The organism is Streptomyces sp. NPDC042638 (assembly GCF_040647235.1).
In the GTDB taxonomy this organism is placed as follows: Bacteria; Actinomycetota; Actinomycetes; order Streptomycetales; family Streptomycetaceae; genus Streptomyces; species Streptomyces rameus.
The window spans coordinates 1-48,956 of record NZ_JBEZBT010000021.1 but is presented as its reverse complement, the minus strand read 5'-3'; the positions used below and the strand labels follow the sequence as shown (position 1 = coordinate 48,956).

The following is a 48,956-nucleotide window of genomic DNA, read 5'->3' as shown; positions in this document are numbered from 1 at the left end:
ACGCGTCGCTCATCCCTGGACGGCGAGGACCAGGGGCAGTACGCCGCGCGCGCCGGACTTGCGGAGCAGCCGCGCCGCGATCGCCAGGGTCCAGCCCGTCTCCGTGAAGTCGTCGACCAGGAGTACCGGACCCTGGGCCGCGCCGAGTGCCGATGCCAGGGCGGGCGGCACCGTCAAAGCGCCGTCGAGGGCCTTCAGCCGCTGAGCGCTGTTGCTGCGCGGCAATCGGGGCATCTCCCCGGCGTACTCCACCGATCCGAGCAGGGGCAGCCTGCCGATCTCGGCGATCCGCGCGCCCAAGGAGCCGATCAACAGGGGCCGGCTGCGCGAGGCCACGGTGACCACTCCCACCGGCCGGGCCGGGGCATCGGGCGCACCGGAGGCCCAGCCGCCGGGACCCCGGGCCCAGTCGGCCAGGACCTCGACCACGGCACGCGCCACGTCGTCGGGCACGGCGGCGTCCGGCGTCCGGGGCGCGAGCAGCGGGCGCAGCCGGTTGCCCCAGCCGATGTCCGACAGACGCCCCAGAGCCCGTCCGGACGAGGCCTGTTCCCCGGCCGGAATGCGTCCCTTGAGATCGATGCCGATGGCCGGGAGCCCGGTCGGCCACATGCGGCGGGGCTCCACTTCCACCCCGGCCCGGCCCAGATCGCTCCGCGCGGCGTCCAGGGCCGCAGTGGACAGGTCGTAGGTGAAGCGCGGTTCCGCGCAGTTGTCGCAGCGGCCACAGGGCTTGGCGCCCTCGTCGTCCAATTGGCGCTGCAGGAACTCCATCCGGCACTCGGTGGTGGCGGCGTACTCGCGCATCGCCTGCTGCTCGGCCGCGCGCTGCCGGGCCACCCACGCGTAGCGCTCGGCGTCGTACGACCACGGCTGTCCGGTGGCGGTCCAGCCGCCCTTGACCCGGCGCACCGCTCCGTCCACGTCGAGGACCTTGAGCATGGTCTCCAGGCGTGAGCGGCGCAGTTCGACCAGCGGTTCCAGCGCGGGCAGTGACAGGGGTCCGTCCGCCCGTGCGAGGACATCGAGGGTGCGCCGGACCAGGTCCTCGGAGGGGAAGGCCAGCGACGCGAAGTACTCCCAGATCGCCTCGTCCTCCTTGCCGGGCAGCAGAAGCACCTCGGCGTGTGCGACGCCGCGGCCGGCCCTGCCGACCTGCTGGTAGTAGGCGATGGGGGAGGACGGTGAGCCGAGATGGACCACGAAGCCGAGATCCGGCTTGTCGAAGCCCATGCCGAGCGCGGAGGTGGCGACCAGGGCCTTGACCCGGTTGGCGAGCAGGTCGTCCTCCGCCTGCTGCCGTTCGGAGTTCTCCGTCTTGCCCGTGTACGAGGCGACGGTGTGCCCGCGCTGCCGCAGGAAGGCGGTGACCTCCTCGGCGGCGGCGACAGTGAGTGTGTAGATGATGCCGGAGCCCGGCAGGTCGTCGAGATGGTCGGCGAGCCATGCCATCCGGTGCGCGGCGTCCGGGAGCCGCAGCACGCCGAGGCTCAAGCTCTCCCGGTCCAGCGGCCCGCGCAGCACCAGCGCGTCGGACGCGCCGCCCGTGCCGAGCTGCTCGGCGACGTCGGCGGTCACCCGCGCGTTGGCCGTGGCGGTGGTGGCCAGCACGGGGACGCCGGGCGGGAGGTCGCCGAGCATGGTGCGCAGCCGGCGGTAGTCGGGGCGGAAGTCGTGACCCCAGTCGGAGATGCAGTGGGCCTCGTCCACGACCAGCAGACCGGTGGCCGCGGACAGCTTGGGCAGGACCTGGTCACGGAAGTCGGGGTTGTTCAGCCGCTCCGGCGAGACGAGCAGCACGTCCACGTCGCCCGCCGCGATCTCGGCCTGGACCGACTCCCACTCCTCGGTGTTGGCGGAGTTGATGGTCCGGGCGTGGATACCGGCCCGGGCCGCGGCCTCCACCTGGTTGCGCATGAGCGCGAGCAGCGGCGACACGATCACGGTGGGCCCGCTTCCCCCGGCCCGCAGCAGAGAGGTCGCCACGAAGTACACCGCGGACTTGCCCCAGCCCGTGCGCTGCACCACCAGGGCCCGGCGCCGGTCGGCGACCAGTGCCTCGATCGCCCGCCACTGGTCCTCGCGCAGGCGGGCGGCGCCCGAGGCGTCCCCGACGAGCCGGGCGAGGACGGTGTCGGCCTGTGCCCGGAGATCCGCGTTGCTCGTGTGCTCCATGCGTTCCATACAACAGGACGGGACCGACAACCGGGCGGGCCGGGCCGAGTCTGTGGACAGCCGGGGGCGGCCTTGTCGTGTCCCTGATTCGACTTATCCACAGGCTCAAGCGGAATCTCAAGATCCGCGAGATCGTCGGCGCATGACGAACCACAGCGAAACCACCGGACCCTTCGAGGACAACGAAATCCCGGGCCAGGAGCCGCCGTACGGAACGGCCGAGCACAACGCCCAGGTCACTCTGCGCACCCCGGCCGAACTGGCCGACGCCCTGCCCTACCTGCTCGGCTACCGCCCGGAGGACAGCATGGTGCTCGTCGCCCTGCACGACCGCGGAGGCCGCGGCAGGTTCGGCGGCCGGGCCCGCCTGGGCATCCCCGCGAACGAGGAGGACTGGGAGGCGGCCGCCCGGCAGCTGGCCCGCGGCCTGGTGACCGGCAGCGAGCGGCGCGGCACCCGGCCCGAGCGGATGGTGGCCTACGTCTGTCAGGAGCCGGGTGCCGGGGAGTCCGGCCGGGACGTCAAACGGCGGCTGGAGAGGCTCGCCCACCTGATGCGCACCGAGTGCGGCAGCCTCGACGTGCCCGTCATCGAGGCCCTGTGCATCTCGGACGGCCGATTCTGGTCGTACTGCTGCCCGGCGGGGGACTGCTGCCCCGAGGACGGCTCGCCGATGGGCCTGCCCGGCACCTCCGTGCTCGCCGCGGCGGCCACCTACGCCGGTATCCAGGTGCGCGGCACGCTCAGGGAGCTGCGCGCGAGGCTGCAGCCCTGGGAGTCCGCCGCGGCGCTGGAACAGGAGATCGCCCTGGACGCGGCCGGTATGAGCTTGGTGCCCCGCATCCTGGACGACACGAGCCGCGAGGAGGTGGCGAAGGAGACCCTCGGTCTCGCCGAGCTGATCATCGGCCGCTTCGCCGCGGCGGCGCCGATCTCCGGCACGCATCCGGCGGACGTGCGTGACGACGGGCTGCTGGGCACCGATGAGGCTGCAACCCTGATTCTCGGGCTCCAGGACCGCACGACCCGGGACAGGGCCGCCGCCTGGATGGAGGGGGAGGATGCGGGCCCGGCGCTCCGGCTCTGGCGTGCCCTGGCCCGCCGCTGCGTCGGGCCCTACGGCGAGCACGCCGCCGCACCGCTGACCCTCGCGGGCTGGGTCGCCTGGTCAACGGGTGACGAACTGGAGGCTCGCGAGGCACTGGCCATGGCCTTGGGCGCCGACCCCGACTACCTCTTCGCCCGTCTGCTGCACCAGGCGTGCAACGAGGGACTCGACCCCGAAGCCGTCCGCCGTTGCCTGCGCGCCGAGAGGGCGCCACGCCCGCCCGCGCAGACCATGGAGCATCCGGACGAGGCGGCGCGGCCCGCTCTCGCCGAGCCCCCGCAGCCCCCTGCCTCGGCGCTCGAGACCTCGGCGGAAGACCACAGCCCCGGCTCCCGGGCGAGCGGGCGGCGCCGTCGCCGTACGCGCTGGGCGGACGGCGACGGCGGCCGCCACTCAGCCCGGGCGAAGGCAAGCCGCCGGAGGCCGGCCGACTCCCGCCCCCTCCCGACACCCGCCGAAGCCGCCCGCCCCGGCACCCTCGGCCCGGCCGACACGCACACACGTGCGGCGGGCAACGGCGACGCCACAACCAGCGGCGCCTCGTCGGACCGCGGGCGCCGGCGGTCCGAGGGGGACGGATGAGCACCGACCTGTCCCACCCCGGACAGTCAGGGGTGCTCCTGCGAACCCGCCTCGGCACCAGCCCGCGAGTCAGCCACGCTGTTCCATGGCGCCGCCTCCTCGCTGCCCTCGCCACGACTTCTCGGGTCCCGACCGGTGGCGTGCGGGGCATCCTCCGCATCCTCCGCCCCCTTCGGGCGGCTCCACGGCCGTTCCCGCGGGGCCCCGCACGGCCCCGGGGCGAACGCCCTGCGACGTGCCGAGGCCCACTGGTACGAGAACCCGCCCGCCACAGGAGCGCCCCTCCACAACAGCGCCGACGGCGGCTGGCGGAAAGTGCTCCGGCGGACACCCACGCCGGCCGGCCACGCCGTCATTCGGTCGGCTTCCTCAGTACGAGCCGTGACCCGGGCGAGTTCCCTTCCGTTCACCTGAGTGGCGGAACGCCTGGAGGGGCCCTGCCGCCGTACCGCCCCTGCCCTCTGGCGCGACCCGCCGGCCGCGCAGCACGTACGAGCCGCACCGAGCACAGAAGAAGCCGCCCCATGCATCAGCAGCCGACTCCGCCTTCCGCCCCCGGCGGCCGTCCGCCCCGGGGCCCGCACGCGCCGTTCGCTACGGACGTCGCCGGCCTCCGCATGCCGGAAGCCTCCAGCCCGCCACCTCCGCCGTCCGCGAACCCACCTCCTCAGCCCCCCGCCACGGGCAGCGGCCAGGCTTCCACCACCTCCCCGCCGCCCCGACAGCCTGCCGTGGCCCCGCCCCCACGCACACCCCCGGACAGCCGACCGGCGACCGAGCTGCCGTCCACACACACGGCACTGATCTGCGTCGCCCTGCCGGGGCTCGCCATCTCCGGCGAGCGGGGACAGCTGGCCGGGTGCGGACTGGACGGGTTCTACCGAGGTGGCAGGCGGCTGCTCTCCCGGTGCCAGGTCCGTGTGGCAGGACGTGAACCTCTGCCGGTGCAGGCCAGGATGACCGGAGCCGACAGCGCCCGTTTCGTGGGCACGCTGCGGGCTTCCCGGGCAGCCGGGCCCGACCCTGATGTCGTCGTCGAGCGCACACGCCATGCCGACGGAACCGAACGGGTGACGCTCCGCAATGCCGCCCCGCGTCCGCTGCGCCTGCCCGTCGAGGTCGCCCTCGGCACCGACCTGGCGCAACTAGGCGTCATCGCCGCCGGTGCGTCCGGTCCCGAACTCCCGGCCAGCGTCCACGACTCCGGTCTGCGCTGGGCCACCGCCGACGCCGCCGTCTGCGTGACGGCCGAACCGCCCCCCTCCGACGCCCTGGCGTCCGCCGGACTGCTGCGCTGGGAACTGGAACTGCCACCGGGCGGGAAGGCCACCGTGGAACTGCGGGTGCGGCTCGAAGGGGCAGGCCCACTTCGGCCCGCGGGACACGCCGCCACCAGCCCCTTGGCTCCCGCGCGGGCGGAGGGTGACGACCCCCGCCCGGCCCCGCTGCTGCACTCGGCCGTCGCGGACCTTCGGGCACTGCTCCTGCGGGACCCCGCGCACCCTACCGACACCTACCTCGCGGCGGGCGCCCCCTGGCGCTGCGCGATGGCCCCGGCCGAGGCCCTCGCCGCCGCCCGGATGGCGCTGCCCCTGGGTACCCGCCTCGCCGCAGGCACCCTGCGCGCCCTGGCCCGTATCCAGCTCCGGGGGCCAGGGCCCCGGGCCGGCCTGATTCCCGGCCCACGACGCGACGCCGGCCCCCACCTACCGCCGAGCTGCACGGGAACGGAGGCGACACTGCTCTTCCCCGCCCTGCTCGCCGAAGCCCGCCGCTGGGGGCTGCCCGACCAGGAGACGGAGGATCTGCTGCCCGCAGCCGAGCGATGCCTCACCTGGCTGCGTACCACCGTCGGCGACGGCACCTACCTGTCCGACCCCCGCCCCGGCGGCCCGGCCCGCTGCGAGACCCAGGCGCACGCGCATCGCGCCGCCCTGCTCGGCGCCGATCTCCTCGATGCCTATGACAGACCGGGTGCCACGGAGTTACGCCAGTGGGCCCAGACCCTCAGGACGGCCTTCCAGGCCGGCTTCTGGGTCGAGGACCGCGGCGGTGGCCGCCCGGCCGCGGCCCTGACACCGGACGGCCGGCCCGTGCCCCACCTGACCGCCACCGCCGTCCACCTCCTCGACACGGGTCTGCTCGGTGCCGGCCGGCTTGCCCCGGGCCTGCTCGACAAGGTGCACACCGAACACCTCGCCCGGCTGCTCGGCACCCCCGCCATGGACGCGGGCTGGGGGCTGCGGGGCCTCGGCGCCAAGGAGGCGGGACACAATCCCTTCGGCCACTGGACCGGGGCCGTGCGAGTGCAGGAGACCGCCCTCGCAGTCGCCGGACTGGCGGTCGCCGGCTACGAGAGAGAGGGAACCGGCCTGCTGAAAGGGCTGCTGGAAGCGGCGGAACACTTCGGTCACCGGCTGCCGGAGATGTTCGCGGGTGAACAGCGCTCCGCCGGCGCCGCACCCCTTCCGCACCCCGCCGCCTGCCGCCCGGCGGCCACCGCGGCGGCCTCCGTGATCCTTCTGCTCACGGCTCTCGCCGGTATCCGCCCCGACGCCCCGGCCCGCACGGTGACCCTGCGTCCCGTGCGGAGCGCCCCGCTCGGGGAACTCCGCCTCAGCGGGCTGCGCGTCGCGGGCGCCCCCTTCGCCGTGCGCGTCAGCCGACTGGGACTCGCGATGGTCGAGGAGGCGGCGGACGACCTGCAACTGGGCGCGTGAAGCCCCCGTCGCGGAAGGCGACCTAGCACGACGCGACCGGATCGACGGACACGCGAGAGGGCCCCGAACGCCGTCGCCGCACGCAGCGAACCGTGACCGATGCGGCCGACCAGAGGAGTGTTTATCGTCAGGCAGACGACTATGATCGCGGCATGCCCTACGACCCGTCAGCCTTTCCACCCTTCGCCGTCACCGTGGACCTGGTCGTGCTGACCGTGCGCCGCCATGCCCTGTGCGCGCTCGCGGTACGCAGGGGCGAGCCCCCTTTCCAGGGGCGCTGGGCGCTGCCCGGCGGCTTCGTACGGGCCGACGAGGACCTGTCCCAGGCGGCGGCACGCGAGTTGGCCGAGGAGACCGGGCTGTGCGCCCACGACCCCTCGGCCCCGGCCCAGGACAACGGCGCCCACCTGGAGCAGCTCGCCACCTACGGCGACCCCGAGCGGGACCCGCGTATGCGCGTGGTGAGCGTCGCGCATCTCGCGCTCGCGCCCGACCTGCCCGCACCGCGTGCCGGCGGTGATGCCAGCAACGCGCGCTGGGCCCCGGTCGAGGAACTTCTCCAGCAGGGCGGTCACGGCCGCGACGGCGAACCCGTGGCCCCGCTCGCCTTCGACCACGCCCAGATCCTCGCCGACGGAGTGGAACGCGCCCGCTCGAAGATCGAGTACTCGTCACTGGCCACCGCCTTCTGCCCGCCCGAGTTCACCGTCGGGGAGCTGCGCCGGGTGTACGAGGCGGTGTGGGGCGTGGCGCTGGACCCGCGCAACTTCCACCGCAAGGTCACCGGCACTCCCGGATTCCTCGTCCCGACGGGAGGGACGACCACGCGCCAGGGCGGCCGCCCGGCCCAGCTCTTCCGAGCCGGTGGCGCCACCCTGCTCAACCCGCCGATGCTGCGCCCCGAGGTGTGACCCACGGGGCGGCGGCCCCGTTCAGCGGTGAGGCACGCGGGGGGATCGTGCTGAGCGCCGGTTCCATCGAACGGCGGACAAGAACGCGGCCCGGTCGCACAGCCTTGCCGCACAAGCCGCCTTATACCGGAAAAAACGGATATGTCGCGCTATCTTGCTGCAGGTGATCCAGGCCTTCGGACTGACCAGCAACCCCCGCAAGGCGCATCCGCCCGCCGTCGACGACATCTCCTTCGAAGCGCGTGCCGGGCATGTCACCGCGCTCCTCGGGAGCGCCGATGCGGGCAAGACGACGACGCTCAAACTGATGCTTGAACTCCAACCCGGGCGCGGCATCACCTACTTCAGAGGCCGTCCCCTGCACCGGATCGCCCATCCGTCGCGGGAAGTCGGCGTCCTCCTCGGTGACGTACCGGGCCATCCGGCCCGTTCGGTCCGCGGCCATCTGCGGATGCTGTGCGCGGCCTCGGGAGTTCCCGCGCGGCGAGCCGACGAAGTCCTCGAAGTGGTCGGTCTCGTCAGCCTCCGGGAGGAGCGCCTCGGCACACTGTCACGCGGCATGGACCGCAGACTGGGCCTCGCCTGCGCCCTGCTGCCCGACCCGCACACGCTTGTACTGGACGAACCCGCGGACGGTCTCTCCGCCCGGGAGGCCCAGTGGCTGCACGGCATGTTGCGGGCCCACGCCACCCAGGGCGGCACGGTGCTGTTCACCACGGCCGACCCCAAGGAGGCCGCGCGCATCGCCGACCGGGTCGTCACGCTCGACGGTGGCAGACTCGTCGCCGACCAGGAGGCCAGGGCGTTCGCCCGTACCCGGCTGCGCCCACGCGTGGCCGTCCGCAGCCCCCATGTCACACGCCTCGCGGCCCTGCTCACCAAGGACGCCCGCACCGCCCGCCGCTCCGTCGAGGTCGTACGCGAGGGCGGCAACCGCCTCTCCGTGTACGGCAGCACGACCGCCGAGGTCGGCGAGATCGCCTTCCGCCACGGGATCCTCGTCCATCAACTGGCCGACGAGGTGGGCGACATGGGTCCGGGCGCCGGAGCCGAGGGCGACGGCGGGACGTCCTCCGCCGAGTCCCGCCAGGCCGTACCGGACTCGCCGCCGGCCGAGCGGCAGGCGCGGCCGGAGCGTGGAGCGGCGCAGCGGCACCCGGGGTCCTCCGACGTCCGGCGAGTGGAGCGGGAGCATGCCTCGACCGGCCGTGCGGGGACGGGGCGCGGGCATGCGGTGCCCGGCCACAGCGCGCTGGAATCCGGTTCGGCCGCACGCGTCGGCTCCTCCGAGAACCCGCGCCGGGCCGTGGACGAGTCGCCGGCGGAGTTTGCGTCCGCAAGGCCGGCGACAGCGCGGGAGAGCGCGACGGCCGGCTTGCCGGCGGCGGAGCAGTGCGCCGTGGTGCCGGTGGGGGAGCCGGACACCGCGGCGCCCGATCCGGCAGCGGCCGCGGCGGCCCTTGACCGGCCCGCACCGGAGCCGGACAACCCGGCGCCGGGCCTGTCGTCCGGGAACGCCACGGCCTCCGGGCATCCGTTGGGACAGTGGGAGCGCACCCCGGCCGACTCGTCGGCGCCCGCTGCGGAGCGGGCTGTGACCGGCGCGCACCTGGTCGGCGAAGGGCGCTCGGCGTCCGGCCCCTCGGAGCCTGAGCGGGGGTCCGGCGGCGGCGACAGGCGGACCGACCCCGGCCGATCCCCTGGCCAAGGGGCCGAGCCGAACCGCCCGATGACCACCGCCGCCGCCTCCTCGGCCGACGGCGCGGCGCACAGCCTGACCGCAGCCGGTGAAAAGAGCACGGCCGACGCGGCTCCGGACGGGGCCCCCGGCTGGTCCCCGCACTCATCCTTCGTCCGTGAGACCGGCCTCGGCGGAGCCGCGTCGCACGCCGAGCCGCAGACCGGTGGCACCGGCGCCGCGGCAGCGACCATCGCCGCCGCCCGCACCCTTCTCCCCGGGGCCAGAAACCCCGGCGTCCGGCAGTCTCAGACCGGCCGTACCGCCCGTCCCGACGCCGTCCGCACCGTCACCGCATCCTCTCCTCTCCCGCCTCCCATCTCCGTCCGCCCCGCCCCCAGCCCCCTTCGCCCTCTCCGCTATGAGCTCCGGCGCGCCGCCGGCATCGGCACCGGCTTCCTCACCTGCGGCGCGGTGCTGGTCGTGTCCGCGCTCATCGCCGTACTCCTGGCGCGGATCGGGCACACCCCTCAGGCGCGGCTGTTCGCGGCCTGGCCGCGCCAGCTGCCGCTGCCCCCGGCGGCACTCGCGGCGGGGCTGCTCGGCGCGCTGGCCTTCGGAGACGAGTTCCGCCACCCCGCCCTCGCGGCGGACCGCGGCACCGTCCCCCGCAGACTGGGACTGCTCACCGCCAAACTGCTCGTCTCCGGAGCCACCGCGATGCTGATCGCCTTCCTCACGGTGGGCTGCGACGCCGAAGTGCTCTACATCGTCTACGGACGAGAGCTGACGGAAGTTCCCACGGACTGGCTTCCCGCGACCGCGAGTTGGTTCGGGCTGGTCGTCGGCTGCGCCTGGGCCGGTGTGCTGGCGGCCGGCGTGTTCCGGTCCACGACGGCCGGGCTGGCCGCCGTCCTCGCCGTACCCGTCCTCCTCGTGCCCGTCGTGCACAAGGCGCTGCAGGGCCCGGCCGTGCGGCTGGCGGCCGACTTTCCCCTGCGGATGCGGGAGGTCTTCCTGTTGCAGTGGCCCTTCGGAGGGGAGCGGTATCTGCTCGCAGCCGCGCGGATCCTCGCTCAACCGGTGGGCGGCTCGCTGGTGTTGTCGCTCGCGGCACTGCTGTGCGCGTATCTCCTCACGGCCCTGCGTACCAGGTGGCGATGACAACCGCACGCACGCTTCCCGTCCTCCTCTGCACACAACTCCCCGAAGAGAGCCCATTTCTTTTCGATAAGGCGTCAATTGCGACGGTGTGAGCGATCACCCTTTCGTGTGCTTTTCACCAAAGACCTCAAGGGAGTTGAAGAGGGCGCCGACAAAGGATCCGTGAGTACCCTTGCGCACACCATGATGACCGCCGCCCGCTCCACCGACTCCGGTCTGGCCGGCCCGGGCGAACTCGACCGCTACCCCTACGCCGAAGCCCACGTGGCCGACCGCGTCAGTACACCCGCCTGGGACGCCGGGGAGCCCGAGCTGGGCCGTGTAGGCCGACGGGCCGCGGGCAGCCGCGGACGCGGACTGCACGGCCAACTCGTCCAGCAGTTGGGGCAGATGATCGTCTCCGGCGACCTGGGCGCGGACCGTCCGCTGGTGCCGGAGGAGATCGGCCAGCGTTTCGAGGTCTCCCGGACCGTCGTCCGCGAGTCCCTCCGCGTCCTCGAGGCCAAGGGCCTGGTCAGCGCCCGCCCGAACGTCGGCACGCGCGTGCGTCCCGTCAGCGACTGGAACCTCCTCGACCCGGACATCATCGAATGGCGGGCCTTCGGGCCGCAGCGCGACGACCAGCGCCGGGAGCTGAGTGAGCTGCGCTGGACGATCGAGCCGCTCGCCGCCCGCCTCGCCGCCGGACATGGGCGCGAGGAGGTGCAGCAGCGCCTCTGCGACATGGTCGAGATCATGAGCCACGCCATGGCCCAGGGCGACGCCCTCACCTACTCGCGCGCCGACACCGAGTTCCACGGACTGCTCATCCAGATCGCGGGCAACCGCATGCTGGAGCACCTCTCCGGCATCGTCTCGGCGGCGCTGCAGGTCTCCGGCGGCCCGGTCACCGGCTGCGACCGGCCGAACGAGGCCTCCCTCGCGCAGCATGCGCGGATCGTCGACGCGCTCGGCACCGGCGACGGCACCGCGGCGGAGGCGGCCATGCGGCAGCTGCTCACGGTCCACCCCGAGGTGGAGCGCGTGGTGCCCGCACCGCGCGAGCACTGACCCCGCGAGGGGTGCGGTGCGGTCGCCGGTGTGCGGCGTCCTCGTGGTGCTCATGGCGGCGCCGGGCCCTGGTCCCGGCCGTCGCCGGACCCTGCCGGACCTTCTGGAGTCCGGCCGGGCCCGGCGGGGCCCGGCGGTGCGCCGGACCGCCTCGGCCATGGGTGCGCCGCCGGAGCGGGTGCCACGGATGATCTCTTATGTGTATGTCTGAACGCTTTTGACCGCTTACGGGGTGTGACTCGGGCCACGCAGATTGGGCGTAACGCTTGTGGAGACAGCGCGATGACCTAAGAGGTGATAGCCGCGGAGGGAATACAGACGCTGAACAAGGCGCTGTGCACCTTCCCCGGCCCCCGCCCGCGCCGTCGGCCCATCCCCAGGCCGGTGGTCGGCTCCTGTCCGCAGTGGACGGTGCCGGAAGCCGTTTTCCAACGTTCCGAGAGGTTGTTCGTGTCGGCCAGCACATCCCGTACGCTCCCGCCGGAGATCGCCGAGTCCGTCTCTGTCATGGCGCTCATTGAGCGGGGAAAGGCTGAGGGGCAGATCGCCGGCGACGATGTGCGTCGGGCCTTCGAAGCTGACCAGATTCCGGCCACTCAGTGGAAGAACGTACTGCGCAGCCTCAACCAGATTCTTGAGGAAGAGGGTGTGACGCTGATGGTCAGTGCCGCAGAGCCCAAGCGCACCCGCAAGAGCGTCGCAGCGAAGACCCCGGCGAAGCGCACCGCCACCAAGACGGTCGCGGCCAAGACGGTGACCACCAGGAAGGCCACCGCCACCACGGCGGCCCCCGCGGCGCCCGCCGCTCCGGCCGTTGCCGACTCCGGCGAGGAAGAGGCACCCGCCAAGAAGGCCGCTGCCAAGAAGGCGACCGCCAAGAAGACGGTCGCCAAGAAGGCCGTCGCGAAGAAGACGGCCGCCAAGAAGACCGCGGGCAAGAAGGACGACGCCGAGCTTCTCGAGGAAGAGGTGCTCGAGGACACCAAGGTCGCCGACGAGCCCGAGGGTGCCGAGAGCGCCGGCTTCGTCCTGTCCGACGAGGACGAGGACGACGCGCCCGCGCAGCAGGTCGCCGCGGCCGGTGCCACCGCCGACCCGGTCAAGGACTACCTGAAGCAGATCGGCAAGGTCCCCCTGCTCAACGCCGAGCAGGAAGTCGAGCTGGCCAAGCGCATCGAGGCGGGCCTGTTCGCCGAGGACAAGCTGGCGAACGCCGACAAGCTCGCCCCGAAGCTCAAGCGTGAGCTGGAGATCATCGCCGAGGACGGCCGCCGCGCCAAGAACCACCTCCTGGAGGCCAACCTCCGTCTGGTGGTCTCCCTGGCCAAGCGCTACACCGGCCGCGGCATGCTCTTCCTGGACCTCATCCAGGAGGGCAACCTCGGTCTGATCCGCGCGGTCGAGAAGTTCGACTACACCAAGGGCTACAAGTTCTCCACGTACGCCACCTGGTGGATCCGTCAGGCGATCACCCGCGCCATGGCCGACCAGGCCCGCACCATCCGTATCCCGGTGCACATGGTCGAGGTCATCAACAAGCTCGCGCGCGTGCAGCGCCAGATGCTCCAGGACCTGGGCCGCGAGCCCACCCCGGAGGAGCTGGCCAAGGAACTCGACATGACCCCGGAGAAGGTCATCGAGGTCCAGAAGTACGGCCGCGAGCCCATCTCGCTGCACACCCCGCTGGGCGAGGACGGCGACAGCGAGTTCGGTGACCTCATCGAGGACTCCGAAGCCGTCGTCCCCGCGGACGCGGTCAGCTTCACGCTCCTGCAGGAGCAGCTGCACTCCGTGCTGGACACCCTGTCCGAGCGCGAGGCCGGCGTCGTCTCCATGCGCTTCGGCCTCACCGACGGTCAGCCGAAGACCCTCGACGAGATCGGCAAGGTGTACGGCGTGACGCGTGAGCGCATCCGCCAGATCGAGTCCAAGACCATGTCGAAGCTGCGCCACCCGTCGCGTTCCCAGGTGCTGCGCGACTACCTCGACTAGGTCGCGGCCGTACGACGTCGAAGACCCGGTTCCCCACGCGGGAGCCGGGTCTTCGTGCTGCGCGCTCGCGCCTCTTGGATCACTCTTGGTCCCCCAGGAGGACCTCAGAGTGAGGAGCATGCATGCGTCGTTCCATTGCCCGGGCACTGATCCGACCGTTGATCCTGGCGGCCACCGTTGCCTCGATACCCCTGGTGAACGCGGCTCCGGCGGTCGCCGGCGGCGTGGTCGTCGGGGGGTTCCCGATCGATGTCTCGCAGGCCCCCTGGACGGTGGCACTGGCCAGCCGTGACCGGTTCGGAGGTACGCGCGCGGGGCAGTTCTGCGGTGCCGTGGCCGTCGGTCGCAGCACCGTGCTCACCGCGGCCCACTGTCTGTCCGGGGAGGTCCTCGGGTCGCCGCCGAACCGGGTGCCCGACCTCAAGGTCATCGCGGGCCGCACGGACCTGCTGTCGGCCCAGGGTGAGGAGATCGCCGTACAGGACGTCCGGATCAACCCCCGGTACGACGCCAGGACCAGCTCCGGCGACTTCGCCGTCCTCACACTCGCCGGAGAGCTGCCGCAGAGCGCGGTCATCGCCATGGCGGGCCCGGGCGACCCGGCCTACACACCCGGCACGGATGCACTGGTGTCCGGATGGGGCGACACGACCGGCGGAGGGGACTACGCGCGGCGGCTACAGGCCGCACGCGTGCGCGTACTCTCCGACGAGCTGTGCGCCAAGGCCTACCCGGGCGGCCCCGAGGGCGCCTACCAGGCCGACACGATGCTGTGCGCCGGTGAGGCCGCCGGCGGGCCCGACGGCTGTCAGGGGGACAGCGGCGGGCCTCTGGTGGCCGGAGGGCGGCTGATCGGCCTCGTGTCCTGGGGGAGCGGCTGCGGGCGGCCAGGGCTCCCCGGGGTGTACACGCGCGTCTCCGAGGTCGTGCGGGCGCTGGGACCGGCCACAGCGGCCCGTCAGCGGCCCGGCAGGGGCCTGTGAGGGCGTGCGCGGACATGAGCGCGGGCGGCCGCTCCTGGTTGTGGGAGCGGCCGCCCGTTCACCGGCCTGTGCCGGGGCTGGCTCGTCGTGGTGCGAGATTCAGCGCTCTTCTTCGGAAACGGTGTTCGGAACGGACGTCAGCCGCTCCGTCTCGTCCTGTATCTCAGCGGCGATCTTCTTGAGTTCCGGCTCGAACTTGCGACCGTGGTGGGCGCAGAAGAGCAGTTCTCCGCCGCTGAGCAGGACCACGCGCAGGTATGCCTGGGCGCCGCAGCGGTCGCAGCGATCGGCGGCCGTCAGTGGGCTCGCGGGGGTCAGAACAGTAGTCACGTCGCCTCTTCTCTAGCTCGACGAGCTGTCGTACCAGGGTCAACATCCAACCAGCCCGAAAACGTTCCCGCTCGTGGCTTCTTTTCGAAAAAAACTTTCCGGGGCGGCTGCCTGCTGCCGGTTGGCGGCGAATGTGCCGTATTGCGTGTCTTGTGTGCTTACGGTTTCGCGCTGTCTTGCTTGCTGTCTCGTCCTCCCGGCTGGGTTGCCGGTTGTTCATGAGGACGTGCCCGGAGCCTAAATGGTTCATGCCCCGAAGGGAACGTGATATGTACTTCACTCCATCGAGGGATCGAACACGTATGCGAGCCTGGACTAGTGTGAGTTCCCGACGAGGGTGGCGTTACACCGGCCCTACCAGGGCTCGGTACCCTCTGAGCGGCGACCGAAGCCGCCCCCTTACCCAGAAGGGGGCCATCTGAAATTCAGCGAGGAGCGAACCGCGTGACCGCCGATACGTCCGTGCCGTCCACAGCGCTGCTGGCAGGAGCAGACCGGGACGGTTCCAACTACACCGCGCGGCACCTGCTCGTCCTCGAGGGCCTCGAAGCCGTGCGGAAACGTCCGGGCATGTACATCGGCTCGACCGACAGCCGCGGTCTCATGCACTGCCTGTGGGAGATCATCGACAACTCCGTGGACGAGGCCCTCGGGGGCTACTGCGACCACATCGAGGTGATCCTTCACGACGACGGCTCCGTGGAGGTGCGCGACAACGGCCGCGGCATCCCCGTGGACGTGGAGCCGAAGACCGGCCTGTCCGGCGTCGAGGTCGTCATGACCAAGCTGCACGCCGGCGGAAAGTTCGGCGGTGGCTCCTACGCGGCCTCCGGCGGTCTGCACGGTGTCGGCGCCTCCGTGGTCAACGCGCTCTCCGCGCGTCTCGACGTCGAGGTGGACCGGGGGGGCCACGCGCACGCCATCAGCTTCCGGCGCGGCGTGCCCGGTGCCTTCGCCGCCGACGGTGCCGAGGCGAAGTTCGAGGCCGGCAGCGGCCTGCGCAAGGCCAAGAAGATCCCCAAGACCCGTACCGGCACGCGCGTGCGTTACTGGGCCGACCGGCAGATCTTCCTCAAGGACGCCAGGCTCTCCCTGGAGCACCTGCACCAGCGCGCCCGGCAGACCGCGTTCCTGGTACCCGGCCTGACCATCGTCGTGCGGGACGAGTTCGGCCTCGGCGAGGGCGGCAGCAAGGGGGAGGAGTCCTTCCGCTTCGACGGCGGCATCAGCGAGTTCTGCGAGTACCTGGCCAACGACAAGGCGATCTGCGACGTCCTCCGCTTCTCGGGCAAGGGCACCTTCAAGGAGACCGTCCCGGTCCTGGACGACCACGGCCAGATGACCCCGACCGAGGTCACCCGCGAGCTGGGCGTGGACATCGCGCTGCGCTGGGGCACCGGCTACGACACGACGGTCAGGTCGTTCGTCAACATCATCGCCACCCCCAAGGGCGGTACGCATGTCACCGGCTTCGAACAGGCCCTCACCCAGACGATGAACGATGTGCTGCGCGCCAAGAAGCTGCTGCGCGTGGCCGAGGACAACATCGTCAAGGACGATGCCCTGGAGGGCCTCACCGCCGTCGTCACTGTTCGCCTGGCCGAGCCGCAGTTCGAGGGTCAGACCAAGGAGGTCCTCGGCACCTCGGCTGCCCGCCGCATCGTGAACAACGTGGTCACGAGCGAGCTGAAGGCGTTCCTGACGGCCACCAAGCGTGACGCCGCGGCGCAGGCCCGTGTCGTCATGGAGAAGGTCGTCGCCGCCGCCCGCACCCGCGTCGCGGCCCGCCAGCACAAGGACGCCCAGCGCCGGAAGACGGCCCTGGAGTCGTCGTCCCTGCCGGCCAAGCTCGCCGACTGCCGCAGCGACGACGTCGACCGCAGCGAGCTGTTCATCGTGGAGGGCGACTCCGCGCTCGGTACGGCCAAGCTGGCGCGGAACTCCGAGTTCCAGGCTCTGCTGCCGATCCGGGGCAAGATCCTCAACGTGCAGCGGTCCTCGGTGACCGACATGCTCAAGAACGCCGAGTGCGGCGCGATCATCCAGGTCATAGGAGCGGGCTCGGGCCGCACCTTCGACATCGACCAGGCCCGGTACGGCAAGATCATCATGATGACCGACGCCGATGTGGACGGGTCCCACATCCGGTGTCTGCTGCTCACGCTGTTCCAGCGCTACATGCGGCCCATGGTCGAGGCCGGCCGGGTCTTCGCCGCCGTGCCGCCGCTGCACCGCATCGAGCTGGTCCAGCCGAAGAAGGGCCAGGACAAGTACGTCTACACGTACTCCGACCGCGAGCTGCGTGACAAGCTCATGGAGTTCCAGAGCAAGGGCATCCGGCACAAGGACTCCATCCAGCGCTACAAGGGTCTGGGCGAGATGGACGCCGACCAGCTGGCGGAGACCACGATGGACCCGCGCCACCGCACCCTGCGCCGCATCAACCTCTCCGACCTGGAAGCCGCCGAAGGAGTCTTCGACCTGCTGATGGGTAACGACGTCGCGCCCCGCAAGGAGTTCATCTCCAGCTCGGCCGCGACGCTGGACCGGTCACGCATCGACGCGTAGCCGCTGCTCTGGGCTTGGAGCTCCTGCTTCGGGCTCGGGCTGACGGCCTGGGGCTCGGCCGAGAGGTCGGGCTTCGGCTGTCAATGCCCGGCTCGAAGACTGCTCCACCTGCGGTTTTCCTACCCGCGTATTCCTCCGCCCGGGCTTCTCCGCCCGGGGCTTTCCGCCCCGGGTTTCTCCACCTGCGGGTGGAGGGGGGCCGCTCGAAGGTTCCACCCGTGATCCACCCGGGCTCCGATCCCCCGACCTGCGGATTTCCGTAGCTTCGAAGGCGTCGGCAGCACTCGCTCCGCCACCGCCTTCTCGCCCACGGAGGTTCTGATGTCCGGGTTCGTCAACGCGCTGGTGATCGTGGGCGTCGTCGCCATAGTGATCGCACGGCAGTTCCGTGCCCACCCGATCAACACAGACCGCCGCTGGTGGCTGCTACCCGTGATCCTCGCCGTCGTCGCGCTGCGCAAGCCCGGCATCCTCGACGCCCACCATCGGGCGGAGTCGGCCGTGCTGCTCGCGGTCGAGCTGCTCATCGGCCTGGCCACCGGCGTCGGCTGGGGCTGGACCACCCGTATCTGGACGGCGCCGGACGGCATCGTGTGGAGCAGGAGCACCAAGGCGAGCGTCGCTGTCTGGGGCGTGGGCATAGCCCTGCGAGCCGGTGTCTTCGCACTCGGCTCCGCGCTCGGCCTGCACCAGGACAGCTCCGCACTGATGCTCGGCCTCGCCGGCACCCTGCTGATCCGCAGCGGGATCCTGGCCTGGCGGGCGCAGCCGTCGGGTGCCGCGAGCAGTCCGGCCCCGGCGTACGGTGACGGCAAGCGGTCGGCGTGGGAGGAGCGCGTGTGAGGGACAACACCTGGACACGCTGGCCGTCACGTGAGGCACTCGGTCACGTCGGCATCAGCCGTCCCCGGCGCCTCATCGTCCGGGCCGTCCGACTGCTCCTGCTGGGCATCCTCCTGTGGGGCGCCTTCAGCCAGCGGCACGTCGGCGTCTGGGGGGCGCTCGTCGCGGCGGCGGGAGTCGCCCTCGCCGGTCTCGTCTCCTGGGCCTTCTTCCGGACGACCTACGAGCACCGGCTGGTGCCCTCGCTCGCGCTCATGGGTGTGCTCCTGGGCGTCGCGGTGGCCGCTGAGGTGACAGGATTCAGACGCCCCGCCCTCGTGGTCTGGTGCGCCTGCGGGGTCGCCGCGTTGGAACGGCTGCCGCTCGGGGCGGCGGTCCCTGTGACGGCGGTGGCGCTGGCCTCGTACTCCGCGTTCACCAATGACGTCTGGCTGACCACGGCCGCCACGGTGGCCGGCATGGCCCTCGCCGGGTACGTCCTGCGGCTGGACGCGGAAGCCCGGGGCAGTTCGCAGCGGCTGCTCGCCCAGGAGCGCGCCGCCCGCGCGGCCGAGGCCGAGTCCGCGGCACTCGCCGAACGGGCCCGTATCGCGCGCGACATCCACGACGTGCTGGCGCACAGCCTCTCGGCGCAGCTCGTGCACCTGGAGGCGGCTCGACTGCTGATCGAGAAGGGCGCGGATCGCAAACGGATCCTGGAGCGCGTGGTGGCCGCCCGGGGGATGGCCCGTGACGGCCTCGCCGAGACCCGGCAGGCGCTGTCCGCACTGCGGGGCGAACTGACACCTCTTGAGGACTTCCTGGCCGAACTCGTCAGCGCGGCCGACGGCGCCGGGGTCACCGTCACAGGTGAACGCAGGAACCTGCCGGCAGAGGCGTCCCAGGCCGTGCGGCGGGTCGCGCAGGAGGCGCTGACCAACGTCCGTAAGCACGCCCAGGGCGCCAGGGTGGACGTGCGGCTCGACTACAGCGAGCACGAAGTGACGTTGAGCGTCCGCGACTTCGGCGGCCGGCCGGGCGATCTCAACGGAACCGGAGGCGGGTACGGTCTGCTGGGCATGCGGGAGCGCGCCGAACTGCTGGGCGGTTCGTTGGACGCGGGACCGGACGAGGAGGGGTTCGTGGTGACGCTGAAGGTGCCCGTATGACGGAGACGGAGGAGGAGAAGAAACCCGCGCGAGTGGTGGTGGCCGACGACCAGACCGTGGTGCGTGAGGGCATCGTGATGCTGCTCGGGCTGTTGCCCGGCGTGGAGGTCGTGGGGGCCGCCGGAGACGGCGAGGAAGCGGTGCGGCTGGTCGGGGAACTCGCTCCCGATGTCGTCCTGATGGACCTCAGGATGCCCCGCTGCGACGGCGTGGAGGCCACACGGCGGATCAGGGCGCAGTACCCCGCGACCCAGGTCGTGGTGCTCACCACCTACGCGGACGACGAGTCGTTGTTCCCCGCGCTGAGGGCCGGTGCCCGGGGATACCTGACCAAGGACGCGGGCGGTGACGAGATCGTCCGTGCTGTGCACAGTGTGCTGTCGGGGGACGCGGGGCTGTCGCCGAGTATCCAGCGCCGGTTGCTGGAGCGGTTGTCGCAGCCTGAGTCCGAGGCCGTCCCCGCGGCCGGCGAGGCGCTCGACGGACTCACCGCACGGGAGACCGAAGTACTGGTGCTGATCGCCGAGGGGTTCACCAATCAGGAGATCGCTCGCAGACTGCATGTGTCGACCGCGACGGTGAAGACACATATCAACAACCTCTTCGCCAAGACGGGCCTCAAGGACCGGGCACAGGCCGTGCGTTACGCCTACGGCAAAGGGCTGGTGCGGCCGCCCATCGGGTGAGTCACCTGATGGGGTGAAGAGCGGGAGGATGAAGAGTCAGGGATCTTCCGTTCTGTCCATCCTTGGGCATGCAGTCAAGCAACGGTCGTCCCCGCGGAGCCGGGGACGGTCCCGAGAGTTCGGGCCGGGACCAGGAAGACCAGGGCGCGCCCTCCCGCGACGTGACGTACGAGGACCCCTGGTACGACGCGCTGGCCGGTGGCTGGGGCGACCTGGACGGGGCCGGTATGCCGGCGCCGGCCGTGCCGCCCGCACGTGGTGAGGCCGGCGTGCCGGGGGTGCGAGCCCGTGATGTGTACGTCGAAGTGCAGCGCAGTCAGGCGTTCCGGGAGGTGCGCGGCAGCTACCGGCGGTTCGTGGTGCCCGGGACCGCCGCCTTCCTGGTCTGGTACGTGGGGTACGTGGTGGCGGCGACGACCGCACCCGGACTCATGGCGCGACCCGTGGCGGGGGCGGTGAACGTGGCGATGGTCGCGGGCCTCGGCCAGTTCCTCACGACGTTCCTGCTCACCTGGGCCTACGCCCGGCATGCGCGGCTGCGCCGGGACCGGGCCGCGCTGGAGTTGCGCTGGGACACCCAGGAACTGGCCCGCGGAGCGCGGAGGGGCACCCTGTGACGGGCGACCATCAGACTCTGGCGCTGCTGCTGTTCAGCGTGTTCGTGGCGGTCACTCTCGGGATCACGACCTGGGTGGGCCGCAGGCGGCGCGGGTCGGCGGAGGAGTTCTATGCCGGCGGGCGGTTGTTCAGTCCGATGGAGAATGGTTTTGCCATCGCGGGTGACTACATGTCGGCAGCCTCCTTCCTCGGAATCTCCGGCCTCATCGCGCTGTACGGGTACGACGGGCTGCTGTACGGCGTGGGCTTTTTCGTGGCGTGGCTGGTCGTGCTGTTCCTGGTCGCGGAACTGGTCCGCAACTGCGGACGGTTCACCCTGGCCGACGTGGTGGCCGCGCGGATGAGCGAGCGGCCCGTGCGGATCGCCGCGGGAACGTCCTCGGTCATGGTGTCCGTGCTGTACCTGGTGGCGCAGATGGTCGGCGCCGGCAGCCTGGTGGCGCTGCTGCTGGGGCGGACGAGCGGTGGGGCCCGGGTGTGGGCGGTCATCGGCGTCGGCGCGCTCATGGTGATCTACGTGTCGTTGGGTGGGATGCGGGCCACCACGTGGATCCAGATCGTGAAGGCGGTCATGCTGCTCAGCGGGACGGTCGTGCTGACCGTGCTCGTCCTGCTGCGTTTCCACGGCGACGTCGACCGGCTGCTGCTCACCGCCGCGGACCGCAGCGGCCATGGGAGGGCGTTCCTGTCGCCGGGACTGAAGTACGGCGGGGACTGGACCGCACGGCTCGACTTCATCAGCCTGGGGCTCGCCCTGGTGCTGGGCACGGCCGGCCTGCCGCACATCCTGTCCCGCTTCTACACCGTGCCGACCGCGCGGGCCGCCCGTCGTTCCGTGGTGTGGTCCATCGGCTTGATCGGCAGCTTCTATCTGATGACGATCGTCCTCGGCTTCGGTGCGGCGGCACTGGTGGGGCCGCGGGCCGTGCGCGCCTCCAACGCGGCCGGCAACACCGCGGTGCCCCTCCTGGCCCTGGACCTGGGCGGCGGGGCGGGCACCACGGGTGGCACCGTGCTGTTCGCGGTGGTCGCCGCGGTGGCCTTCGCCACGATCCTCGCGGTGGTCGCGGGTATCACGCTCGCCTCCTCCGCCTCGGTCGCCCATGACCTGTACGCGTCGCTGCGACGCCCCCGCGGCAGGGCCCCGCGCAGTGAGGTGGCGGTGGCACGGTGGGCGGCGGTCGGGGTCGGCGTCGTGGCGATCGGGCTCGGTCTGCTGGCCCGCGACCTCAACGTCGCTTTCCTCGTCGGCCTCGCCTTCGCGGTCGCCGCGTCGGCGAACCTGCCGGTCCTGCTCTACTCGCTCTTCTGGCGCGGCTTCACCACGCGCGGCGCGGTGTGGGCGGTGTACGGCGGGCTGCTTCCGGCGATCGGGCTCGTCCTGCTGTCCCCGGTGGTGTCCGGCAGCCCGGAGTCGCTGTTCCCGGGCGTCGACTTCCAGTACTTCCCGCTGGAGAACCCCGGTGTCGTCTCCATCCCGCTGGGCTTCCTCGCGGGCTGGCTGGGCACGGTCACCTCGGACGAGGCAGCGGACGAGGCCAGGTACGCGGAGACGGAAGTGCGCTCGCTGACCGGGGCCGGAGCCGTGTAGGACGGCCGCCGGCCGCCGGTCGTTACGGCGCCACCCAGGCGTAACGGTGTTCCGGGCGGCCGGTGTCGCCGTACCTCAGGGACAGGCGGAGGCGGCCCGCCTGTTCCAGGTGACGGAGGTAGCGCTGGGCGGTGGAACGGCTCAGACCGGTCCGGGCGGCCACCTCGTGGGCCGAGAGCGGATGGTCGGCGCGGTGCAGGACGCCGCAGATCAGGTCGGTCGTGGGCAAGGAATGGCCGGTCGGCAGGCCGGGCGCGGACGGGGCGGGAGCGGTGCGCAGGGCGCCGAAGATCCGGTCGATCTGTTCCTGCCCCGTCAGACCGCGGCCGCCCACCCGGTCGACCGTGCGGCGCAGGGCGGCGTAGGAGTCCAGACGGGCGCGCAGTGCGGCGAAGGTGAACGGTTTGACCAGGTAGTGCAGGGCGCCCATCCGCATCGCCTGCTGGACCGTCGTCACATCGCTGGCCGCTGTGATCATGATGACGTCGGCGCCGTGGCCCTGCTCCCGCATGCGGTGGACGAGCTCCAGTCCGGTGCGGTCCGGCAGGTAGTGGTCGAGCAGGACCAGGTCGACGGTCCCGCGTTCGACGGCGGCCAGTGCCTGGGCGGCACTGTGGGCGCGTGCGGTCACCCGGAAGCCGGGAACCTTTCCCACGTACTTGGCGTTGATGTCGGCGACGCGGAAGTCGTCGTCCACCACCAGGACGTCAATCATCAGGCCTCTCCTTCAAGGCCGGCGAGCGCCGAGCCCGTGCCTTCGGCTCCGCAGTTCTAGCGCGAGCAAAACGAGCACAACAGGCTCCTACGAGCAAAAGAATGGCTTGCGCTCACAAGACTCCTGCCGTGGCCGGGGTCACACCTACCGTCCCGGCCCATGAGCGCACACACCGGCCCCGCCATCGAGCTGCGGGGCGCGAGCAAGACCTTCAGCACCCCGTCCGGGGGACTGCACACAGCCGTGCGCGGTCTGGACCTCACCGTCGGGCGCGGGGAGTTCGTGGCCGTCGTGGGCCCTACCGGGTGCGGCAAGTCCACCACCCTGACGCTGGTCAGCGGCCTGGAGGAGCCCACCGAGGGCGAGGTGCTGGTGGCGGGGGAGCCGGTCGACGGCGTCGGCGACAAGGTCGGCTTCGTCTTCCAGCAGGACGCCACCTTCCCCTGGCGCACGGTCCTGTCGAACGTCATGGCGGGTCCGCGGTTCCGGGGTGTACCCAAGGCGGACGCCAGGGAGAAGGCGCGTGACTGGCTGGCCCGGGTCGGACTCGCCGCCTTCGAGGACCGTTATCCCCACCAGCTCTCGGGCGGTCAGCGCAAGCGCGTCGCCCTGGCGGCCACCTTCGTCAACGACCCCGAGATCCTTCTGATGGACGAACCGTTCTCGGCGCTCGACGTGCAGACCCGGGCGCTGATGTCGGACGAGTTGCTGGAGCTGTGGGAGGGCACCGGCGCCTCCGTCGTCTTCGTCACCCACGATCTGGAGGAGTCCATCGCGCTGGCCGACAGGGTCGTCGTGATGACCGCCGGACCGGCCACCGTGAAGCAGGTCTTCGACGTCGACCTGCCCCGCCCGCGGAAGGTGGAGTCGGTACGCCTGCAGTCGCGGTTCGTCGAGATCTACCGCGAGATCTGGGAGTCCCTCGGCGAAGAGGTCCGTATCACCCGCGAGAGAGGTGCCGCCCATGCCGCCTGAGGTTCTCAGTACCCCGGTCGTCGGCACCGCCAAGACGCCCGGTCGCGAGCAGACCCGCGCCCGGGCCGCACGCCGGCGCAGGCTCCTCGTCAACGCCGCGCGCGTGGTGCTCCTGGCTGCCGTCCTCGGGCTGTGGGAAGGGCTGTCCCGCGCCAAGGTCATCGATCCGTTCAACTTCTCGATGCCCTCGAAGATCTGGGACCAGATCGACACCTGGGTGACCCACGGGACAGCGCTCGGCTCCCTGGGCGAGCAGGTCTGGTACACGCTGTACGAGGCGCTGCTCGGCTGGGGGCTCGGGGTGGTCACCGGTGTACTCCTCGGCATCGCGCTCGGGCGGATCAGATTGCTCGCCGAGGTCCTCGGTCCCTACATCAAGGTGCTCAACTCGATCCCCAGGATCGTCCTGGCGCCGATCTTCCTGATCTGGTTCGGCCTGGGACCGTCGTCCAAAGTGGCCTCCGCCGTGGTGCTGGTCTTCTTCCCGGTGTTCTTCAACGCCTTCCAGGGCGCCCGTGAGGTGGACCGCAACCTCGTGGCCAACGCCCGCGTCCTGGGCGCGAGCGACCGTCGGGTGACCCTGCAGGTGGTCATCCCGTCGGCCACGTCCTGGATCTTCACCAGCCTTCACGTCAGTTTCGGCTTCGCGCTCATCGGCACCATCGTCGGCGAGTACATCGGCGCGACCAAGGGCATCGGACTGCTCGTCGCGCAGTCGCAGAACACTTTCAACGCCGCCGGCGTGTACGCCGCGATGGTCATCCTCGCGGTCGTCGCCCTCGTCGCGGAGGGCCTGCTGACCTTCGCCGAGCGCCGCATCTTCCGCTGGAGGCCGGCCGGCTCGGACAGCTGAACCGGCCCCCTCCCTCCCCGCACCCGCACCGCTCTCCCACAAGGACGTGAACCGCATGCGCACGACCGCCAGATACGTCTCCCTGACCGCCGCCGGACTGCTCGCCCTCTCCTCGCTCACCGCCTGCGCCAACGACGCGGCGAGCTCCACGGCCGACACCGGCAGCGGCGGGGGCGGCGCCAACGGCGAGACCGTCAAGATCATGGTCGGTGGCCTGGACAAGGTCATCTACCTGCCGGCGATGCTCACCCAGCGCCTGGGCCACTTCCAGGCCGAGGGACTGAACGTCCAGCTCCTCAGTGAACCCGCCGGGGTCCAGGCCGAGACCGCGCTCGTCTCCGGCCAGGTACAGGGAGCGGTCGGGTTCTACGACCACACCCTCGACCTCCAGGTGAAGGGCAAGGCGGTGGAGTCGGTCGTGCAGTTCTCGCACGCGCCCGGCGAGGTCGAGGTCGTCTCGGACGAGGCGGCCGGCGACCTCACCTCACCGAAGGACTTCAAGGGCCGCAAACTGGGGGTGACCGGGCTCGGTTCGTCGACCGACTTCCTCACCAAGTACCTCGCCGTCAAGAACGGAGTGCAGGTCAGTGAGTTCACGCCGGTCGCCGTGGGCGCCGGCCCGACGTTCATCGCGGCGCTCCAGAAGGGCGCGATCGACGGCGGCATGACCACCGACCCCACCGTCGCGACGATCCTGGACAAGAAAGCCGGGAAGATCCTCATCGACATGCGTACCCCAAAGGGTTCGCAGGAAGCGCTGGGCGGCCCCTATCCGTCGTCGAGCCTGTACATGCAGACGGACTGGGTGAACGGACACAAGGACACCGTCCAGAAGTTGGTCAACGCATTCGTCAAGACGCTCAAGTGGATGTCCACCCACAGCGCCGACGAGATCGCCGCCAAGATGCCCGCCGACTACTCCCAGGGCGACAAGGCCCTGTACGCGCAGGCCGTCAAAAGCACCCTGCCGATGTTCACCGACGACGGTGTGATGCCCCAGGGCGGCCCCGAGACCGTCGAGAAGGTCCTCAAGGCGTTCAACCCCAACATCAAGAACGCGAAGGTCGACTTGAGCAAGACGTACACGACGGAGTTCGTCAAGGCGGTCAAGTGACCGCCGCGTGACTCCAGGTCAGGCGCGGGTCGCCCACACGTACCGGTGTTCCGGGCGGCCCGCGTCACCGTACTTGAGGGTCAGCCGGGCCCGGCCGGTGCGCTCCAGGAGCTTCAGATACCGCTGAGCGGTCTGCCGGCTCACCCCCGTCCGCTCGGCGATCTCCTGAGCGGACAGCGGGCGTTCGGCGTTCAGCAGGGCCTGGCGCACCAGCTCCGCCGTCGTGGGGGAGTGCCCCTTGGGCAGCTCGGGCTCCGACGGGGCGGACAGGGCGCCGAAGATGCGGTCCACCTGCGCCTGCTCGGCCTCGCCACCGCCGTCCAGGGTGCGCCGCAGCTCGGCGTAGGCCTCCAGCTTGGCCCGCAGACCGGCGAAGGCGAACGGTTTCACCAGGTACTGCAACGCCCCTTGCCGCATGGCGGCCTGCACCGTCGAGACGTCCCGCGCCGCCGTCACCATGATCACATCGGTCTGGTGGCCGCGCCGGCGCATCTCCTGGACGACCGCGAGACCGGTGTCGTCGGGCAGGTAGTGGTCCATCAGGACGAGGTCGAGCCGCGGCAGGCTCTCCACCTGGCGCAGCGCGTCGGCCGCGTTGTGCGCCTCCGCGGCCACATGGAAGCCCGGCACCTTTTCCACGTAGGCGGCGTTGACCCGCGCCACCAGGGTGTCGTCGTCCACGACCAGCACTTCGATCATCACGCCTCCTCCTCGGTGGTGGCCGGGACGTTCGCCGTCTGCGCCGGGGGCTCCGCGGAGCCGGTGAGCGCCGGCTCCGGTGCCGGCTCGGTCAACGCCTCGGGCAGGACCACGGTGAACTGCGCACCACCGCCGGCCGCCGCGCCCACGGCCGCGCTCCCGCCCTGCCGTTCGGCGAGCCGGCGTACCAGGGAGAGCCCGATGCCCCGCTTGCCGTGCGCGGGAGGCTTCTTGGTGGACCAGCCCTCCGTGAAGATCAGGTCCCGTTGGTCCTCCGGGATTCCGGGACCTGTGTCGCGCACCCGGAGGACGACCGCACGGCCCCCCGCACGCAACTCCGTCTCCACGCGCGCGTGCGGTGTGCCGGCGACCGCGTCGAGGGCGTTGTCCACGAGGTTGCCCACGATGGTGACCAGCCCCCGGGGATCGATCAGCCGGTCGGGGAGCCGGGTGTGCTCCGACACCCACAGGGCGACCCCGCGCTCGGCCGCCACGGTCGCCTTGCCGACCAGCAGCGCGGCCAGCAGCGGGTCCTGGATCTTCTCCGTGACCTGCTCGGCGGTGGCCCGGTGGTCCCCGACCACCTCACCGACGAACTCCACGGCGTCGTCGTACATCTCCAGCTCCAGCAGCCCCAGCAGGGTGTGCATGCGGTTGGCGTGCTCGTGGTCCTGGGCGCGCAGGGCGTCGATCAGCCCACGCGTGGAGTCGAGTTCGCGCCCCAGCTGCTCCAGTTCGGTGCGGTCGCGCAGTGTGGCCACGGCGCCGCCGTCGTCGGTGGGCATGCGGTTGGCGATCAGGACGCGCTGGCCGCGCACGGTGAGCAGATCGGTGCCGGTCACCCGGCCGGCCAGCACGTCCGTGGTACGGCCCGCGCCGAGCGCCTCGTCCGGGGTCCGCCCGACGGCTTCGTCCCCGATGCCCAGCAGCCGTCGTGCCTCGTCGTTGAGCAGCCGGACGCGCCCGCTCCGGTCCAGTGCGACCACACCCTCCCGGATGCCGTGCAGCATCGCCTCGCGCTCCGAGAGCAGCGCCGATATGTCCGAGAAGGCCAGGTCCCGGGTCTGCCGCTGGACCCGGCGCGAGATCAGCCAGGCGGCCAGCGCGCCCACCGCGAGCGCACCGCCGGCGTACGCGAACAGCCCCGGTATCGCGCTGATCAGCCGCGCCCGCACACTGTCGTAGGCGATGCCGACCGAGACCGCGCCGACGACGTGGTGGTCGGCGTCGTACAGCGGCACCTTGCCGCGGGCCGAGCGTCCCAGGGTGCCCTCGTCGATGCCCATGACCTCCTCGCCGCCCAGGGCGTCGGTGGGGTCGGTGGAGACGATCTGGCCGATCTGCGAAGGTGTGGGGTGCGACCAGCGCACCCAGTGCCGGTCGAGCACCACGATGTACTCGGCGTGCGTGGCCTTCCGGATCCGCTCGGCCTCCTTCTGCACCGGGCCGTCGCTGGTCGGCCGGGTGGTCAGGACGCCCTCGGACATCTCCGGGTCCTGTGCCGTGGTCTCGGCTATGGCCAGCGCGCGGCGCATCGCCTCCTGGTCCAGCTGCTTGCTCAGCGGCGCGAGGAAGAGCCCGGTCGCGAGCACCGCCACGCCCGCGGCGATCGCCACCTGCATCAGCAGCACCTGGGAGAACATCCGCCGGGGCAGACCGAGGCGCAGACGGCGCGCGGGGGGAGTGGGGCTCATACCCACGACGGTACGTGGGGCGGCCGGACGCACCCCGGCGGGTCTGGCGTGGATCGCTTGATCCGGGCGGACTCAGCGATCAATCATTGACGAACATCCACGGAACGGACGAACGGAACATTGACCGTCAACCTGTTGACCGGTCACCGCGGCGATCAGATACGGCGGCCATGCCGGCCCGCTAGCTCGCCAGCGCCGTCGGCCTCAGTTCGCGCACCTCGACGACGTCCATCCGCGCGGGCGAACCCAGCACTCCCGCGCCACAGCTCTCCTGGCGTGGCGGCAGTGACGCCCTCTGCTCCACGGTGACCCGCCACCGGCGGCCGTCGGCGTGGGCCACGGTGACCTCCCGGCGCGCGGCCGTGCCCTCGGTCCGTACGACGCTCAGCACACCCGCCCGGTACTCGCGCGCGGCCGACCGCACGGCCAGCTCCGCCGCCTGGCCGGGCCGTTCCCACGCGGAGCACCCCCGGCACCCGTCGACCACCACACGCCCCTGCCGGACACCGTGGAGGGCCTCCTTGACGGTGTGCGCCTCGGCGCGGCCGTAGGCGTATCCGTACGGCAGGACGAGCACCGTGGGCGCGAACCGATGTCCACCCAGATGGGTGACCTCCCAGACACCGCGCACGCCTGACGCGACCAGCTCCGTGGCGAGGGGGCGGCCCAGCAGGGCGCAGCAGCGGTCGCGCTTGCCGTTGGTGCACACGAGCGCCAGCGGGTCGCCCCGGTGCGGCCGTCCGCCGAGCGCCGCGCCGAAGGAGTCGTGGTCGCCCGCTCCCAGGGCGGCGAAGTCGAGATCGAGGAGCCGCTGGGGATCGCGGGTGGTGGCAGCGTGCAGCCATACACGCCCGGGAACGGTGTGCGCGGCATACACCTGCCGCATCGGGGGTGAGCCGGGATCGGCATGGCGTCCGGGGCGCCGGATGAGCGCGATCCGGACGCCGGTTCCGTCGGCTGCGGCCTCCAGGGCCCGCCCGAGCACGGGATCCAGGTGGCTGGAAGTGAGCGCCCTGGCGCCCCACGGGCCGGGCTGTTCCAGCAGCAGCCACGTCGTCGCCGTGGCCGCCGTACCGGAAACCGGCTCGTCAAGGCTCCGCGAAACCGTCGCACACCTACTCACAGAGGTGAGCCTAACCTGACTCTGCGCGTGGGGACTTCCGGCCCCGGCGTGTTCTACTCCGGGAGGGGCTGAGGCGGGCGCGGGCCGACGTAATGGCCGCTGGGCCGCATGCGCAGCGGGCGCTCGCCGTACTCCTCCAGGGCATGGGCGATCCAGCCCGCCGTCCGGGCGACGGCGAAGATCGTCTCGCCGGCCGTGGCCGGCATCCCGCAGGACGCCGTGAACACCGCCAGGGCCAGGTCCACGTTGGCGTGCAGTGGCGTGTGCCGGGCGGTCGTGGCGACGACGTCCCGGGCCGCGAGCAGCGCGGGCTCCGCGCGCGGGACCTGTTCCAGCAGACCGAACAGCACCCGCGCGCGGGGGTCCTCGCCCGTGTACAGCCGGTGGCCGAGGCCGGGGACGCGGCGGCCGGCGCGCAGCTCCTCGGCGATCACCGGGACCGCCGTTCCCTGGTCGAGCACGTCCAGGAGCATCCGGTGGGCCAGGCCGCTGGCCGCGCCGTGCAGCGGGCCCTCCAGCACGCCGAGCCCGGCCGAGACGGCCGCGTACGCGTGCGCCCGGGCCGAGGCGGCGACCCGGACCGCGAGCGTGGACGCGGCCAGGTCGTGGTCGGCGAGCAGGGCCAGCGCGGTGTCCAGGACGCGCAGCGAAGCCTCGTCGGCCGGCCGGCCGGTCAGGCGGCCCCACAGGCGGTGTGCCAGGGGACCGTCGTCCTGGTGGCCTGGCCGGGCCGGCGGCAGCGCGGCCACCAGGGTGGGGATGAGAACCCGCGCGGTGTTCAGCACGGCCTCCTCGGACAGGTCGAAGCGCAGCGGGTCCTCGGCCGCCATGGCGACCGCCGCCACCCGCAGCCGGTCGACGGGTGAGGCGTGCTCGGACAGGGCGTCCACAGCGCGGCGGGCGACCTTCACGGAGTCCTCGGGTGCCGCGAACGTCACCCCGGGGGTCAGCACGCCGGTCCACAGCCACTCCGCGACCTCCTCGTAGGAGTGCCGGGAGGCCAGTTCGACGGCGTCCACGCCGCGGAAGAAGTACCGGTCCCCCTCGATGAGCGTGATCCGGGTGCGGACGGACAGGTCGCCGCCGGAGCCGGGGCTCCCGGCCGCCTCGCGCCGGTTGCGGCGGGCGAGGGCCTCCACCTCCCCGGCCTCGAAGGTGCTGGACCGGCCGCCGGGTTCGCGTCTGCTGCTGAGCAGTCCGCGGCTCACGTACGCGTAGACCGTCTCCGGCTTCACGCCGAGCAGTTCCGCGGTCTCCCTGGTGGTCAGCCGGCGCCCGGGACGGCGGGGAGCGGTGTCGTGGTCGCGCATGGGGCTCACCGTAGCCGCCTCTGCACACCTTGATCCCTATACATTGATTGAATCAACGTTGACACCAGATAAGTCAAGCATGGACAGTCGGATCAAGTCCAAGGAGGTACATCATGACCATCAACAGGGCCGCCACCCCGCTCATCGACGCCCCGCGCGGTCTCGCGGGCGTCGTCGTCGCCCAGACCGAGATCGGCGACGTCCGGGGCGGAGAGGGCTTCTACCACTACCGGCAGTACTCGGCCGTCGACCTCGCGCGCGGCCGGAGCTTCGAGGACGTCTGGCATCTCCTGGTCCACGGCACGCTGCCCGACGCGCGCCGCGCCGCCGCCTTCGCCGCCGGGGCGGCAGCGCTGCGGCGTCTGCCCGAGGACGTCCGCGCGGCCCTGCCCGCGATCGCCGCCGCCGGCCGGCTGTCCGGACCGCTGGCCGGGGTGCGCACGGCACTCTCCCTGCTGGGTGCCGCGCAGGGCTTGCGGCCCGTGTACGACATCGACGCCGACCGCCGGCGTGCCGACGCCGTGGCCGTGTGCGCGGCCGTACCCACCCTGCTCACCGCGTTGTACCGGCTCGGGCGCGGTCTCGACCCGGTCGAGCCGCGCGAGGATCTTCCCCACGCGGCCAACTACCTGTACATGCTGACGGGTTCGGAACCGGATCCGCGCCGGGCCCGTGCGGTCGAGCAATACCTCATCTCCACCATCGACCACGGATTCAATGCGTCAACCTTCACCGCGCGCGTCATCGCCTCCACGGGTGCCGACATCGCGGCCTGCCTGTCCGGTGCCGTCAGCGCCCTGTCCGGGCCGCTCCACGGAGGTGCGCCCAGCCGGGCCCTGGACACGCTGGACGCGATCGGCACGCCCGACCGGATCGACCCCTGGATCCGCGAGAGGGTCCTCGCCGGCGACCGGATCATGGGGTTCGGGCACGCCGTCTACCGCACGGAGGACCCTCGCTCGCGGATGCTGCGGGAGATCGCCCTCGGCTTCGGCGGTCCGAGGGTGGACTTCGCGGTGGAGGTCGAGCGCCGGGTGGAGGCGATCCTCGCCGAGCTGAAGCCCGGCCGTGAACTCCACACGAACGTCGAGTTCTACGCCGGTGTCGTCATGGAACTGTGCGGACTGCCCCGGGAGATGTTCACCCCCACCTTCGCGGCGGCACGGGTGGTGGGCTGGAGCGCCAACGTCCTGGAACAGGCGGCCGACTCCAAGATCATCCGCCCTCTGGCGCGCTATGTGGGGCCCCCGCCGCCGGTCGCGGTGCCCGCCGCCGGCTGACGCACCCACCTCGGAGACCCTTTTATCCTGGTCCGCAGCCGGATCACAGGAGAGAGGTCACCCCCTTGGGGAACAGCGTGGCGAACAGCCAGGACAGCAGCCGGGACAACAGCCGGGACAACAGCCGTGGTCAGCGGCAGATCCCGGTCGTCGTACTCGCCGGATTCCTCGGCTCCGGCAAGACCACGCTCCTCAACCACCTGCTGCACCGCAGCGGAGGCAGCCGGATCGGAGTCATCGTCAACGACTTCGGCGCCATCGAGATCGACGCGATGGCCGTCGCGGGCGCCCTCGGCGACTCGACCGTCTCGCTCGGCAACGGCTGCCTGTGCTGTGCCGTCGACGTGGGCGAACTCGACCTCTACCTGGACCGGCTCGCCGCGCCCGCCACCGGCATCGATGTGATCGTCATCGAGGCCAGCGGGCTGGCCGAGCCACAGGAACTCGTGCGCATGGTGCTCGCCAGCGAACATCCGGGCATCGTCTACGGCGGCCTCGTCGAGGTCGTCGACGCCGCCGAGTTCGACGACACACGCGCGAAGCACCCCGAGATCGACCGCCACCTCGCCCTCGCCGACCTGGTCGTCGTCAACAAGCTCGACCGTGCCGACGACGCCGACCGGATCCTGGGGCTCGTCCGTTCCCTCACCGACCGCGCGGCCGTCGTCCCCGCCGCCTACGGGCGCATCGACCCCGAGCTCCTCTTCGACTGCCGGCCGAGCGAGGAGCGCATCGGACAGCTGTCCTTCGACGACCTGCACGAGCACACCGACGACGAGGACCATGCCGGGCACCTGCACACCGGATACGACAGCCTGTCCTTCCCCTCCGGCGTTCCCCTGGACCCGCGCCGGCTCATGCGGTTCCTGGACAGCCGGCCCGAAGGGCTGTACCGGATCAAGGGGTACGTCGACTTCGGGCCGTACGACCCCGCCAACCGCTACGCCGTGCACGCCGTCGGCCGGTTCCTGCGCTTCTACCCGGAGCCCTGGCCGCCCGGCGAGGATCGCCTCACCCAGCTCGTGCTGATCGGCTCCGGCATCGACACGGACGTCCTCGGCAAGGAACTGCAGGCGTGCGCGAACGACGCCCCGCACGCCGACGAGCACGGCATGTGGGGCGTCCTGCGCTATGTACGGGGACCGGCCGAAGGGGAAGCCGACCTGGAGGACCCGCCCGCCTAGAACACCGGCCCCGCCACCACCGCGACCGTCTTCGCCAGCGACGTGCCCGAGCCGTCCCGGCGCGGGTCCGGATCCGGCAGTTCCACCGGGGTGCCGTTCTTCTGGGCCGCGCGCGCGGGAACCTGGCCAGCCCAGCCCAGCGACAGGCAGTCCTCGCCCTTCAGGAACCGCTGACAGCGCACGCCACCGGTGGCCCGGCCCTTGCGCGGGTACTGGTCGAACGGCGTCAGCTTGGCCGTCGTCTGGACCGAGTCGTCCAGCGTGCCGCGCGAGCCCGCCACCGTGAAGACCACCGCGTCGGCGGCCGGGTCGACCGCCGTGAAGGAGATCACCTTCGCGCCCTCGGTGAGCTTGATGCCCGCCATGCCGCCCGCCGGGCGTCCCTGCGGGCGGACGATGGAGGACTGGAAGCGCAGCAGTTGCGCGTCGTCCGTGATGAACACCAGGTCCTCCTCGCCGGTGCGCAGCTCCACCCCGCCGACGATCCGGTCACCCTCCTTGAGCGTGATGACCTCCAGTTCGTCCTTGTTGGACGGATAGTCGGGCACCACCCGCTTGACGACACCCTGCTCGGTGCCGAGCGCGAGCCCGGGGGACGACTCGTCCAGCGTGGTCAGGCAGACCACCGTCTCGTCGCCCTCCAGGGAGACGAACTCCGCCAGCGGGGCTCCTCCGGAGAGGTTCGGGGCGCCGGCCGCCTCGGGCAGCTGCGGCAGGTCGACCACGTTGATGCGCAGCAGGCGACCGGCCGAGGTCACCGCGCCGATCACGCCGCGCGCGGTCGCCGGCACCGCCGAGACGATCACGTCGTGCTTGACCCGCTTGGCGCCCGCCGCCTGCGGGAACGGCTCGGCGGTCGCCGTACGGGCCAGCAGCCCCGTCGAGGACAGCATCACCCGGCACGGGTCGTCGGCCACCTGGAGCGGCACGGCGGCCACCGGGCTGCCCGCGGACTCCAGCAGGACCGTGCGCCGGTCGGTGCCGAACTTCTTCGACACGGCGGCCAGTTCGGCCGAGACCAGCTTGCGCAGCTCCGCGTCCGACTCCAGGATCCGGGTCAGCTCCTCGATCTCCGCGGTGAGCCTGTCCTTCTCCGCCTCCAGCTCCATCCGGTCGAACTTGGTGAGCCGGCGCAGCGGTGTGTCGAGGATGTACTGCGTCTGCGCCTCGCTCAGCGAGAAGCGCTCCATCAGGCGCTCCTTGGCCTGCGCGGAGTTCTCGCTGGCGCGGATGATCCGGATGACCTCGTCGATGTCGACCAGCGCGGTCAGCAGGCCCTCGACCAGGTGCAGCCGGTCGCGCTTCTTGCCGCGGCGGAACTCGCTGCGGCGCCGGACCACGTCGAAGCGGTGGTCGAGGTAGACCTCCAGCAGCTCCTTCAGACCCAGGGTGAGGGGCTGGCCGTCGACCAGGGCGACGTTGTTGATGCCGAAGGACTCCTCCATCGGGGTCAGCTTGTACAGCTGCTCCAGGATCGCCTCCGGCACGAAGCCGTTCTTGATCTCGATGACCAGGCGCAGGCCGTGCTCGCGGTCGGTGAGGTCCTTGACGTCGGCGATGCCCTGGATCTTCTTCGCGTTGACCAGGTCCTTGATCTTCGCGATGACCTTCTCGGGGCCGACCGTGAACGGCAGTTCCGTGACCACCAGGCCCTTGCGGCGGGCGGTGACGGCCTCGACCGAGACCGTCGCGCGCATCTTGAAGGTGCCGCGGCCGGTCGCGTACGCGTCCCGGATGCCGTCCAGGCCGACGACCCGGCCGCCGGTGGGCAGGTCCGGGCCCGGGACGTGCTTCATCAGCGCGTCGAGGTCGGCGGCCGGGAACCGGATCAGGTGGCGGGCGGCGGCGACCACCTCGCGCAGGTTGTGCGGCGGCATGTTCGTCGCCATCCCGACCGCGATGCCCGAGGCGCCGTTGACCAGCAGGTTCGGGAAGGCCGCGGGCAGGGCCAGCGGCTCCTGCTCCTGGCCGTCGTAGTTCGGCGCGAAGTCGACCGTGTCCTCGTCGATCGACTCGGTCATCAGGCTCGCCGCCTCGGCCATCCGGCACTCGGTGTACCGCATGGCGGCCGGCGGGTCGTCGTTGCCCAGGGAGCCGAAGTTGCCGTGCCCGTCGACCAGCGGCACGCGCATGGAGAACGGCTGCGCCATGCGCACCAGGGCGTCGTAGATCGACGCGTCGCCGTGCGGGTGCAGCTTGCCCATGACCTCGCCGACGACACGCGCGCACTTGACGTACGAGCGCTCGGGGCGCAGGCCCATCTCGCTCATCTGGTACACGATCCGGCGGTGCACGGGCTTGAGGCCGTCACGGGCGTCCGGCAGGGCGCGCGAGTAGATGACCGAGTACGCGTACTCGAGGTAGGAGCCACGCATCTCGTCCACGACGTCGATGTCGAGGATCCTCTCCTCGAACGAATCGTCGGGCGGCGGGGTCTTCGTGCTGCGGCGGGCCATCGCTGCCGGCTCCTCCTGATCTGGTCGCTCGCCGAGGGGGCGCGCACCCTCCGGCTCGCTCTTGCTGAAGCGAATGACGGATCTGTCGCGGACCATTGTGGACCGCGCCACTGACAACCCGGGCCACGACCCGGTCTCCGCGGGCCCGCCCCGCGCCCGGAGGGCGTCCGCGGAGGGCCGGACGCAGGCTACGCGATCCGCTCTCGGCGTACGTCCCGCGGGAACTTCGCCGGGGCCCCGCACGCTTTGCATACAGTGGCAGGAACGGCAGGACAAGCGCGGTTTCCACAACCGCCTCCGCTCGCGAAGGGACGTACATGCCCATGGGTCACACGACCACAGCCGAGGCAGGCTCCGGGGGCCTGACAGCGACCGAGCACCGCCTGGCCAACGGTCTGCGCGTGGTGCTCTCCGAGGACCACCTGACCCCGGTGGCGGCGGTCTGCCTCTGGTACGACGTCGGTTCCCGCCACGAAGTCAAGGGACGCACCGGCCTGGCTCACCTTTTCGAGCACCTGATGTTCCAGGGCTCCGCGCAGGTCAAGGGCAACGGCCACTTCGAGCTGGTGCAGGGCGCCGGCGGCTCGCTGAACGGCACCACCAGCTTCGAGCGCACCAACTACTTCGAGACCATGCCCGCCCATCAGCTGGAGCTCGCCCTCTGGCTGGAGGCCGACCGCATGGGCTCGCTGCTGGCCGCCCTGGACGACGAGTCCATGGAGAACCAGCGGGACGTCGTCAAGAACGAACGCCGCCAGCGCTACGACAACGTGCCATATGGCACCGCCTTCGAGAAGCTGACCGCCCTGTCCTACCCGGAGGGCCACCCGTACCACCACACGCCGATCGGCTCGATGGCGGACCTGGACGCGGCCACCCTGGAGGACGCCCGCCAGTTCTTCCGCACCTACTACGCGCCGAACAACGCGGTGCTCTCCGTGGTCGGCGACATCGACCCCGTGCAGACCCTCGCCTGGGTCGAGAAGTACTTCGGCTCGATCGCGTCCCACGACGGCAAGCCCGCCCCGCGCGACGGTTCCCTGCCGGAGATCATCGGCGAGCAGAAGCGCGAGGTCGTCGTCGAGGAGGTCCCGGCGCGCGCCCTGATGGCGGCCTACCGGCTCCCGGAGGACGGCACGCGCGCGTGCGACGCGGCCGACCTCGCCCTGACCGTTCTCGGCGGCGGCGAGTCCTCGCGCCTGTACAACCGGCTGGTGCGCCGCGACCGTACGGCCGTCGCCGCCGGCTTCGGCCTGCTGCGCCTGGCCGGCGCGCCCTCCATGGGCTGGCTGGACGTGAAGACCTCCGGTGACGTAGAGGTGCCGGTCATCGAGGCCGCCATCGACGAGGAGTTGGCCCGGTTCGCCGAGGAGGGCCCCACGCCCGAGGAGATGGAGCGCGCCCAGGCCCAGCTGGAGCGCGAGTGGCTGGACCGGCTGGGCACGGTGGCCGGCCGCGCCGACGAACTGTGCCGGTTCGCCGTCCTGTTCGGCGACCCGCAGCTCGCCCTGACCGCAGTGCGGCGCGTCCTGGAGGTGACCCCGCAGGAGGTCCAGGAGGTCGCCAAGGCCCGCCTGCGCCCCGACAACCGCGCGGTCCTCGTCTACGAGCCGAAGTCCCCGGAGTCCGTCGAGGACGCCCAGGTCCCCGAGGACCCGGAGCGGGAAGCGACCGTAGAGGCCGGCAACGAGAACGACGAGGAGAGGGCCAAGTGACCGAGCTCGCCACCATGGAGTTCCACCCCCGGCCGCAGGCCGGCGACGCCAGGCCCTGGGCGTTCCCGGCCCCCGAACGCGGCACGCTGGACAACGGTCTGACCGTGCTGCGCTGCCACCGCCCCGGCCAGCAGGTCGTCGCGGTGGAGGTCCTGCTGGACGCGCCGCTGGACGCCGAGCCGGCCGGCCTGGACGGTGTCGCCACGATCATGGCGCGGGCCTTCTCGGAGGGCACCGACCAGCACTCCGCCGAGGAGTTCGCCGCCGAGCTGGAGCGCGCGGGCGCCACCCTGGACGCGCACGCCGACCACCCCGGGGTCCGGCTCAGCCTGGAGGTCCCGGCGTCCCGCCTGCCCAAGGGCCTCACCCTGCTCGCCGACGCGCTGCGCGCGCCCGCCTTCGCCGAGAGCGAGGTCGAGCGGCTGGTCCGCAACCGCCTGGACGAGATCCCGCACGAGCTGGCCAACCCCTCCCGCCGGGCCGCCAAGGAGCTGTCCAGGCAGCTGTTCCCGGCGTCCTCGCGCATGTCCCGCCCGCGCCAGGGCACCGAGGAGACGGTCGAGAAGATCGACGCCGGGGCCGTACGCGCCTTCTACGACCGCCATGTGCGGCCCGCCACGGCCACCGCGGTGGTCGTCGGCGACCTGACCGGTGTCGACCTGGACGCGCTGCTCGGCGAGACCCTGGGCGCCTGGACCGGCACGCCGGGCGAGCCCCGGCCGGTGCCGCCGGTGACCGCCGACGACACCGGGCGCGTGGTCATCGTGGACCGGCCCGGCGCCGTCCAGACCCAGTTGCTCATCGGCCGCGTCGGCCCCGACCGGCACGACCGCGTGTGGCCCGCCCAGGTGCTCGGCACGTACTGCCTCGGCGGCACCCTCACCTCCCGCCTGGACCGCGTCCTGCGCGAGGAGAAGGGCTACACCTACGGCGTGCGGTCCTTCGGCCAGGTCCTGCGGTCCGCACCGGACGGCACGGGCGCGTCGATGCTCGCCATCAGCGGCTCCGTCGACACACCGAACACGGGCCCCGCGCTGGAGGACCTGTGGAAGGTGCTGCGCACGGTCGCGGCGGACGGCCTGACCGACGCCGAGCGGGACGTCGCCGTGCAGAACCTCGTGGGGGTGGCGCCGCTGAAGTACGAGACCGCGGCGGCCGTCGCGAGCACGCTGGCCGACCAGGTCGAGCAGCACCTGCCCGACGACTTCCAGGCGACGCTGTACCGGCAGCTGGCCGCCACGGGCACGGTGGAGGCCACCGCGGCCGTCGTGAACGCCTTCCCGGTGGACCGTCTGGTGACCGTCCTCGTCGGTGACGCCGCCCAGATCAAGGCGCCGGTCGAGGCGCTCGGCATCGGTGAAGTGACCGTGGTGGCGGCCGAGTAGCGGCCCGCGCGCGGACGGGGCCCTGACGGCCTACGGGTCGTCAGGGCCCCTGCTGTTCCACTCTTCCTCCCAGATGCCCGTTTTGGGGCGGAGGTTGCCTGTCTGGCCTGTGGGATGCGCTACAAAACGCCGGATGCGTTTGAGGATTGAAAGCGTGCCCGCTTAGCGTCGTCCAGGCTGTTCGTCAGGCACTGCGCCGCGCCCGCGGCACCGGACAGTCATCGCCGAGTCCCCGTACGGCGCGAGCCAGGGGAGCCGGGGACCCACCGTCCCTGGGGTGAATCGGGCGCCCGCGCGGCAGCGAGGGGGCCCGTAGGAGACCTTCCTGCTCCGAACCCGTCAGCTAACCCGGTAGGCGAGAGGGAAGGAAAGGACCAGCCACTTCATGGCGTTCATGTGCGCCACCGGGAAGCACCGCAAGCCCGGCCGGGTCAAGCGGACCACCGCCCAGGCGGCCGGTATCGCGGCCCTCACCACCACCGGTGTGATCGGCACCCTCGCCGCCTCCCCGGCGCTCGCCGCCGAGAACCCCGTCGAGCAGACCGGCCTGATCCCCGTCCTCGCCGCGACCGACGACGTCGCCGAGCAGATCGACGCGCAGGCCGCGGCCCAGCAGCGGGCGGCCGACCAGAAGGCGGCGGAGAAGGCTGCGGCGAAGGCGGCCGCCAAGCGGGCCGAGCAGATCCGCGAGGCCAGGGCCCGCGCCGCCCGGGAGGCGGAGCGCAAGCTGCTCAACGCCTTCGTGGCGCCCATCGCGCACTCCTACGTCTCCACGGGCTACCAGGCCAGCAGCTCCCTGTGGTCCTCCGGCTCGCACACCGGCATCGACTTCCACGCGGCCAGCGGCACGACCGTCCACGCGGTGGGCTCCGGCACGGTCGTCTCCACGGGCTGGGGCGGCGCGTACGGCAACCAGATCGTGATCCGGATGGCCGACGGCATGTACACCCAGTACGGCCACCTGTCCTCCATCGGCGTCACCGTGGGCCAGAAGGTCGTCCCGGGCCAGCAGATCGGCCTGTCCGGCGCCACCGGCAACGTCACCGGCCCGCACCTCCACTTCGAGGCGCGGACCACCCCGGACTACGGCTCCGACGTCGACCCCGTCGCCTACCTCCGCAAGCACGGTGTGAACGTCTGACGCTCACCGCACGCCATCGAAAGCCCCGGCTCACCGAGCCGGGGCTTTCGCCGTTTTCCGCGGTTTCCGCCGGGCCTCTGTCCAAAAAATATCCATGGATTAGGGCCCGCTGTCGGAAATTCCGGCCCGTTGGAATAGAGTCACGGAACAGGCGTCCATCGTCGGTGTTTCACGGGGATTAAGACGGAGGTCGGTCATGCGTATTCCGGCGCACTCGGTGTGCACCGCGGTCCGGGACGACATCGTCGCCGGCGTGTACGAGCGCGGCAGCCGCCTCACCGAGGAAGTCCTGGCCCGCCGCTACGGCGTCTCGCGCGTCCCGGTGCGTGAGGCGCTGCGCACGCTGGAGGCCGAGGGTTTCGTGGTGACGCGCCGGCACGCGGGCGCGTGCGTGGCCGAGCCGACGGAGCAGGAGGCCGCCGACGTGCTGGAGATGCGGATGCTGCTGGAGCCGCTGGGTGCCGCACGGGCCGCCCAGCGGCGCACCGATGCCCATCTGAAGGTGCTGCGCGGGCTGGTCCGGCTGGGGCAGGAGCGGGCCAGGAAGGGCCACAGCGACGATCTGCGCTCGCTGGGCGGCTGGTTCCACGAGACGCTCGCCCAGGCGTCCGGCAGCCCCTCGCTGACCGCGATGCTGACCCAGCTGCGGCACAAGATCGCCTGGATGTACGCGGTGCAGCCGCCGTCGAGCCCGGCGGATTCCTGGGCGGAGCACGGCGCGATCGCGGATGCCGTGGCGCGCGGGGACGGCGAACGGGCTCGGGCGCTCACGGCGCTGCACGCGGAGCGCGCGGCGGGTGCGCACCGGCTGCGCTTTTCCGGCACCGGGGACCGTGTGAGGACTTCGCAACATGTCGTCAACATGTCGGGGCCACGGCTTTAACACGGGTGCCGTATACAAAGAGGAGTAATTCGGAGCAGGGGTGTTCTCCGCCGCTCTTTTCCTGTGCCGTGAATTACGGCTCGCGGCCCTTCGGGTGCCCGCAAGGAATTCGGAAACGCGAAAGCCGCGCCGCCCGGTGTGGACGGCGCGGCTTCCCGGCATTGCTCAGACGGTCTCGGGCAGCTCTTCCAGGCCCTCGGAGACCAGCTTGGCCAGCCGGTCCAGGGCGGCGTCCGCGCCCTCGGCGTCGGAGGCGAGGACGATCTCCTCGCCGCCCTGGGCGCCCAGGCCCAGAACGGCCAGCATCGAGCCCGCGTTGACGGGGTTGCCCCCGGCCTTGGCGATCGTCACCGGGACGCCTGTGGCCGTGGCGGCTCGGACGAAGATGGAGGCGGGGCGGGCGTGGAGGCCCTCGGCCCAGCCGACGTTGACGCGGCGCTCAGCCATGTGTTGCTGCCCTTCGGTGTACAGGGTTGTCTAGACCAGTTTCCCACACGGTGACGCGTGCCCGGAGAGGGGCTTCCTCTCGCCCCGGCTTGGCGCCGGAACGCGGCGTCGTGCCCGCTCTCCGTCCCCCACAGACTGCCTCGCGCCACCCGTGCACGCGAGCCGTACTCTGGGGCCCATGCAGACCTCGGCGGACCGGCAGGACCGGCACCAGTACCCCGCCCACTGGGAGGCGGACGTGGTGCTGCGTGACGGCGGCACCGCACGCGTCAGGCCCATCACCGCCGATGACGCCGACCGCCTGGTCAGTTTCTACGAGCAGGTCTCGGACGAGTCCAAGTACTACCGCTTCTTCGCGCCGTACCCACGGCTCTCCGCCAAGGACGTCCACCGCTTCACGCACCACGACTTCGTGGACCGGGTGGGGCTCGCCGCCACCGTCGGCGGCGAGTTCATCGCCACCGTACGCTACGACCGCATCGGCGCCGACGGCATGCCCGCCTCCGCGCCCGCCGACGAGGCCGAGGTCGCCTTCCTGGTGCAGGACGCCCACCAGGGCCGGGGAGTCGCCTCCGCCCTGCTGGAGCACATCGCGGCCGTCGCGCGCGAGCGCGGCATCCGCCGCTTCGCCGCCGAGGTGCTGCCCGCCAACACCAAGATGATCAAGGTGTTCACGGACGCCGGCTACACCCAGAAGCGCAGCTTCGAGGACGGTGTCGTCCGCCTGGAGTTCGACCTCGAACCCACCGACCGGTCCCTCGCCGTGCAGCGCGCCCGGGAGCAGCGCGCCGAGGCCCACTCGGTGCGGCGGCTCCTCGCGCCCGGCTCCGTGGCGGTCGTCGGTGTCGGCCGCGCCCCCGGCGGAGTGGGCCGCAGCATCCTCGGCAACATCCGCGACGCCGGCTACCAGGGCCGGCTGCACGCCGTGAACAGTGCCTTCCCCGAGGACCTCAAGGAGGTCGACGGGGTGCCCGCACACCGCTCGGTGCGGGACATCGACGGGCACGTGGACCTCGCCGTCGTCGCCGTACCGGCCGAACACGTGCCCGCCGTCGTCGCCGAGTGCGGCGAGCACGGCGTGCAGGGGCTGGTCGTGCTCTCCGCCGGATACGCCGAGAGCGGCGCCGAGGGACGCGAACGGCAGCGGGACCTCGTACGGGCCGCGCGCGCCCACGGCATGCGGACCATCGGCCCGAACGCCTTCGGGGTCATCAACACCGCCGCCGAGGTCCGGCTGAACGCCTCCCTCGCCCCCGAGATGCCCCGCCCCGGCCGCATCGGACTGTTCGCCCAGTCCGGGGCCATCGGCATCGCCCTGCTGTCCCGGCTGCACCGGCGCGGCGGAGGGGTGACGGGCGTCACCGGCGTGTCCACCTTCGTGTCCGCCGGCAACCGCGCCGACGTCTCGGGCAACGACGTCCTGCAGTACTGGTACGACGACCCCGAGACCGACGTCGTCCTCATGTACCTGGAATCCATCGGCAACCCCCGCAAGTTCACCCGCCTCGCCCGGCGGACGGCGGCGGCGAAGCCGCTGGTGGTCGTGCAGGGAACCGGTACGGCACCGCAGGGCCACACGGTACGGGCCACCCGGCTGCCGTACGCGACCGTCTCCGCGCTGCTCCGGCAGGCCGGCGTGATCCGGGTCGACACGATCACCGAACTGGTCGACGCCGGACTCCTGCTGGCCCGGCAGCCCCTGCCCGGCGGCCCGCGCGTCGCCATCCTCGGCAACTCGGAGTCGCTGGGCGTGCTGACGTACGACCGGTGCGTGGCCGAGGGGCTGCGGCCGGCGCGGCCGGTGGACCTGACGACCGGGGCGACGGCGGCGGACTTCCACCGGGCGCTCGCCGCCGCGCTGGCCGACGGGACGAACGACGCCGTCGTCGTCACGGCGATCCCCGCGATCGGGGAAGGGTCGCCCGGGGACGCGGAACTGGCGCAGGCGCTGCGGTCGGCCGCGGCCTCGGTGCCGGGGAAGCCGGTGCTGGTGGTCCACGTGGAGCTGGGCGGGCTCGCGCAGGCGTTGTCGGCCGCGGCGAGCACGGCACCGTGGGCCGCCGACCGGGCCCGCCCCGCCGAGGACCCGCCCCCCGCGGTACGGCCGCCGGACGACTCTCCTCCGGAAGGCACCCACCTGATCCCCGCCTACCCCGCCGCCGAGCGCGCCGTACGCGCCCTGTCCGAAGCCGTGAGGTACGCGCAGTGGCGGCGGGAGGCCGCCGACCCCGGGAAGGTGCCGGAGTACGACGACATCGACGAGAAGGGGGCCGCCCGGCTGATCCGGGGGCTGCTGGAACGCGGGGAAGGGCTCACGATCTCCGCCGCCGAGACCTGCGAGCTGCTCGGCAAGTACGGCGTCCCCGTCCGCCGGGCGGTTCCCGCGCCCACCCCGCGCGCGGCCGCCGAGGCCGCCCGCGCGCTCGGCTACCCGGTGGCCCTCAAGGCCACCGCACCGCATCTCAGGCACCGCGCCGACCTCGGCGGCGTACGGCTGGACCTCGCCGACGAGGAGCAGCTGCTGCGGGCGTACGCCGAGCTGACCGAGCTGTTCGGGCAGCCGGAGGAGCTGCGGCCGGTGGTGCAGGCGATGGCACCCAGGGGCGTGGACACCGTCGTCCGCGCGGTGATCGATCCGGCGGCCGGGGCGGTGCTGTCCTTCAGCCTGGCCGGGGCCGCCTCCCAGCTGCTGGGGGACATGGCCCACCGGCTGATCCCCGTCACCGACCGGGAGGCCGCCTCGCTCGTGCGCTCGATCCGCACCGCGCCGCTGCTGTTCGGCTGGCGCGGCTCCACGCCCGTGGACACCCCCGCGCTGGAGGAGCTGCTGCTGCGGGTGTCCCGGCTGGTCGACGACCACCCCGAGGTGGTCGCGGTCACCCTGGAGCCGGTCGTCGTCGCCCCGCACGGCGTGAGCGTCCTCGGCGCCACCGTACGGATCGCGCCCCCGCCCGCCCGCGACGACCTCGGCCCGCGCACGATGCCGGCCTACTGACCGGGGGAGGGGACCGCGTGGAGATCGCCGGACACCGCTTGCCCGAGGGCAGCTGGTGGGACCGGGAGGTGATCGCCTGGGACGCCGGACAGCCGCGGCTCGCCGCCGGGCTCGCGCGGCAAGTGGGCGGGACACCGCACCTCGTGGCCGCCTTCGAAGCCGACGCCGGCGGCCGGGAGCCCGTGTCCTGCCTGGTCGCCGCCGAGCGGCTGGAGATCCTGCCGGGGCTCGTCCCGCGGCGGGCGCGCCCGGGTACCGGAGCCGTCCCGAGTGCCCGCGACTGGCCCGGACCGCCCTTGCCCACGGATTAGGATGGACGCCATGGCCAAGACCAGTACGACGACCCAGGGGCTGCGCGCGGCGATCGAGCGCAGCGGCTACTACCCGGCCCTCGTGGCCGACGCGGTGGAGGCCGCCGTGGGCGGCGAGCCCATCCGGTCGTACCTGGTCCACCAGGAGACGACGTTCGACCAGAACGAGGTGCGCCGGCACATCACCGTGCTGGTCCTCACCGGCAACCGCTTCATCGTCAGCCACACCGACGAGCAGGCCGCCGACAGCACCTCCCCGACGCCGTACGCCACCACCTCCACCGAGTCCGTGAAGCTGGACCGGGTCTCCTCGGTCGTGGTCAGCCGGGTGGTCGCGAACCCCGAGCAGTACACCCCGGCCACGCTGCCCCGCGAGGTCGTACTGACCATCGGCTGGGGCGCCGTCAACCGCATCGACCTGGAGCCCGCCGCCTGCGGCGACCCCAACTGCGACGCCGACCACGGCTACACGGGCAGCTCCACGGCGGACGACCTCAGCCTGCGCGTCAGCGAGGCCGGGGACGGCCCGGAGACGGTGCGCCAGGCGCTCGCCTTCGCGCAGGCCATCTCGGAGGCGACCGCGGACATCACGCGCTGATGTCCCAGCTCTCCGCCTGGGACCACCCGGAGCCCCTCGCCCTCGACACCGCGCCGCTGCCCGAGTACGGCACCGGCTCCCTGGCCGACCTGCTGCCCACCCTGGCCGCCGGCATGGGCGTTCCCGGCCTGACCGCCACCATCGAGGAACTGACCGCCGCCGACCGGGTCTGCGTCTTCCTGATCGACGGGCTCGGCTGGGAGCAGCTCAGGGCCCACCCGGACGAGGCTCCGTTCCTGACCTCCCTGCTCGGCAGCTCACGCGGCGGCACCGGGCGCCCGCTCACCGCCGGCTACCCGGCGACCACCGCGACCTCCCTCGCCTCCGTCGGCACCGGCCTGCCGCCCGGTGCCCACGGCCTGCCCGGGTACGCCGTACGCAACCCGGCCACCGGCGAGCTGATGAACCAGCTCCGCTGGAACCCGTGGACCCCGCCGCGCCCCTGGCAGCCGTACCCCACCGTCTTCCAGCTCGCCCACGACGCCGGGGTGCACGCCGCCCAGGTGTCCTCGCCCGCCTTCGCGCAGACCCCGCTCACCAAGGTCGCGCTCAGCGGCGGCACCTTCCACGGCCGGCTGACCGGCGAGGAGCGCATGGACCTCGCGGCCGAGCAACTGGCCGCGGGCGACCGCTCGCTGGTGTACACGTACTACGCCGAACTGGACGGATCCGGACACCGCTACGGCGTCGCCTCCGACACCTGGCGCGGCCAGCTCATGTACGTCGACCGGCTCGTCCAGCGGCTGGCCGAGCAGCTGCCGCCGCGCAGTGCCCTCTACGTCACCGCCGACCACGGGATGGTCGACGTACCGTTCGACGAGCAGCACCGCATCGACTTCGACGAGGACTGGGAGCTGCGCGCCGGCGTCGCCCTGCTCGGCGGCGAGGGCCGGGCCCGGCACGTGTACGCGGTACCGGGCGCCGGGAACGACGTTCTGACCTGCTGGCGCGAGGTGCTGGGGGAGCAGTTCTGGGTGGCCTCCCGCGACGAGGCGATCGCGGCCGGCTGGTTCGGGCCGAGCGTGGACGAGCGCGTCTACCCGCGGATCGGTGACGTGGTCGCGGCCGCGCACGACGACGTCCTGCTGATCGCCTCGGAGCGCGAACCGAAGGAGTCCGCGCTGGTCGGCAACCACGGCTCCATGACCCCCGCCGAGCAGCTGGTCCCGCTGCTCGAAGTACGCTCCTGAACCTCCGCCCACCGTGCCGACGACTTGCCGAAAGGTGCTCAACTCCTCATGCCCGAGCTGGTGTTCTTCTCCGGAACGATGGACTGCGGGAAGTCGACGCTGGCTCTCCAGATCGAGCACAACCGGTCCGCGCGCGGCCTGGCCGGCATGATCTTCACCCGTGACGACCGGGCGGGCGAGGGCAAGCTGTCCTCCCGGCTCGGCCTGGTCACCGACGCGGTGGAGGTCGAGGACGGCCAAGACCTCTACGCGTACCTCGTGGACCATCTCTCGCAGGGCGGCCGGGCGGACTACGTGATCGCGGACGAGGCGCAGTTCCTCGCGCCCGGCCAGATCGACCAGCTCGCGCGCGTGGTGGACGACCTCGGCCTGGACGTGTTCGCCTTCGGCATCACCACCGACTTCCGCTCCAAGCTCTTCCCCGGCTCCCAGCGGCTGGTGGAACTGGCCGACCGGATCGAGGTGCTCCAGGTGGAGGCGCTGTGCTGGTGCGGCGCCCGCGCCACGCACAACGCCCGCACGGTGGGCGGCGAGATGGTGGTCGAGGGCGCCCAGGTGGTCGTCGGCGACGTCAACCAGTCCGCGGGCGACGTCGGCTACGAGGTGCTGTGCCGCCGCCACCACCGGCGCCGGATGACCGCCGCTTCGGCCCGCGCGGCGGCCCTGTCCCCGGACGTGCTGCCCGTCGCGTCCTCCTGAGGGCTCAGCGCGGGTCCTGCACCACGGTCAACTCGGCGCCCTCCGGGTCCACGACCGTCGCCACCCGCCCGTGCGGGCTGTCGTGGGCCGGCCGGAGGACCCGGCCGCCCAGGCCGGTGACCTGGCGCAGCGTGTCGCCGAGGTCGGCGACCTCGAAGTACGTCCGCCAGTGCGGCCCCCGGTCCCGGGGCAGACCGTGGCCCATGCCGTGCAGCCCGGCCACCGGGCGGCCGCCCAGGCACAGGGTCAGATAGTCGAAGTCGGCGGAGACCACCGGCTCCTCCACGTAGCCGAAGACGCTCTTGTAGAACTTGGCGACGCTCTCCGTCTCGAAGGTCAGCAGCTCGTTCCAGACCGGTGTGCCGGGCACACCGGTGACGGCGGTGCCGAGATGCGCGGAGCCCTGCCAGATCCCGAACACCGCCCCGGAGGGGTCGGAGGCGATGGCCATCCGCCCGGCCTCGGCGGCGTCCAGCGGACCGACGGCCACCGTGCCGCCGCACAGCCGTACCGTGTCGGCGGTCTGGTCCACGTCGTCCGAGGCGAGGTACGGCGTCCAGGCGACCGGCAGCCGGCGGTCCGGCGGCAGCTGCCCCATGCCCGCCACCTCCCGCCCGTCCAGCAGCGCCCGCACGTACGGGCCGAGCTGCTGCGGGCCCGGCAGGAACTCCCAGCCGAACAGCTCACCGTAGAACTCCTCGGTGGCATCCAGCCCGTGCACCATCAGGCTCACCCAGCAGGGCGTGCCGGGTACGTGCCGCGCGTGCGGACCGGCCGAATCCCGTGCCTCCGTCATCGATCACTCTCTCCCCGGCCCCTCGCGGTGGCCGTGTCGCTTCCGCTCCCCGGAAGGGGGTTCCACGCCGCCGGCGCTTGCGCCCGTGCCGGTGGCCGCATCCTCCGCGGTGCCGGAGGGCGTACCGCGCCGCTCGGCGATACTTCCGAGAGGATGCCCGATCTGCCGTCTTTCGCCGCTTCCTGACGGTGGCCGACGGGTGTCCGACGTCTGTACAGCCTGTGTCCGGTCCCGTACGCCACGTGACCGATACCGCCCGGCCGAGCAGAGTAGCCGGACCTGGACGCCGCGGCCACCCCTGGCGTATGGATGGACGCCATGACAGCCATCATCACCGCATCCGAACTCGCACAAGAGCTGACCGGGGGCAACCCGCCCGTGCTGCTGGACGTGCGCTGGCAGTTGAGCCTGGCGAAGGCGGCGGGCGCGCCGCCCTTCGACGGCCGGGCCGAGTACACGGCCGGGCACATCCCCGGCGCGGTCTTCGTCGACCTGGACCGGGAACTGGCCGCCGCGCCCGGCGCACAGGGTCGGCACCCGCTGCCCGACCTAGCCGAGTTCGGTGCCGCGATGCGCCGCGCGGGTGTGTCGTCGGGTCGGCCGGTCGTCGTGTACGACGGCGGGCAGGGCTGGGCGGCCGCGCGCGCGTGGTGGCTGCTGCGCTGGACGGGTCACCCGGACGTGCGGGTGCTCGACGGCGGGTTGCCGTCCTGGCGGGGCGAGCTGTCCACCGAGGTGCCGGCCCCGGCCGCGGGCGACTTCGCCCCGGAGCCGAAGGCCGCGGGGCGGCTGGACGCGGACGAGGCCGCGGCGCTCGCCCGCACGGGTGTACTGCTGGACGCCCGCGCGGGGGAGCGGTACCGCGGTGAGGTGGAGCCGGTCGACCGGGTCGGCGGCCACATCCCGGGCGCGGTGTCGGCGCCGACGACGGAGAACGTGGGTCCCGACGGCCGCTTCCTGCCCGCGGTGGAGCTGAGGGACCGTTTCAAGGCCCTGGGGGTGTCCGAGGACACCGAGGTGGGCGTGTACTGCGGTTCGGGCGTCTCCGGCGCCCACGAGGTCCTCGCCCTGGCGGTGGCGGGCATTCCGGCGGCCCTGTACGTCGGTTCCTGGTCCGAGTGGTCCGCGGACCCGTCCCGGCCGGTGGTGGTGGGCGCGGATCCGCAGTAGCGGAGCGACGGGAAGCGGGGGCAGCCGTCCAGGGCACACCGAAAGCTGGTAGCCACCCCTCAAGGCGAGTGAGGCT

At 72.1% G+C, this 48,956-nt stretch carries 38 protein-coding genes and 1 riboswitch; of the genes, 28 read left to right on the top strand and 10 right to left on the bottom strand.

All coding sequences use genetic code 11. The features are described from left to right. Nucleotides 1-9: 9 nt before the first annotated feature. Nucleotides 10-2,175, bottom strand: a complete 2,166-nt coding sequence (locus AB0B40_RS18930) for a RecQ family ATP-dependent DNA helicase (RefSeq protein ID WP_345052245.1) — start codon at nucleotides 2,173-2,175, stop codon at nucleotides 10-12. A gap of 142 nt (nucleotides 2,176-2,317) precedes the next feature. On the opposite strand from AB0B40_RS18930, the gene AB0B40_RS18925 reads away from it, so the two are divergent. The 7 genes from AB0B40_RS18925 to AB0B40_RS18895 all read left to right on the top strand — a co-directional run bounded on the left by AB0B40_RS18925 (nucleotide 2,318) and on the right by AB0B40_RS18895 (nucleotide 14,363). Continuing rightward, the gene (locus tag AB0B40_RS18925; RefSeq protein ID WP_362264586.1) at nucleotides 2,318-3,865 is read left to right on the top strand and encodes a DUF4192 family protein; all 1,548 of its coding nucleotides are present in this window, start codon (nucleotides 2,318-2,320) and stop codon (nucleotides 3,863-3,865) included. Nucleotides 3,866-4,389: 524 nt separating this feature from the next. Beyond that, a complete protein-coding gene (locus AB0B40_RS18920; protein WP_362264584.1) occupies nucleotides 4,390-6,585 on the top strand; it encodes a glycogen debranching N-terminal domain-containing protein in 2,196 nt (731 codons plus the stop codon). Nucleotides 6,586-6,737: 152 nt separating this feature from the next. After that, entirely contained in the window at nucleotides 6,738-7,496 is a 759-nt protein-coding gene (locus tag AB0B40_RS18915; RefSeq protein ID WP_362264582.1) for an NUDIX hydrolase, read from the top strand. 163 nt (nucleotides 7,497-7,659) lie between these two features. Continuing rightward, nucleotides 7,660-10,338 (top strand): ATP-binding cassette domain-containing protein, encoded by a 2,679-nt coding sequence (locus AB0B40_RS18910; protein WP_362264580.1) that lies wholly within the window; start codon nucleotides 7,660-7,662, stop codon nucleotides 10,336-10,338. A 162-nt stretch (nucleotides 10,339-10,500) separates the two neighbouring features. Beyond that, the gene (locus tag AB0B40_RS18905; protein ID WP_345052234.1) at nucleotides 10,501-11,388 is read left to right on the top strand and encodes a FadR/GntR family transcriptional regulator; all 888 of its coding nucleotides are present in this window, start codon (nucleotides 10,501-10,503) and stop codon (nucleotides 11,386-11,388) included. Nucleotides 11,389-11,838: 450 nt separating this feature from the next. Then, on the top strand, nucleotides 11,839-13,380 hold the full coding sequence (locus AB0B40_RS18900; protein ID WP_345052231.1) for an RNA polymerase sigma factor: 1,542 nt from the start codon (nucleotides 11,839-11,841) through the stop codon (nucleotides 13,378-13,380). A 122-nt stretch (nucleotides 13,381-13,502) separates the two neighbouring features. Then, entirely contained in the window at nucleotides 13,503-14,363 is an 861-nt protein-coding gene (locus tag AB0B40_RS18895) for a serine protease (protein ID WP_362264578.1), read from the top strand. Between the two features lie 99 nt (nucleotides 14,364-14,462). Here the strand turns inward: AB0B40_RS18895 and AB0B40_RS18890 are convergent, their stop codons facing one another. Then, a complete protein-coding gene (locus AB0B40_RS18890; RefSeq protein ID WP_030342923.1) occupies nucleotides 14,463-14,693 on the bottom strand; it encodes a hypothetical protein in 231 nt (76 codons plus the stop codon). A 444-nt stretch (nucleotides 14,694-15,137) separates the two neighbouring features. Here AB0B40_RS18890 and AB0B40_RS18885 point away from each other — a divergent pair, with 444 nt between their 5' ends. The 6 genes from AB0B40_RS18885 (at nucleotide 15,138) to AB0B40_RS18860 (ending at nucleotide 22,147) form a co-directional block, all read left to right on the top strand. Then, nucleotides 15,138-17,261: a DNA topoisomerase IV subunit B gene (locus AB0B40_RS18885; protein WP_345052224.1), complete on the top strand. Its 2,124-nt coding sequence runs from the start codon at nucleotides 15,138-15,140 to the stop codon at nucleotides 17,259-17,261. A 321-nt stretch (nucleotides 17,262-17,582) separates the two neighbouring features. Beyond that, complete coding sequence (locus tag AB0B40_RS18880) at nucleotides 17,583-18,104, top strand: DUF1453 domain-containing protein (protein ID WP_345052221.1); 522 nt, start codon at nucleotides 17,583-17,585, stop codon at nucleotides 18,102-18,104. Then, a complete protein-coding gene (locus tag AB0B40_RS18875) occupies nucleotides 18,101-19,252 on the top strand; it encodes a histidine kinase (RefSeq protein ID WP_345052218.1) in 1,152 nt (383 codons plus the stop codon). The genes AB0B40_RS18880 and AB0B40_RS18875 overlap by 4 nt, the downstream gene beginning before the upstream one ends. Continuing rightward, nucleotides 19,249-19,938: a response regulator transcription factor gene (locus AB0B40_RS18870; protein ID WP_345052215.1), complete on the top strand. Its 690-nt coding sequence runs from the start codon at nucleotides 19,249-19,251 to the stop codon at nucleotides 19,936-19,938. The genes AB0B40_RS18875 and AB0B40_RS18870 overlap by 4 nt, the downstream gene beginning before the upstream one ends. A gap of 68 nt (nucleotides 19,939-20,006) precedes the next feature. After that, a complete protein-coding gene (locus AB0B40_RS18865) occupies nucleotides 20,007-20,555 on the top strand; it encodes a DUF485 domain-containing protein (protein WP_345052212.1) in 549 nt (182 codons plus the stop codon). Next, the gene (locus AB0B40_RS18860; protein ID WP_345052209.1) at nucleotides 20,552-22,147 is read left to right on the top strand and encodes a cation acetate symporter; all 1,596 of its coding nucleotides are present in this window, start codon (nucleotides 20,552-20,554) and stop codon (nucleotides 22,145-22,147) included. The genes AB0B40_RS18865 and AB0B40_RS18860 overlap by 4 nt, the downstream gene beginning before the upstream one ends. Before the next feature lie 22 nt (nucleotides 22,148-22,169). Here AB0B40_RS18860 and AB0B40_RS18855 read toward each other — a convergent pair whose 3' ends face one another. Next, nucleotides 22,170-22,862, bottom strand: a complete 693-nt coding sequence (locus AB0B40_RS18855) for a response regulator (protein ID WP_345052206.1) — start codon at nucleotides 22,860-22,862, stop codon at nucleotides 22,170-22,172. A 159-nt stretch (nucleotides 22,863-23,021) separates the two neighbouring features. On the opposite strand from AB0B40_RS18855, the gene AB0B40_RS18850 reads away from it, so the two are divergent. Genes AB0B40_RS18850 through AB0B40_RS18840 form a run of 3 tightly spaced genes read left to right on the top strand, consistent with a single transcriptional unit; the run spans nucleotide 23,022 to nucleotide 25,804 of the window. Then, nucleotides 23,022-23,837 (top strand): ABC transporter ATP-binding protein, encoded by an 816-nt coding sequence (locus tag AB0B40_RS18850; protein ID WP_345052203.1) that lies wholly within the window; start codon nucleotides 23,022-23,024, stop codon nucleotides 23,835-23,837. Then, the gene (locus tag AB0B40_RS18845) at nucleotides 23,827-24,690 is read left to right on the top strand and encodes an ABC transporter permease (RefSeq protein ID WP_362264575.1); all 864 of its coding nucleotides are present in this window, start codon (nucleotides 23,827-23,829) and stop codon (nucleotides 24,688-24,690) included. The genes AB0B40_RS18850 and AB0B40_RS18845 overlap by 11 nt, the downstream gene beginning before the upstream one ends. A 55-nt stretch (nucleotides 24,691-24,745) precedes the next feature. After that, the gene (locus tag AB0B40_RS18840; protein WP_345052198.1) at nucleotides 24,746-25,804 is read left to right on the top strand and encodes an ABC transporter substrate-binding protein; all 1,059 of its coding nucleotides are present in this window, start codon (nucleotides 24,746-24,748) and stop codon (nucleotides 25,802-25,804) included. Nucleotides 25,805-25,822: 18 nt separating this feature from the next. Here AB0B40_RS18840 and AB0B40_RS18835 read toward each other — a convergent pair whose 3' ends face one another. The 4 genes from AB0B40_RS18835 to AB0B40_RS18820 all read right to left on the bottom strand — a co-directional run bounded on the left by AB0B40_RS18835 (nucleotide 25,823) and on the right by AB0B40_RS18820 (nucleotide 30,630). Continuing rightward, entirely contained in the window at nucleotides 25,823-26,503 is a 681-nt protein-coding gene (locus AB0B40_RS18835) for a response regulator (RefSeq protein WP_345052196.1), read from the bottom strand. Then, nucleotides 26,503-28,197 carry a sensor histidine kinase gene (locus tag AB0B40_RS18830; RefSeq protein WP_362264573.1) on the bottom strand — a complete coding sequence of 565 codons (1,695 nt, stop codon included), beginning with the start codon at nucleotides 28,195-28,197 and terminating at the stop codon, nucleotides 26,503-26,505. Before AB0B40_RS18830 ends, AB0B40_RS18835 begins: the two co-directional genes overlap by 1 nt. Nucleotides 28,198-28,378: 181 nt before the next feature. After that, nucleotides 28,379-29,320, bottom strand: a complete 942-nt coding sequence (locus AB0B40_RS18825; RefSeq protein WP_345052190.1) for a sucrase ferredoxin — start codon at nucleotides 29,318-29,320, stop codon at nucleotides 28,379-28,381. A gap of 53 nt (nucleotides 29,321-29,373) precedes the next feature. Next, on the bottom strand, nucleotides 29,374-30,630 hold the full coding sequence (locus AB0B40_RS18820; protein ID WP_345052188.1) for a citrate synthase: 1,257 nt from the start codon (nucleotides 30,628-30,630) through the stop codon (nucleotides 29,374-29,376). Nucleotides 30,631-30,743: 113 nt separating this feature from the next. On the opposite strand from AB0B40_RS18820, the gene AB0B40_RS18815 reads away from it, so the two are divergent. Both AB0B40_RS18815 and AB0B40_RS18810 read left to right on the top strand, forming a co-directional pair. Then, entirely contained in the window at nucleotides 30,744-31,910 is a 1,167-nt protein-coding gene (locus tag AB0B40_RS18815) for a citrate synthase (protein WP_362264572.1), read from the top strand. Nucleotides 31,911-31,987: 77 nt separating this feature from the next. Further along, on the top strand, nucleotides 31,988-33,094 hold the full coding sequence (locus AB0B40_RS18810) for a GTP-binding protein (RefSeq protein ID WP_345052183.1): 1,107 nt from the start codon (nucleotides 31,988-31,990) through the stop codon (nucleotides 33,092-33,094). Here AB0B40_RS18810 and AB0B40_RS18805 read toward each other — a convergent pair. After that, nucleotides 33,091-35,550, bottom strand: a complete 2,460-nt coding sequence (locus AB0B40_RS18805) for a DNA topoisomerase IV subunit A (RefSeq protein ID WP_362264570.1) — start codon at nucleotides 35,548-35,550, stop codon at nucleotides 33,091-33,093. The genes AB0B40_RS18810 and AB0B40_RS18805 overlap by 4 nt on opposite strands. Nucleotides 35,551-35,867: 317 nt before the next feature. Between AB0B40_RS18805 and AB0B40_RS18800 the strand changes: the two genes are divergently transcribed. The 4 genes from AB0B40_RS18800 (at nucleotide 35,868) to AB0B40_RS18785 (ending at nucleotide 40,674) form a co-directional block, all read left to right on the top strand. Next, nucleotides 35,868-37,265, top strand: coding sequence for a pitrilysin family protein (locus tag AB0B40_RS18800; protein ID WP_345052178.1), 1,398 nt, complete (start codon nucleotides 35,868-35,870; stop codon nucleotides 37,263-37,265). Then, a complete protein-coding gene (locus tag AB0B40_RS18795; RefSeq protein WP_345052176.1) occupies nucleotides 37,262-38,650 on the top strand; it encodes a pitrilysin family protein in 1,389 nt (462 codons plus the stop codon). Before AB0B40_RS18800 ends, AB0B40_RS18795 begins: the two co-directional genes overlap by 4 nt. Nucleotides 38,651-38,862: 212 nt before the next feature. Continuing rightward, nucleotides 38,863-39,023, top strand: a riboswitch (cyclic di-AMP (ydaO/yuaA leader). Nucleotides 39,024-39,035: 12 nt separating this feature from the next. Then, complete coding sequence (locus AB0B40_RS18790; protein ID WP_345052173.1) at nucleotides 39,036-39,791, top strand: M23 family metallopeptidase; 756 nt, start codon at nucleotides 39,036-39,038, stop codon at nucleotides 39,789-39,791. Between the two features lie 196 nt (nucleotides 39,792-39,987). Further along, nucleotides 39,988-40,674: a GntR family transcriptional regulator gene (locus AB0B40_RS18785; RefSeq protein WP_345052171.1), complete on the top strand. Its 687-nt coding sequence runs from the start codon at nucleotides 39,988-39,990 to the stop codon at nucleotides 40,672-40,674. A 165-nt stretch (nucleotides 40,675-40,839) separates the two neighbouring features. Here the strand turns inward: AB0B40_RS18785 and AB0B40_RS18780 are convergent, their stop codons facing one another. Then, a complete protein-coding gene (locus AB0B40_RS18780; RefSeq protein WP_345052169.1) occupies nucleotides 40,840-41,121 on the bottom strand; it encodes an HPr family phosphocarrier protein in 282 nt (93 codons plus the stop codon). A 178-nt stretch (nucleotides 41,122-41,299) separates the two neighbouring features. Between AB0B40_RS18780 and AB0B40_RS18775 the strand changes: the two genes are divergently transcribed. Genes AB0B40_RS18775 through AB0B40_RS18755 form a run of 5 tightly spaced genes read left to right on the top strand, consistent with a single transcriptional unit; the run spans nucleotide 41,300 to nucleotide 46,914 of the window. Then, nucleotides 41,300-44,116, top strand: coding sequence for a GNAT family N-acetyltransferase (locus AB0B40_RS18775; RefSeq protein ID WP_362264567.1), 2,817 nt, complete (start codon nucleotides 41,300-41,302; stop codon nucleotides 44,114-44,116). A 17-nt stretch (nucleotides 44,117-44,133) separates the two neighbouring features. Further along, entirely contained in the window at nucleotides 44,134-44,427 is a 294-nt protein-coding gene (locus AB0B40_RS18770) for a hypothetical protein (RefSeq protein ID WP_362264565.1), read from the top strand. A 1-nt stretch (nucleotide 44,428) separates the two neighbouring features. Next, complete coding sequence (locus tag AB0B40_RS18765; protein ID WP_345052165.1) at nucleotides 44,429-45,025, top strand: DUF5998 family protein; 597 nt, start codon at nucleotides 44,429-44,431, stop codon at nucleotides 45,023-45,025. Then, nucleotides 45,025-46,215 (top strand): nucleotide pyrophosphatase/phosphodiesterase family protein, encoded by a 1,191-nt coding sequence (locus tag AB0B40_RS18760; protein ID WP_345052163.1) that lies wholly within the window; start codon nucleotides 45,025-45,027, stop codon nucleotides 46,213-46,215. Before AB0B40_RS18765 ends, AB0B40_RS18760 begins: the two co-directional genes overlap by 1 nt. 48 nt (nucleotides 46,216-46,263) lie before the next feature. After that, the gene (locus tag AB0B40_RS18755; protein ID WP_345052161.1) at nucleotides 46,264-46,914 is read left to right on the top strand and encodes a thymidine kinase; all 651 of its coding nucleotides are present in this window, start codon (nucleotides 46,264-46,266) and stop codon (nucleotides 46,912-46,914) included. A 4-nt stretch (nucleotides 46,915-46,918) separates the two neighbouring features. Here AB0B40_RS18755 and AB0B40_RS18750 read toward each other — a convergent pair whose 3' ends face one another. Then, on the bottom strand, nucleotides 46,919-47,710 hold the full coding sequence (locus tag AB0B40_RS18750) for a VOC family protein (RefSeq protein WP_345052158.1): 792 nt from the start codon (nucleotides 47,708-47,710) through the stop codon (nucleotides 46,919-46,921). Between the two features lie 318 nt (nucleotides 47,711-48,028). Between AB0B40_RS18750 and AB0B40_RS18745 the strand changes: the two genes are divergently transcribed. Continuing rightward, on the top strand, nucleotides 48,029-48,880 hold the full coding sequence (locus AB0B40_RS18745; RefSeq protein ID WP_345052156.1) for a sulfurtransferase: 852 nt from the start codon (nucleotides 48,029-48,031) through the stop codon (nucleotides 48,878-48,880). Nucleotides 48,881-48,956: the final 76 nt, after the last annotated feature.

Excerpts from the sequence above, each read along its gene's own strand:
- AB0B40_RS18815 (WP_362264572.1), top strand. The coding sequence starts at position 30,744 with ATGACCATCAACAGGGCCGCCACCCCGCTCATCGACGCCCCGCGCGGT.
- AB0B40_RS18820 (WP_345052188.1), bottom strand. The coding sequence starts at position 30,630 with ATGCGCGACCACGACACCGCTCCCCGCCGTCCCGGGCGCCGGCTGACC.
- AB0B40_RS18855 (WP_345052206.1), bottom strand. The coding sequence starts at position 22,862 with ATGATTGACGTCCTGGTGGTGGACGACGACTTCCGCGTCGCCGACATC.
- AB0B40_RS18830 (WP_362264573.1), bottom strand. The coding sequence starts at position 28,197 with ATGAGCCCCACTCCCCCCGCGCGCCGTCTGCGCCTCGGTCTGCCCCGG.
- AB0B40_RS18835 (WP_345052196.1), bottom strand. The coding sequence starts at position 26,503 with ATGATCGAAGTGCTGGTCGTGGACGACGACACCCTGGTGGCGCGGGTC.
- AB0B40_RS18865 (WP_345052212.1), top strand. The coding sequence starts at position 20,007 with ATGCAGTCAAGCAACGGTCGTCCCCGCGGAGCCGGGGACGGTCCCGAG.
- AB0B40_RS18755 (WP_345052161.1), top strand. The coding sequence starts at position 46,264 with ATGCCCGAGCTGGTGTTCTTCTCCGGAACGATGGACTGCGGGAAGTCG.
- AB0B40_RS18800 (WP_345052178.1), top strand. The coding sequence starts at position 35,868 with ATGCCCATGGGTCACACGACCACAGCCGAGGCAGGCTCCGGGGGCCTG.
- AB0B40_RS18845 (WP_362264575.1), top strand. The coding sequence starts at position 23,827 with ATGCCGCCTGAGGTTCTCAGTACCCCGGTCGTCGGCACCGCCAAGACG.
- AB0B40_RS18805 (WP_362264570.1), bottom strand. The coding sequence starts at position 35,550 with ATGGCCCGCCGCAGCACGAAGACCCCGCCGCCCGACGATTCGTTCGAG.
- AB0B40_RS18870 (WP_345052215.1), top strand. The coding sequence starts at position 19,249 with ATGACGGAGACGGAGGAGGAGAAGAAACCCGCGCGAGTGGTGGTGGCC.
- AB0B40_RS18895 (WP_362264578.1), top strand. The coding sequence starts at position 13,503 with ATGCGTCGTTCCATTGCCCGGGCACTGATCCGACCGTTGATCCTGGCG.
- AB0B40_RS18930 (WP_345052245.1), bottom strand. The coding sequence starts at position 2,175 with ATGGAGCACACGAGCAACGCGGATCTCCGGGCACAGGCCGACACCGTC.
- AB0B40_RS18780 (WP_345052169.1), bottom strand. The coding sequence starts at position 41,121 with ATGGCTGAGCGCCGCGTCAACGTCGGCTGGGCCGAGGGCCTCCACGCC.
- AB0B40_RS18915 (WP_362264582.1), top strand. The coding sequence starts at position 6,738 with ATGCCCTACGACCCGTCAGCCTTTCCACCCTTCGCCGTCACCGTGGAC.
- AB0B40_RS18760 (WP_345052163.1), top strand. The coding sequence starts at position 45,025 with ATGTCCCAGCTCTCCGCCTGGGACCACCCGGAGCCCCTCGCCCTCGAC.
- AB0B40_RS18785 (WP_345052171.1), top strand. The coding sequence starts at position 39,988 with ATGCGTATTCCGGCGCACTCGGTGTGCACCGCGGTCCGGGACGACATC.
- AB0B40_RS18925 (WP_362264586.1), top strand. The coding sequence starts at position 2,318 with ATGACGAACCACAGCGAAACCACCGGACCCTTCGAGGACAACGAAATC.
- AB0B40_RS18775 (WP_362264567.1), top strand. The coding sequence starts at position 41,300 with ATGCAGACCTCGGCGGACCGGCAGGACCGGCACCAGTACCCCGCCCAC.
- AB0B40_RS18765 (WP_345052165.1), top strand. The coding sequence starts at position 44,429 with ATGGACGCCATGGCCAAGACCAGTACGACGACCCAGGGGCTGCGCGCG.
- AB0B40_RS18920 (WP_362264584.1), top strand. The coding sequence starts at position 4,390 with ATGCATCAGCAGCCGACTCCGCCTTCCGCCCCCGGCGGCCGTCCGCCC.
- AB0B40_RS18850 (WP_345052203.1), top strand. The coding sequence starts at position 23,022 with ATGAGCGCACACACCGGCCCCGCCATCGAGCTGCGGGGCGCGAGCAAG.
- AB0B40_RS18880 (WP_345052221.1), top strand. The coding sequence starts at position 17,583 with ATGTCCGGGTTCGTCAACGCGCTGGTGATCGTGGGCGTCGTCGCCATA.
- AB0B40_RS18750 (WP_345052158.1), bottom strand. The coding sequence starts at position 47,710 with ATGACGGAGGCACGGGATTCGGCCGGTCCGCACGCGCGGCACGTACCC.
- AB0B40_RS18790 (WP_345052173.1), top strand. The coding sequence starts at position 39,036 with ATGGCGTTCATGTGCGCCACCGGGAAGCACCGCAAGCCCGGCCGGGTC.
- AB0B40_RS18745 (WP_345052156.1), top strand. The coding sequence starts at position 48,029 with ATGACAGCCATCATCACCGCATCCGAACTCGCACAAGAGCTGACCGGG.
- AB0B40_RS18840 (WP_345052198.1), top strand. The coding sequence starts at position 24,746 with ATGCGCACGACCGCCAGATACGTCTCCCTGACCGCCGCCGGACTGCTC.